Consider the following 57,671-nt stretch of genomic DNA (forward strand, 5'->3'; position numbering starts at 1 on the left):
TACTATCGAGCATGGCATGCTACATACCTTGCCGCATTAGCTTCAATGAGTGGCGGCGGCAGTTGATGGCACTTGTCAAAAGCGATAGGGCAGCGGTGGAAAAACCGCAGCCCTTCGGTGGATTGGCTGGGCTCGTTTGTCAGTACAAATTGCCGTTCAGAAAAGGCTATTCAAGTCTAAAATGATGGTGTTGAGACTTCCAAATTTTCATTTGGGGAAATGTCGATTGATTGAATATATAGCCTTGAGTTTTGCGGCGATAGAGTTTATTTGATGCTGCAAGTTGGGGCGTAGCCAAGCGGTAAGGCACTGGTTTTTGGTACCGGCACCCCTGGTTCGAATCCAGGCGCCCCAGCCATATCGCTTTAAAACTAATAATCAGTAGTTTAGTTGTGCTAGCAAGAGCAGGTTCAACGCAGTTTGTAACCAGTATTGGTTATGCATTATGGCCACTGGTTGGCTTACATTTTTTGTCTATCTAACTTAATCCTGCTCTCGTTTTTTACGAGCCGATTACGCTTCAGTGTAGCCGTTGCCACTTTGCGATTCGATTTTGTATCCATCCGGATAGGCACGAGAAATCTCAAGACCTATACGCATTCTCTATCCTGCTGATAGATTTTTGCGCACCAAACTTAAAGATTCCACTTCGGTGATACGTCTGCTTTACTTTCTGTAAAATTCCCTTTTGATAGCCCGCATGTTTCATAATGCGCTTAGGAGGAAGCAGTGAAAGCACTCGTTCTCGAAGAAAAGGGAAAGCTCTCGCTTAGAGATTTTGATTTGCCGAATACGCTTGGGCGTAAGGATGTGCGCATCAAGATTCACACGGTCGGCATATGTGGCTCCGATGTGCACTATTATACGCATGGGCGCATCGGGCATTTCATTGTCAACGAACCGATGGTTCTCGGTCATGAAGCATCAGGAACAGTCATAGAAGTGGGCGAAGATGTCACACATCTAGCGGTCGGTGATCGTGTTTGTATGGAACCAGGTATTCCCGATCCGACGTCGCGTGCATCGAAACTCGGTATTTACAATGTGGATCCGGCAGTTCAGTTTTGGGCTACCCCACCGGTTCATGGCTGCCTTGTGCCTGAAGTTATTCATCCAGCTGCTTTCACTTATAAACTTCCGGATCAGGTTTCATTTGGCGAAGGTGCTATGGTTGAGCCCTTCGCCATTGGCATGCAGGCCGCTTTACGTGCACGCATCCAGCCGGGTGACGTGGCTGTTGTCACGGGCGCAGGCCCTATTGGCATGATGGTGGCATTGGCAGCACTTGCTGGCGGCTGCGCAAAGGTGATCGTCGCCGATTTGGCTCAACCGAAGCTCGATATTATCGTAGCCTATGATGGCATAGTAGCCGCCAATATTCGTGAACATAACCTTGCGGAAGTCATTGCAGAACACACCGACGGCTGGGGTTGCGATCTGGTGTTTGAATGCTCGGGTGCCGCATCTGCTATTCTCAATATTGCGAACTTGGCACGACCGGGCGGTGCAATTGTACTTGTTGGTATGCCAGTTGACCCCGTTCCGGTCGATATTGTCGGACTTCAGGCCCGTGAGTTGCGCGTCGAGACCGTCTTCCGTTATGCCAATGTTTACGATCGCGCTATTGCATTGATTGCTTCAGGCAAAGTGGATCTCAAGCCGCTGATATCGGCTACATTGCCTTTTGAAGATAGCATTCTTGGATTTGATCGTGCGGTTGAAGCCCGTGAAACTGATGTGAAGCTTCAGATCACCTTTCCTCAATAGGCGATCAAGAACACTTTGGAACGCCTAGCATCAAGACAAGGCTTAACAATTAAGTTTTACGACTCTTGATGTTGTTTATGCAGCGTTGCAAGTTAGCCTTTGGCACCTCGTTTAGTCGGAGCAGAATACTCCCGACTGGACGAGGCCCTCGAGGAGACAATTGGAACGCACCTTGGCACGGCTGCACGGTTTAAGTTGCCACTTTGCATGTAGATATTCTGTGTTTTCGCACAACTAAAATGGGAGTTATAATAGTATCTAACCATAAAATGGTAATTTCCGATGTCAAAAAATATGAGGGCGATCACATCATTTATGGTCGCCTGAAAGATGCATGCCTATTGACGTTACAGCACTGAAAATACTGGTAATGTGGGGTTTCTATACACATCAAGCATATGGATTAAGGTGTCTAAGTATCAAATTGGCACTCTTAAGTGCTTCATTTTTCATAGATTACGCAAATTATAGGTAAAAAAAGTATCATAATATTCTAAGTTGTGATGTAGCCGCGGGCGCCTACACCACCCAGAATGCATCGATCATGAGACATGGTCTGGGGCAGAGGAGCCCAGGCCTTCAAACTGTATCATGGTGTGCGTCAGGGAGGATGTCATGCAACCAGATTTGGAGCTTGTGCATATCCGTAAGGGTGAGTCCTTTGCGGCATGGATGCATGGTTATCCATTCCGTACCGTGCGCTGGCATTATCATCCGGAATATGAGATTCATCTCGTCGTTGCGACTTCTGGCACCTTCTACATGGGTGATCATGTCGGGCGTTTTGCGCCGGGACAATTGATCATGACCGGGCCCAATCTGCCACAAAACTGGATCAGCGAGATTGAGCGCGGTGAAATTGTTCCCACCCGTTCTATGGTCATCCAATTCCCCGAAGCTTTCATTGAAAACGCGCTCGCAACCATGCCGGAAATGGGTAGCCTTGGCCCATTGTTGGAACGCAGCCGTCGCGGGTTGTTGTTTGATGATGCGACAAGCATCAAAATTCGCCCCCTCATGGAGCGTTTAATTGTGGCGCAGGGAATGACGCGTATCGCGTTGTTCTGGGAAATTCTCGACTTATTGGTCAATGCGCCTGAACCGGAAGTGCTGGCAAGCTTGAGCTATGAGCTGGACGTGAGACGCTTTAATCCCTGTGGCATCAATCGCGCGCTCGCTTATTTGCGTGAGCATCTGACCGATCAGATTGAAGAGAGCGAACTCGCTGAAATGCTTGGGCAGAGTCAGAGTGCTTTTTCGCGCGCTTTTAAGCGTCATACAGGGACGACTTTGGTTCGTTACCGCAATCAGTTGCGTGTAGATTTGGCTTGCCAGATGCTGCTGACGATGCCGTCAGTGCGGATTACCGATATTTGCTACGAGATCGGCTTTTCCAATTTGTCCAATTTCAACCGGCATTTTCTCAATCTTAAGGGCATGTCCCCCTCGCAGTTTCGTACCACTTTTGCCGCAAATAAAATTCCGGTGATGCAAGGCCAATCAGAGCCGGAGAATGCGGTTATTCGCAATTTGGGCGGGCGGGTTTCTGCCCAAAGCATGCAGGCATCGCCTGTCAATCTGTAACGGGAGGTAAATCTCAATGAAAAAAGCCATTTTAACAGTGAGCACTGTTCTTGCTCTTCTGGCATCGCCTGCGATTGCGCAGGAAAAGCTTAAAATTGGTATGACATTTCAGGAACTGAACAATCCCTATTTTGTATCGATGCAGGAAGCGCTCCGCGGCGCAGCTGAGAGCATCGGCGCTGAAGTTGTTGTCAGCGACGCTGGCCATAATGTGGCTAAGCAGATTTCCGACGTTGAAGATATGCTCCAGCAGAACATCGATATTCTGCTTCTCAATCCAACTGATAGTGCTGGCGTTGAAGCCGCTGTTAATGCCGCTAAGGAAAAGGGCGTTATTGTTGTTGCGGTTGATGCCAACGCCAATGGTCCGGTTGATACATTCGTCGGATCGAAAAACCGGGACGCGGGCTATCAGTCATGCACGTATCTTGGTGAAAGCCTTGAAGGCAAGGGCGAGGTTGCCATTCTCGACGGCATTCCAGTCGTTCCTATCCTACAGCGCGTTGAGGGCTGCAAGGCAGCACTCGCAGAGTTTGAGGGAATCAAGCTAGTCGATACACAGAATGGTCGTCAGGATCGCTCTGTGGCACTTGGTGTCGTTGAAAATATGATCCAGTCGCACCCTAATCTCACAGGCATTTTCTCGGTCAATGACGGCGGTGCTATGGGCGCGCTGGCAGCAATTCAGGGTTCGGGCCGTGATATTAAGCTGACCTCCGTCGATGGTGCACCAGAAGCAATTCAGGCGATCAAGGACGGCACACCTTTCATCGAAACCACCGCACAGTTCCCGCGTGATCAGGTGCGTGTCGGTCTTGCAATGGCACTGGCCCAGAAATGGGGTGCACGCGTTGTTCCTAAGGAAGTTCCGATCGACGTTATGGTGATCGATGCCAAGAACGCTGAAGGCTTCAGCTGGTAATCATCCTCCCAGCTCCCGCTCCGGGTGCGTCCGAAAAGACGCATTTGGAGCGGGAGCCCTTTATTGGTTAGGAACAAATCGTGCTTGAGCTGAAAGGCATCAAAAAAAGCTTTGGCCGGATCGAGGTTCTCCACGGTGTGGATCTGACAGTGCGTGCTGGTGAAGTTCACGCTCTTCTCGGGGAGAACGGTGCGGGCAAATCTACGCTGATGAAGATACTCTCCGGTATCCTGCGCCCTTCCGAAGGCGAAATCTGGGTTGACGGAACAGAGCGCCACTTCGCCGATTACGACGCTGCCATTCAAGCTGGCATCGGTATCGTGTTTCAGGAATTCAGCCTGATCCCGTATCTCAATGCAGTCGAAAATATGTTTCTGGCGCGTGAAATGCGCAACCGTCTTGGTCTTCTGGACCGAGCCGCCATGCGCAGCCGTGCGCGTGAAATTATGGCAAAGCTTGGCGTTGATGTGCAGATGGATCTGCCTATTAACCGGCTTTCGGTGGCAGAACAGCAATTTGTCGAAATCGCTAAAACACTGGCGCTAGATGCGCGTATTCTTATACTCGACGAGCCTACGGCAACGCTGACCCCATCCGAAGTTGAACATCTTTTTAAGGTGATGCGCGAGTTGCGCCGACAGGGTGTGGCGATCATTTTTATCTCGCACCATCTCGAAGAGATTTTTGCGATCTGCGATCGGATTACGGTCCTGCGCGATGGCAATTATATTAATTCCTGTGACGTCGCGGATGTGGATAACGACCGTCTGGTTGAGATGATGGTTGGTCGCCGGCTGGAAGCTGGTTTTCCGCCCAAGGCCGATATCGATGTGTCAGCGCCGACAATCATTGACGTGGAAGAATTGCAATTGCGCAAGGGTGGACCTGTTTCACGCTTTAGCCTGCGCAAGGGCGAGATTTTGGGTTTTGCGGGGCTTGTTGGTTCAGGCAGGACGGAAAGTGTTCTGGCCATGCTTGGCGAACATACGTCTGTTCAATGTAAGATGAAACTCAACGGCGTCGTGACGCGACTTTCGGGTGCGGATCAGGCGCTTGAAAACGGCATTGGGCTTTTACCTGAAAGCCGCAAAGAGCAGGGGCTGATCACCAGTTTCTCTATCCTGCAAAATATTTCTCTCAACAATTATGGCAAATATCGTCGCCTGCACTGGTTCGTTGATCTCAAAAAAGAGCTCGAAGCTACACAGGTTGCCATGCAGCAAGTGCGCGTGAAGGCTCAGGGGCCCTATGCGCGTATCGATACGCTGTCAGGTGGTAATCAGCAAAAAGTCGTCATCGCACGCTGGATCAATCATGACATGCGCGTGCTGATTTTTGACGAACCCACACGTGGTATTGATGTTGGTGCGAAGGCAGAAATCTATGCCCTCATGCGCGCTTTCACCAATGCCGGATATTCTATCATCATGATCTCTTCCGAGCTGCCGGAAATTATAGGCATGTCCGACAGGGTTTGCGTGTTCCGTTCCGGCGGTATCGTTGCAACGCTTGAGGGCGAGAAAATCACGTCCGAGGAAGTCATGACCCAAGCCACAACGGGGAAGCCGCACTATGTCCAATGATGCAAATATTGCCACAGCAGAAAAGAAGAGCGGCTTTTCATTGCGCAATTGGCTGCATTCGCCGCTGATACTGCCTTTGGCGGGCTTGATCGTCGTTTCGATTTTGATGGGGCTTGCCAGCGACAATTTCTTCACTGTTTCCAACATTCTCAATGTGTTGCGGCAGGTTTCTATCGTTGCAGTACTGGCTGTCGGTATGACGTTCGTCATCCTCACAGGCGGCATCGATTTGTCTGTTGGCGCGGTTATGGCACTGGTTGGAACGCTTGCTTCCGGCCTCATGGTTCATACCGGGCTTCCTGCAAGTGCTGCCCTTGCCCTTGGTCTGCTCATTGGACTTGCAATTGGCACAATTAACGGTGTGCTCGTCGCGTGGGGGCGGATGCCCGCTATTATCGTGACGCTTGCTACTATGGGCATGGCGCGCGGTATCGGTCTTATTTATTCCGGCGGTTATCCGATCAGTGGCCTACCGAGTTGGGTGTCATGGTTTGGTGTAGGGCGGATCGGTATGATCCCTGTGCCGGTTATCATTATGTTTATCATCTATGCGATTGCATGGGTCTTGCTCGAGCGGACAGCGTTTGGTCGCCATGTTTATGCGCTCGGCGGCAATGAAACCGCAGCCCGGCTTTCGGGCGTGAAAACGATGCGCGTTAAGCTTGCCGTCTATGCGATTTCCGGCCTTACATCCGCTCTCGCCGCAGTCATTCTGACCGGGCGACTGATGAGCGGTCAGCCCAATGCCGGCGTGGGCTTTGAGCTCGATGCCATTGCTGCAGTTGTTTTGGGTGGTACCGCAATTGCGGGCGGTCGCGGTCTGGTCATTGGGACACTGATTGGTGCGATCCTGCTGGGTATCTTGAATAATGGCCTCAATCTGATGGGCATCAATCCATATCTGCAAGATGTGATCAAAGGCGGCATCATCCTGCTCGCAATCTATATCGGGCGCGAGTGGCGCTAACCATTTACGAAAATTGCCGGAAACAATCTGGTGCATATACAGGAGAATAAAATGGCGGAATCGCTTCAAGGCAAGATCGCAGTCATCACGGGGGCTGCTTCAGGTATTGGTCTGGCCACAACAAAAACGCTGCTTGCCGCAGGGGCCACAGTTGTGCTGGTGGATCGTAATGAAGCAGCGTTGAATGCATTGGTGGCCGAGTTAGGCGAAAAGGCTATCGCCCAGGTGACCGATCTGCTCAATGCCGAAAGCTGCGCAGCTATGGTGCCGGAAATCCTGCAAAAGGTCGATCATATCGATATTCTTTATTGCAACGCTGGCACCTATATCGGTGGTGATCTGACTGAAACAACCGCCGAAGCTATCGATCAGATGCTCAACCTGAACATCAATGCTGTTATTAAAAATGTTCATGCTGTCGCGCCGCATATGATCGAGCGCAAGACGGGTGATATTATCGTGACCTGTTCGATCGCGGGCCATTATCCGACTTATTGGGAACCAGTCTATGCGTCGTCCAAATGGGCGGTGACATGCTTTGTACAGACTATGCGTCGCCAGATGATCCCGCATGGCGTTCGTGTGGCACAGGTTTCTCCCGGCCCAGTGGTTTCTGCATTGCTTGCTGATTGGCCTGAAGAAAACCTGCGCAAGGCTAAAGAATCAGGCAGTCTGATTGACCCGAGTGAGGTTGCTGACGCAGTCGAATATATGCTGACGCGTAAGCGTACAGTTACCATCCGCGATATGCTGGTGCTGCCGACGAACTTTGATCGGGTGTAATCGCGTTTTACGGAGAGCAGCCCTAATGGCCTCAAAATATCTGATTGGTGTGGATGTTGGTACGGGTTCCGCCCGCGCCGGTATTTTTGATCGCTCCGGCAAGCTTTTGGCGACAGCCAAACGCCCAATTGATCTTTACCGGGATGATCGTGGTTTCGTCGAGCAATCAAGCCAGCAGATATGGCGTGCCGTTTGTGAATGCGTTCGTGAAAGTGTTACAACCGCTGGTATTGACGCGGGCGAGGTGGCAGGCATCGGCTTTGATGCAACCTGCTCGCTCGTTGTCATTGGCGACGGCGATAAAACATTGCCAGTGAGCAGCGATAGCGATCGTGATGTTATCGTGTGGATGGACCATCGCGCACTCTCACAGGCTGAGCGGATTAATGCGGGCGGCTATGATGTGCTCAAATATGTCGGTGGTCGTATTTCGCCAGAAATGCAGACACCAAAATTGCTGTGGTTGCGTGAAAATAATCCCGATACCTATACAAAGGCTCGTCATTTTTTCGACCTCACCGATTTTCTGACATTTAAGGCAAGCGGCGCACTTGAGCGCTCATCGTGCACTGTTACCTGTAAATGGACTTATCTGGCACATGAAGGGCGTTGGGATGCGGATTATTTCCGTGCTATTGGCCTCGGAGATCTTGCAGACGATGATTTTAGTCGCATCGGGCAGGTGATCGTTGCACCCGGTACTCCACTTGGTCAAGGGTTGAGCAAACAAGCTGCATCCGAAATGGGACTTGTTGCAGGCATTGCAGTTGCAGCAGGGCTGATTGATGCGCATGCGGGTGGTGTAGGAACCGTTGGTGCCCGTGATGGCGTTGCCGATCCGGTGAAATGCCTGGCTTATGTGTTCGGCACATCTTCATGCACAATGACGACGACCATTGAACCGGCATTTGTTCCCGGCGTCTGGGGGCCTTATTATTCGGCAATGCTGCCAGGCAAGTGGCTTAATGAAGGTGGTCAATCAGCGGCGGGGGCTGCAATTGATCATCTTATCCAGTGTCATCCGGCAGCGCACGAAGCAGGCAGAGTTGCAAAGGCTGAAGGCAAATCTCTGCCGCAATGGCTTGGTGACAGGGCGTTGACACTAGCAAATTCACCAAGTGAGGCTGTGCGGCTCGCTGATGCGTTACATGTCGTGCCGGAATTTCTTGGTAATCGTGCACCCTTTGCCGACCCACATGCTCGTGCTGTTATTGTGGGGCAGGGCATGGAGACAGGGGTAGACTCCCTTGTTGCACTATATGTTGCAGGTCTCTGTGGCCTTGGTTACGGCTTGCGACAGATCATCGATACGCAAAGCAAAAATGGTGCCCCCGTCGAAGCAATTAGCGTCAGTGGTGGCGCAGGCGCACATCCGCTTATTCGCCAGCTTTTGGCCGATGCTTCAGGACTGCCCATCGAAGTGATCGATTGCGAGGAGCCAGTCTTGCTAGGCTCTGCAATCTTGGGAGCAATGGCAGCAGGGCTTTTTGCAGATACACAAACAGCTATGTCGGCCATGTCACGTGTTGGTACGCAATGCCTGCCGCAAACGGATATCAGACCAGTGCACGATGCGCGTTATAAGGCCTTTGTGACATTGCAGGGCAGCGCACGAGAGATACGCCAGAGCATGGCGCAGGTTTTACCTGCATAATTCAACATACAATATACGGTGTAACAAGACGCCAAAGAGGTCACTTTTATGCAGTTTTTGGGAAAGTCCGTTATCGTCACAGGTGCAGGTAAAGGCATTGGTCGCGCATGCGCGCAATTGATGGCAAGCCGCGGCGCGGAAGTGATTGCACTCAGCCGCACGCAGTCCGATCTTACGAGCTTGGCTGCCGAAATCGGCGGGCGCTCGATTCAGGTCGATCTGGCCGATGCGCAGGCTGCACGGGACGCGATCCGTGAGGCGGGAACGTGCGATTATCTCATTAACAGTGCAGGTATCAACGTGCTTGAAAGCGTTTTTGATATGACGGATGCTGGGTATGAGGCCGTTATGGGCATTAATCTGCGTGCAGCGCTGATTACCTGCCAGGAGTTTGCACGCATGCGTGTTGCAGCAGGTGGCGGAGGTGCCATCGTCAATATCACATCTATTGCCGGGCATCGCGGTTTTCAGGACCATTTGTGTTATGCCGCATCCAAGGCAGGTCTTGAAGGTGCAACGCGGGTGTTCGCTAAAGAACTTGGGCCACATGGTATCCGCGTCAATGCGGTTGCGCCCACAATTACACTCACTGAACTGGCTCTTGAAGCATGGAGCGACCCTGCAAAAAGTGCACCGATGATGGTACGGCATCCGATCAATCGTTTCGCGCAATCCGAAGAGGTTGCGCAGGCAATTGCGCTTCTTTTGAGTGATGATAGCGCTATGGTAACGGGAACTACCTTGGCAGTCGATGGTGGTTTTCTGGCAGTGTGATATCGTCAGGAGTTTTTCCTTTTGTAGAACTCCCATTACTACGCTAGCAACGCCCCCCAAAAAAAAGCCCAAGGCAAAAACCTTGGGCTATCTTCTAGAGACTGGTTGGGTCTACTTATTCGGAGACCTGTCCAAGATAGTTATCCAGACGCTCACCCTTCATGACGAGCTTTGAGCGAAGTTTGGCGGACTTTTCTTTGACTGCGTCCAGGTTGACAGGTTTGCCAACCTGAATGACGCCGATCATGGCCATCATAAGATGTGGTGGGCAGTAATAAAGATAAACGCCTTCCTGATCGACCGTTACTGTGAACTCTTCGTCGAGCTTGCTTTTCCAAGCTTTCACACCTTCAGGAACTGCGAAGGACTGAACATAGTGGCTGGAGTTTTCCGGAATAAATGTAATTGTGTCGCCAACTTCTGCTTTCACATAGCCCGGCTCAAAAACCATGCCGCCTTCTTGTCCATAATTGAGCATTTTGATCTTGTGATCTGCTGCCATAGACGCAGTGGCAATGAGGCTCAATGCAAAAGCCGCGATGATCGACTTCATAGGACTAGTCCTTCCTGATGTTGTAATGCTGGTTCGAATTTTTTGGCAATGGGTTGAATGACAGGATTTCCCGCGCGGTCACGCAGGATTTCGGCATCAACGCCGTAGGTCTGAAGAATGAGATCTGACGTTACGATATCGGCTGGTGCACCCGAAACCTGAAGACGGCCCTGAGAGAGTACGAGCAGATTGTCTGCATATTGGCATGCAAGGTTGAGATCATGCAGAACAATGACAGTGACCCAGTTGTTCGCTTGTGTCTCGCGTTTGACCAAATCTAGGAGGCCAACCTGATGTTTGAGATCAAGGGCGCTGACAGGCTCATCAAGAAGCATGGCTTTCGGCTCACGCATCAGAACTTGCGCAAACATCGTCATTTGCCGTTGGCCGCCACTCAGCGACGTCACATTTCGGTCGGCAAGATGGGCAATGCCCGCTTCTTCCAGTCGGCTCATTGCTTGATGGAGAGTTTCATCATCGATGTGCAACGATAGTTTGTCGAGCCGTCCGAGAACAACGACTTCCAGCACAGTCAGAGCTGCATCAGTCGTACTATCTTGCGGCATATAGGCGATGGCATCACGCCACTGGCGCAGTCGGGCGCTTCTATGCACACCCGTGCCGAGCGTTCGATCATTAAATGCGATCTGTCCCGTTTCCAAAGGTAAGTCGCCAAACATCGCACGAAGCAATGTGGTCTTTCCTGTGCCGTTTGGACCGATGATAACGTGAATTTTTCCCGCCTCAAGCCGTGTATCAATACTCGATATGATCGTTTGCGAGCCACGTTTTATGGATATGTTTTTCAGTTCCATCATGCGCCTCGCGATCTTGGCGCAAAGATGAGCCAAAGCAGGAAGGGCACGCCGACAATTGCTGTAACGATCCCGACTGGAAACAGAGCACCGGGTATAATTGATTTCGAGAGAACAGAGGCTGCGGACAACATTAGTGCGCCCGAGATAACAGACATTGGCAGGAAATAGCGCTGGTCTTCGCCAACTGTCATGCGCGCTATGTGCGGCGCGACAAGACCGATAAATCCAATAACACCAACAAAGCTTGTCGCGGTGGCGGTCATAATCGCAACGATGATGAGAATTTTCATTCGCAAGCGACGCACGTTGATGCCAAGGCTTGCAGCCCGCATTTCACCCATGCGCAGTGCAGCTAGCTTCCATGAATCCGCCATCAACAAACCACAGCAAACCGCCGTGACTGCTGCTGTCAGCATCAGGGTTGGCCATGTGGCTTTTGTCAAACTACCGAATAGCCAGAACAGGATCTGTTGTGACAGTTCTGGTGAAGACAGGAACTGGATCAGCGAAAGCAAAGACTGAAACAGGAAGAGCAGCGCGATGCCGCCGAGAATGATGGTTTGCGCATTCATGTGTCGCATGGATGCCAGCGTGAACAGGAACAGTGCTGCCAACATTGAGAAGGCAAAAGCACCCACAGGAACAGCGATCATCACCGGTAGGCCGAGACCGCCAATCGCAAGAACAAAAGCCGCGCCAAAGCCAGCGGCCGCCGCCATTCCCAACGTATAAGGGCTTGCCATGGGATTGTTGAGCAGTGTCTGCATCTGCGCACCACCCGCGCCAAGGGCAGCACCAACAGCAAGCGCCATCAATGCCATAGGGAGGCGGAGGTTTCTGACGATTGAATCTGTCATGGCTGCGCGTTCACCGATCCCGGTTAAGGAGCGGATCACTTCCATTGGTGACAACATTGATGGGCCGGTCGCAACGTCAAAGACAAGGCTCGCAGCCATGATTGCGAGAAAAATAATGACCGTGCGAAAGCGTTTTCGTTCGCGCGCGCGGTGGGTGGCAATCGCCGCTTTATGCCTTGAGAGAGTTGTCATGGTGGCCTGTTCAAATTGCAAAACAGGGTGCCACCATTGTGATGGTGGCACCCTTAAGCACGGAATCGCAGATATTACTTTACGCTGATTGCGAATGTTCCCTGCGGATCAACCGGCAGATACTTCTTGTAATAGCCATGGTAGTTGGCGATTGGGTCCATATCGGCAAACTGCTCAGGATAAAGTTCCTTTGCGATGTACTGAACCATCGCGAAATCCGACAGTGTGCGCGATGCACCCTGATAAACGCCATAGAGATTGCCGTCCTGAATAGCTGGCAATTCGCTCCAACCCTGACGGGTTTCAAATGCCTTGAGCTTTGCGCGCGCTTCATCAGCATTCACAGCCTGACCCATTGGCAGAGCGGTTTCATCTTTGTTGTTTTCGCGACCCGAAATCAGAATAACGTCTGGCTTGGAAGCGAGAACCTGTTCCGGATTGATTGGGCCCCACCACTCAACAAACGGCGCTGCGATATTGTCGCCGCCAGCCGCAGGGATCATCGCGCCCCACATGTTTTTGCCGTAGGTGAAAGAATATTCAGCCGGTCCCTTGTTGCCGAATTCGACATAGACCTTTGGTTTGTCTTTGCCAGCCTTGGCAACGCGATCCGAAACATCCTTCAGAGCGCCGGAATACATATCAGCGATTTCTTTGGCGCGGTCTTCGGTACCTGCGAGTTCGCCGAGAACCAGCGTAGATGCAACGTGGCGATCAACGGTCTGCGCGTTGTAATCGACGACGACGACCGGAATGCCTTCTTCTTCGAGGCGATCTGCATCAAGGCCCAGTGCCTTGTACTGCCAGTCAGCGAGAATGACGAGGTCAGGATTGAGGCTCAATACCTTTTCGACAGAGAAGGTCTGTGCTTCAACTTCACCAACATCAGGGATGTCCTTCAATGAAGGGCGATGGGTTACATGCATGTTCCAGTTAGCAGGAACCCAGCCTTCCCAAGCTTCACGCGAAATACCGACGACTGAATCGTAAGCCTTTTCGCCGCCGACTGCCATGTAGTCTTCAAAGTAGAAGCCAACGACAACACGCTTTGCAGGAAGATCGACCTTCACTTCACGGCCGATGACGTCGGTGATGGTCTTCACTTCCGCAAATGCAGGGGCTGTAAATGCAATTGCACAGGCTGATAGAAGGAGCGCGAATTTGTTAGTGATCATAATAATCCTCAGGGACACAATTTCGCGCTCCTGATATTAAAGATGACTTACTTAATCAAGTTATTTGGAAGTGAAATTCACGGTATTATATCTTCAAGAATGCCAGGCGCGAAATAATTCACCAGAAATCGGCGTTTTTCACACACGTTACCCTACTAAGGTATAATGGTTTTGTTGAAAGTTAGTTGGGGGCTGGTGTCTAAAAAAGCTGTGCTTACTACCATCTTTTCGTCAGTCAATGCGGTGATTTTGTTATGAGAGACAATAACAGATTTCAGGATCAGGAGTTTTGAGTAAAATATTTAGAATGAATAGCGAATATAGATGCCCTTATTGCAAGCCTAGATGAGTAAAACCGATGATGAGATATTTATCTCTTGCTATACGGTTTCAAATGATTTTTTTGAATTATGATATCAAATGCAAATTCTGATGATCCTGAAATTTTCGCATGAACTGCAAATATCGAAGCTTATATAATAGTATAATTGCTAATTATTTTTCAGCGGAAATATTATATTTTTATTGCGAAAAATGTATTGAAGTTCCTGAATTTTCCTGCATGGAAATAATGACTTTTTCGTCTAAATATATGGCTTCATTGCAATTTTATATAATAAATAAGAGTTCTGAAAATCCAATTGTATACCAATTAAGTCAACTTTAAATATCGTCTATGCTGCGTCAATTGGTAACATTATAGAAATAATAATATTATTCATAATTCATATTAAGTACTAGCTTATGTTTGCTAGTAGTAAATTCTGATTATCTTTCAGGATTTACAAGAGCAGGCGATCAGGCTTGTGATTTTAGCCGTCTGGGGACACATTATGGGGGCTAACTATGGTTAACGATCTTGTAGTTGATCTTTCGCGTATTCAATTCGCGGCGACGGCACTTTATCATTTTCTTTTTGTACCGTTAACTTTGGGGCTGACCATTCTGGTCGCCATTATGGAAACGGTTTATGTAACGACTGGCCGCGAAGTATATCGCCGCATGACCCAGTTTTGGGGAAAGCTGCTGCTGATTAACTTCGCACTTGGTGTCGCAACTGGCCTCACAATGGAATTCCAGTTCGGTATGAACTGGTCGTTTTATTCCAGCTTTGTCGGTGATGCTTTTGGCACAGCGTTGGCGATTGAAGGTCTGATGGCCTTCTTCATGGAATCGACATTCCTCGGTCTGATGGTGTTTGGCTGGGATCGTCTCACCAAAATGCAGCATCTGGTTGTCACTTATCTGGTGGCGCTTGGATCGAACCTTTCAGCGCTGTGGATCCTTGTTGCCAACAGCTTCATGCAGAGCCCTAAAGGTGCAGACTTTAATCCAGTCACCATGCGTATGGAGCTGAGCAGCTTCTTCGATATGTTCTTCAATCCGGATGCACAGGCGAAGTTCGTGCATACGGTGCTTGCCGGCTATGTAACGGCGGCAATTTTCGTCTGCGGCGTCAGCGCTTTTTACATGTTGCGCAATCGCCATATGGACGTTGCCAAGCGTTCGTTCCGTATTGCTGCACTCTTTGGCGTACTCGGAACCGGTGGCGTTCTGACCCTCGGTGATGCGCTCGGCTTCGTTGGTGCACATGCGCAACCAACCAAGCTTGTGGCGATGGAAGCGCTTTGGGAGACCGAAGAAGCGCCGATGTCTTTCAATGCGATCGCCTTTCCATCGCAAAGCGAGCAAAAAAATCTCTTCGCCGTTAAAATCCCGGCCATGCTGTCTATTCTTGTGACGCACTCACTTGAGGGGACAGTGCCTGCCGCTGACGTGTTAGAGGAGCGCGCGAAAACGCGTATCCGAAACGGTATTCCGGCGATTGAAGCGATGCAGGTTCTTAGTTCAAATCCGACTGATCCCGCAGCACTGGCTAAGTTTGATCTGCACAAGGATGATCTTGGCTATGGCTTTCTCGTCCAGCGTTATGCACCTGATGGCGACATCACGCGCATAACGGATGCCGATATCGATAAGGCCGCCAAAGATACCATTCCTGAAGTATGGATCATCTTCTGGTCGTTCCGCGTCATGGTGGGGCTGGGTCTGTTGATGCTGGGCTACTTTGTACTGTCCTTCATTCTTACGCTGACCAATACGGTTCACAACAATCGTTGGTTCTTGCGAGCGTCCGTATGGATGATCCCCGTGCCGTTTATTGCCTGTGAAATGGGCTGGTTGGTGGCCGAAGTCGGACGACAGCCGTGGACGGTCTATGAAGTCTTGCCGACATGGCTTTCGGCCTCAACGCATACGGTTGCCTATATGATCGTGTCTCTGTCGGGCTTCATTCTGCTCTACACAATCTTCGCCATCGTTGAGCTGTTTCTCATGCTGCATTTCATCCGCAAGGGACCGGATGCATCTGAAACAACCGCCCCTGCAACTGCACCAGCTCCGGCTGCGGCTTATTAATCGGGAGATATTTCATGGATATTTATCTCGTACTTCAGCTTGTATGGTGGTTGTTGCTTGGTGTTCTGCTGATGGGCCTCGCCATCATGGTCGGCATGGATATGGGCGTTGGCACATTGCTTCGCTATGTGGGGCGCACCGATACAGAGCGGCGTGTCGCGCTCAACATCATTGGTCCGCACTGGGATGGAAATCAGGTCTGGTTCATTCTGGGCGGCGGTGCAATTTTCGCGGCATGGCCCTTGGTCTACGCAACTGCATTCTCCGGCTTTTACATCGTTATGCTGGTCTTGCTGTTCAGCATGATCGTCCGTCCACTGGGCTTTGAATATCGCAGTAAGATGCCTTCGCTGCGTTGGAGAAACGCATGGGACTGGACGCTGTTCGTTTCCGGTTTTGTGCCGATGCTGGTGTTTGGTGCGGCTTTCGGCAATGTCATTCAGGGTGTGCCGTTCAACTTCGACTGGCGGATGACATCCTATTATACCGGTAGCTTCATTGAACTGTTCAACCCGTTTGCAATCCTGTGTGGTCTGCTTTCTGTTTCTCTGTCGATTTATATGGGCGGCGCGATGCTGATGAGCGGCGGCGTTGGTAATCTTGCAGATCGTGCGCGTAAAGCTTCGCTATTTGGCGGTATACTGGCACTGGTTCTGTTCACGATTGGTGGCTTCTGGGTATCAGGCATGGACGGTTATCAGATCGTACAGGGTCCGAATCCGGGCGTGCCGCAAACACCTCTTCATCAGGTGGTTGAACGCACACCGGGCGCACTTCTATCCAACTTCCATGAATATTCCGTGCTGTGGGTCATTCCAGCGCTGACCTATATCGGCGTTGCCTTGGGGCTTGTGGCGCTGCTTGCACGCAAGGCATTGCTTGGCTGGTGGCTCGGAGCCATCGCATGGATTGGCGTCATTGGCACCGTTGGTGCTGCAATGTTCCCGTTCATGATGCCATCAAGCACCAATCCATCGCATAGCCTCACAGTTTGGAACTCTGGTTCCAGCGAGCTGACGCTGATGTGGATGCTGGGCTTTACGGTTGTCTTCATGCCTCTGATCGTCGTTTACACGAGCTGGGCTTTCTGGGTGATGCGCGGCAAGGTCGACCCCGACCATGTCGAGACGTCGCACCACGCATTTTAAGGAGAGCAAGATGACTGTATTCTGGCGGTTTGTGGTGGCAATGATCATCGCAGTCATTGCGATCCTTATTGGCATCATCCTTGGTGATTACGGCCCTTGGTATCTCTCATGGTTGCTTGGCACCGGCTTTATGATCCTTGTTGCAGCGCTCGGTGGTGTTCTGTTTGAAGAGCAGGAAGATTCCGCACGCGCCGCAAAAGAAAACCCTGAAGACGCCAAGTCTCACACAACGCGCAGAGAACTTGAATACTGAGCGTTTCTTCGGGCTTTGAAAACACCATACGAGAAGTTTTCTCGTATGGTCTGAGGAGGTTATCTGGAGGAAGCCTCATCCTTCAATCCTTCTCCCAAACTTAGATTTTTATGAATTTGCTCCACTAGATCCCAAGCTAGAGGGCCATGTATCGTATGGAGGCCGTTCAATGGCGTCAGGCATTTCACGTCGGAATTTTATCAAGCTCGGCACTTTCGCCGGCATTACGGTGATGCTTGGACGTGTTCCCACCGCAGACGCTTTGGAAGTGCATTCAGGTCCGACATCAACCGACTGGATCGGTAAGGATGGCAAAGCCCGCTCGCGTTGGGATGGCGTTCGTAAAGTAACCGGACAAAAGAATTTTGCGCGTGATTATCGCGCGCGCGATATCCCGGGTTGGCCGAAGCAACAAAGCCACGCTTTCATGATCAAGGCGACGAAGGCCGACCGGACATTTGAAGGCATTGACCTTTCTATACTGGGCGCAGATTTGCAGCCCGACAAAGTGCTGCTTCAGGAAGATCTCGTCCGCGATGGTCTGAATATTCCGCAAGATACCAATATGGGCAAGGGTTTCTACGGCTACAATATTCTTGTGCCGAAGGGTGAAACGCCGCCTATTTTGGGCCATCCTGTCGCTATCCTGATTTACAAAGATTTTGATCGGTTTGATGCCGCAAAACGTCAGCTGCGTTTTGAAGATGATGTCGTTGTTTATGGCGAAGAAACTGGTCCTAAGCCACCGGCAAATTATGGCGCTGCGCGCTACGTGCGGATTGGTGGTGAAACGCCTTACGATGCATCCGTATTTTCACCCTATCAGGATGCTGGCATTAAAGGTGGATTTGACGGCAACACGCCTGTCTGGCCGCCCTATGCACAGGATAAAGCGATCGCCATTCCGCCAATCATCCGAAAAGATCGCGGCGGCGGTTTCATCGAAGCTTTGCATCGGGCAGAAGAAAAGCCTGATACGCAAGGCATCGCGATGGACTATGCCAAAGGCATAACCGATGAAGTAGAAGCCGCGCGCAAAAATCCCGAAAAAATAGTGCTGGAACGCCACGGCTTTTCGCAGTCCATCGATCCATGCGCGATGGAGCCAGACAATTGCAATGCCTGGTATGATGCAGCGACAAAAACAATGCATGTGATGACCGCAACGCAGTCACCGACCGGTATCGTCAATGCGGTGGCAATGCTGGCTAAAAACAACAAGCTCTTTCCAGTTGAAAAGATCGTTCTGCTAACCGGCTCGACAGTTGGTTATGGGTCGAAAGATTATTCGGTCTTTCCGTTCTATGCGATGGCAGCGTGTTTTTATGGCGAAGGTCATGCAATCCGCATGGCCAATGATCGCTATGAACAATTTCAAATGGGTATGAAGCGCCACTCCGTTGAGATGGATGTTTCTATCACTGCTGACCGCAAAACTGGCAAGTTCGAAATTCTCAAAGGCTTTTATAATTGCAACGGTGGCGGGCGTGAAAACCTGTCTGTTGCAGTGTCGCATGTGGCAGCACGTGGCGCACAGTCAATCTATTACTTCCCAAAGTCTGATCTGACGGCTCTCGCCATGGCAACGCCTGCTGTGGAAGCGGGTTCAATGCGTGGTTTCGGCTCATTGCAGTCCATGGCCATCACCGAACTGATGGTTGATGAGCTTGCCAGCGAGCTGAAAATCGACCCGATCGAATTGCGCCGCCGCAATGCTATTCTTGAAGGTTACCCCAATACGCAAGGCGGCATTATTGCTGGTGATCCACGCAATGTGGAAATGCTCAATCTCGCCGAAAAACATCCGATCTGGCAGAACCGCGAAAAAGCCAAAGCTGAATTTGAGGCGGCCAATCCGGGCAAACTCTACGGTGTTGGTTTCTCGCAGGTTCAGCAGGTTTATGGTTCCAGCGGCGTGCCAACGGCTTTGGTTCTGGAGTTTGACGCGAACGGCAAGTTAACCATGCGCCATTGCGTCCAGGAAATCGGCACCGGCGGCACCACGGCGCAACAGGTCATGGTTTGGCAGGCACTGGGTAAAGCGCCGGACGTAGTGGATTTCGGTGTCACCGACTTCGAGCAGCTGCCTCTTCATACAAGCTACGCCGATCAGAAAAAGCAAGATGAGCTTGCGAAGAGCGACCCTTATTGGACGCCCGCGCTGATACCGGATATGAGCTCATCGAGTGGGGTTTATTATATCGGTTTTGGCACACGTCAGGCTGGGCGTTTCCTGCTTGAAAACAGCCTTTGGCCAGCTGCCAAAGCTATTTGGAGCGAAGGTGTTGGCGGCGGTGCCATCGCAAGCCTGAACGTTGAATTGTCCGACATTCGGGTTGGCCCTGATGGCATTGGCGGTGGCGGCATGACGCCAATTCCGTTTGAGCGCCTTGCCAAAAAAGCCCATGAAATGGGGTTGATTACCGGCGTTGCTGTTCATGCTTACAGCAGCTGGCAATGGTCGCGGGCAGAGTTCGACATTCCAACCGTTGGCGAGAGAAACCTGCCGCTTGATGCGATTGCGGTTAAATATGGCGACGGCGCGTCTGATGAACTGAAAAGCCGCATGACCACAGCAGGCTATGATTTCATCAAACGCAAGATAGCCTATTACCCGCCGACGAAGCGCGGCGGGGCTGATCCAACAACTGTGACACCGGCTGCATGTCTGGTCGAAGTGAACGTCAATACTTTCACAGGTCATGTTCAGGTCATGCGTCATCACATGATGATGGCTCCCGGCACGATGATTGTTCCTGAGCTTGTTTCCGGCCAGATACAGGGCGGTACTGCGATGGGCATTGGCCATGCACTGATGGAAGAAATGCCGCTTTATGAAGACGGTCCCGGCAACGGCACTTGGAACTTCAACCGCTATACGCTGCCGCGCGCCAAAGATGTCGCCGTCTGGAACCAGACCACTGATTATCTGCCGCCACTTTCAGAAACATCACCACCCAAAGGCATGGCGGAACTGGGCATGATCCCGATCCTGCCGGCAACCAGTAACGCCATTACGCATGCGACCGGAAAACGTTTCTATGAATTTCCGATTACCCCGGAAAAAGTAAAAAGGGCCTTGTCATGAGCATCGAAAAACGCCCACTTTCTCTCACCATCAATGGCAAGGCAATCGGTCCGGTGCAGGTTCCGGTCGGCATGCCCATGATTGATTTTCTGCATGAATATCTTGATCTGACTGGCACGCATTTCGGCTGCGGTCAGGGTATCTGTCATGCCTGCACCATTATGGAAGTGCAGAAGGATGGTACGCGAACTGAAAGCCGAACCTGCATCTATGATGCCCATTTTTTCAACGGAAAATCGATCATTACAATCGAAGGTCAGGCTGAAACCGATGCGGATGGCAAGGTTACGAAGCTGACGCCGATCCAACAGGCTTTCATCGATAATTTCTCTTTCCAGTGCGGCTATTGCACGCCCGGTTTTGTGGCGGGGGCAACAGTTTTTATAGACCAGCTCAAACGTCAGCCTGTCAAACGTGCTGATCTTGAAGGCGCGATTGAAGAGGCACTCGATGTCCATATCTGCCGTTGCACAGGTTATGTGCGTTATTACGAAGCGATCCGCGATGTGGCGCTTGCCACACCCGGTTGCGTGATCGGATAGGGGAAAAACGATGAAAAGCCATAGATTGCGCAATTCGATCTTAGCCATCATCGTGTTGGGCGCACTGGTTGCGTTACCCATCCTGTTTGGTCTTTTTCGCACTTCCAGTGTAGCACCACAGGCCGAGCAGGCCATGACGCCCGAGCAGATGCAAAGCCTCATACCCCGTGGACGTGAGCTGGCATTGGCTGGTGACTGCTTTGGTTGTCATTCACTGCCGCAAGGTCCGATGGCTGCGGGCGGCGTGCCGATACAACTCCCTGTTGGTACGATTTATTCGACCAATATCACGCCCGATAAAGAGCATGGCATCGGCAATTATACGCGCGCCGATTTCCATCGTGCGTTGAAGGACGGTATTGCGGCTGGCAAGGGTAATCTCTATCCGGCCATGCCTTATGTTTACACACATATCACCACGCCCGATGATCTGGATGCGCTTTATGCCTACATGATGAGCATTCCGGCAATCCCGGTTGCCAATAAAGCGAATACGGGCGTGTTCGTATTGCCTGTGCGCCCATTCCTGAATTTCTGGAATTTGTTAAACTTCCCAAACAGGGAGGTTCCGCAGAATGAGTTGCGCTCGGCTGAATGGACCCGTGGTGCGTATCTTGTTGAAGGTCTCGCGCATTGTGGCGCCTGCCATACGCCCCGCAATCTTATGATGGGCGTTGATTTCCTGCGTCCGCTGCAAGGTGGCGAAGTGGATGGCATGGCTGTTCCCAACATTACAGCCGCAGCCTTGTCGAAGCATGGTTTTGATGTTGCGACATTGAGCCAGTATCTTTCCACCGGCATTGCGCCACAGGGCACATCCTTTGCTGGTATGAATACGGTGACGCATTTCTCAACCAGTGTGATGGACGCGGACGATATAAAGGCCGTCGCCACCTATCTGCTGACCGATGATGAAGGTAATATTGCAGCCGCAGCACCACCGCCTGCACCATTACCGGAAGCGCATAATCCTGAACCGGGCAGCCCGATGGAAACCGGAAGGCTGGCCTATATTTCCGCCTGTTCAGGCTGTCATGGTGTCAATGGTGCAGGCATTCCAAATGTCGCTCCTGCTATGAAGGGCAATGCCACTCTGGCAATGGATAATCCGCAGACACTGATCAAGGTTGTTCTCAACGGTATTCCGACCCAGACATTCACCAATGGTCAGCGCATGTATGCAATGCCGCCGTTTGCCCATGTGATTGAAGATCCTGAAATTGCAGCCCTGATCACTTGGATCAGAGCTGAATGGGGCGGTCAGGCAACAGCAGTGACAACCGAGCAAGTTGCAGCTGAAGAGAGCGCTGTCGATTAAAACGCATGAGTTGGGCTCAATTGATTGAGCCCAACTTAATCATAAGCACGTGCATATTTATTTCAGGCGTAATCGGATCAACCCCCGGGGGGAATGATGAGTTCGAATATTTCACGTCGCAATTTTATGAAGCTTGGTACAATCGCCGGCATCACTGTGATGCTTGGGCGGCTACCAGTCGCTCATGCGCTGGAAGTCCAGTCAGGGCCAAGTCCATCGGACTGGATCGGAACGGACGGTCATGCCCGTTATCGATGGGATGCTATTCGTAAAGTCACTGGCGAGAAAACCTTCTCCCGCGACTATCGCGCCCGCGATCTCGAAGGCTGGCCCAAAGAACAAGCCCATGCTTTTTTCATCAAAGCAACGGATGCAAAGCGAGCCTTTGAAGGCGTTGATCTGACCATATTAGGGGATGATCTTCAGCCTGATCGTCTGGTTCTGCATGAAGACTTTGAAGCCGATGGCTTGACAGCACCATATGCCGAAGGTCTGGCCGATGAATTTTATGGTAAGACTATTCTGCTGCCAAAGGGTCAAACTGCACCGCTTCTGGGACAGCCGGTAGCGCTGCTTGTCTATCATGATTTTGATCGCTTTGATGCCGCAAAACGTCTTTTACGATTTGAAACCAGCATTGTGAAATATGGCGCTGAAACGGGTGTTAAATCGCCAGCCAATTACGGTGCCGCGCGATATGTCCGCATCGGCGGTGATACACCGTCTGCGTCATCTGCTTATTCGCCGATACAAGATGCAGTTATATTTGGCGGCTTCGATGGTGATACACCAACCTGGCCATCAGAAAGCACGACGGGCGTTTTCGTGCCTGCTTCTGTACTGACCAAGCATCGCGGCGGCGGTGGGGTACGCGATCCGGAAGAAGTTGCGCGCGAGACTTATGAACCCATGCGACGCGGCATGAACGCCGCCGAAGATATCGCCAAAGCGATTGAAGACGCGCGTAAAGATGAAACCAAATTTGTGCTGGAACGGCACGGCTTTTCGCAATCCATTGATCCGAGTGCAATGGAGCCAGACAACGGCAATGCGTGGTATGATGCGAAGTCAAAAACACTGCATCTGATCGTTGCCGCCCAGTCGCCTTATGAAGTTGCGCGTGTTGCAGCGGCTATGGTCAAAGACAATAAGCGCTTCGCCGTTGAGACGATCAAGCTTTTGACCGGAACAACGGTCGGTTACGGGTCAAAAGATCATTCTATCTTTCCGTTTTATGCGATTGCAGCCTGCTTTTACGGTGATGGGTTGCCGGTGCGTCTGGCCAATGATCGTTATGAACAGTTCCAGCTTGGACTGAAACGCCATTCTATCGAAATGGACGTGACAATTGTTGCTGATCGCAAGACCGGCAAGTTTGAAATCATGAAAGGTTTCTATAATTGTAACGGCGGCGGACGCGCCAATTTTTCATTCTCGGTGGCACAGGTAGCTGCGACCGCTGCACAGTCGATCTATTATTTTCCAAAATCGGATCTCACATCCATAGCCCTTGCAACGCCTGCCGTGGAAGCAGGCTCGATGCGTGGCTACGGCACCATTCAGGTGATGAGCATTACTGAATTAATGGTCGATGAAATCGCTGCCGAGCTTGGCATTGATCCTGTTGAACTTCGCCTTCGCAATGCCATGCGTGCGGGTGATGAAAATACGCAAGGCGCGCAACCTCTGGGCGATTTGCGTAATGTCGAAATGCTCGAACTGGTGGCTAAAAACCCACTATGGGTCAATCGCGAACAAGCCAAGGCGGACTATGATAAGGCCAACCCAGGTCGCCTTTATGGCGTAGGTTTTGCGCAAGTTCAGAAGGACTATGGATCAGGTGCGGATACCTCTGCACTTACGCTCGAATTTGATGCAAATGGCAAATTGACCATGCGCCATTGCGTGCAGGAAATCGGCACGGGTGCCACTACCGCGCAGCAGGTGATGGTGCGTAACCTGTTGGGCAAAGTGCCGGATGTGGTCGAATTTGGTGTGACTGATTTTGCCGAATTGCCGATGGTGAGCAACTGGTCGCCTTACACGACCACGCAGGAACAGCAGGACGAGTTGCAAAAAGACCCGTTCTGGGTACCAAATGCACTTCCGCCTATGAGTGCTTCCAACAGCGCTTATTTTCTGGGCTTTGGAACACAACAGGCAGCGCGGTTTCTCTTTGAGAATACATTCTGGCCTGCGGCAAAAGCGATCTGGAGCGAAGGTGCATCTGGTGGACAAATTGCCAGCGGCGTTGTCACGCAAAGCGATCTGCGTGTTACGGCAGGTGGTATCGGTGGCGGCGGAATGGAAACGCTATCCTTTGAACGTCTTGCTCGCAAAGCCCATGAAATGGGTTTGGTGACGGGCGTTTCACTTCACTGTTTCAGTCGCTGGGAATGGGCAACGGCCAAGTTCGACATACCCGTTATTGGCATGCGCGAACTGCCTGTTGATCTTCTCGCCGTTCGCTATGGTGATGGTGCTTCAGCGGAACTTAAAAGCCGTATGACAACGGGTGGCTATGATTTCATCAAACGAAGCAGCGTGTATTTTCCGCTAGTACAGCGCAACAATGCGGGTGTCACGACCTACACGCCAGCGGCATGTATCGTCGAACTCAACGTGAATAGCTTCACCGGCGAAGTCGAAATCATGAAGCATCACAGCATCCTTGATCCGGGCAATATTATCGTTCCCGCGCTGGTTTCTGGTCAGCAACAGGGTGGTGTGGCGATGGGCATTGGCCACGCTTTGATGGAAGAGCTTCCACTTTATGAAGACGGTCCGGGCAATGGTACATGGAACTTTAACCGCTATACGCTGCCGCGAAGTAAGGACGTAGCGGTTTGGACGCAGACGGCTGAATATCTCGAACCACTGTCAGAAAGTTCACCGCCCAAAGGCATGGCCGAGGTGGTGATGATCCCGGTTGTGGCTGCGACTGGCAATGCAATTACCCATGCAACCGGAGCTCGCTTTTACCGACTGCCTGTAACGCCTGAAAAGATCCAGCGGGCACTCGGAGAGTAAAGGCACAGATGTTTCTCGTAAGCCATGGTGAACCTTAATGAAACCAACGGAACAGGCTCATTTCAATGATACGAATGTGGCCGTGCGCGCTGCTTCCATCAACGAAAATGACTTTCCTTTGATGCCAGCTTTGTCTGCTGAGAAGTGTGCACTTGCGGTTATTGTTGGCGTTGAAGGTCCATCTTATCGACGTTGCGGCGCGGCCATGGTTGTCGATGCTTCTGGTCGCAGCTGGGGTAATCTGTCTTCCGGCTGTATCGATAAAAGTGTCGTGTTGAATGCAAAGTCGGCAATGGAAACCGGCAATGCTATGAAAGTTCGATACGGTCGTGGTTCTCCCTACTGGGATTTGCCGCTCCCTTGTGGTGGTGCGCTCGATATTCAGATATTTCCATTTCCTGATAAGCTCATTCTGGGCGATATTGATAGAAGCTTGAGAGCACGAAAGCCAGCGATGCTAACTTTGGCTGATGATGGGACACTATCTCTCAATCCGACGGGAATGGGACTGCATCTCACCATTTTGCCTCAGATCAGGGTGTTGGTTTTTGGCACTGGAATGGAAACGATCTGCTTTACAGAATTGGCATTGGCCGCTGGTTGCCGTGTGGAATTGTTTTCACCTGATCCGGATGTTTTGATGCGGTTCCCATGGGCTAATCCGCTGGTCAAAAATGTCTGGCCGGATGGCGTTAAGACAGATGAGCGAACCGCAGTCGTAACCTTTTTCCATGATCATAGTCGCGAGCCGACTATTTTGTCGAAAGCACTCGACAGCCCTGCGTTTTTTGTGGGTGCGCAGGGCAGTAGACGCGCTCACTTGTCGCGTTGTGAAGCATTGATTGAATATGGCTGCCCGGTTGAGAATACTGATAAGCTGAAATTTCCCCTTGGACTTATCCCATCGACGCGCGACCCTTATACACTTGGCGTGTCTGTACTTGCGCATGTATTGCAGAGCGTAAAAGATTTGAAATGAGTGGAACCGGAAAAGTAGCTGTCATCGTTTTGGCAGCTGGCAAGTCACGACGTTTTGGTGCGCGTGATAAACTCCTGTCAAATTATCGGGGAAAGCCGCTGAGCGCTCATGTTGCAGCATCCCTGCTTGGCGTGCCCTATAGTTTCGGCGTGGTTGTGACAAGTAATCCTGTCGTGGCGGGTCTATTCAAGCAAACACGCTTTCGCCCGCTTTTCCTTAAAAATTCAACGGGGCAAAGCGATAGCCTTAAAGCGGGTTTGCGATATGTGAGAAAACATGGCGCAAGTCATGCTCTCGTTTTGCTAGGCGATATGCCGAATGTCCCCAGACAGCATTTGAAAAAAATGGTTGCTACAGCTGGCATGCATCCACGGATTTCGAAGAGTGGCAATACGGTACTTCCGCCAGCACTTATCCCACTTCATTTGCTGCCAAAACTTCTTCATCTGCGCGGTGATGTTGGTGCAGGTAAAATCCTGAAACACCACCCATCAACAGTGTTTTTGCCGTTAGATATTAACGGTGCGCTTGATATCGATGAAAATGTCGATCGGGCAGGAACATCGTTTATCAGAGTATGAATAAATACTAATCATCGATAACAAAAAAGGGCGGAATTTCCGCCCTTTTTGTTTTATTTATTTAATGCGTACCGACTGCTTTGCCATAAACCCGGATGACGTTTCTGACGGCTTCGACCATCAGTGCATGCGGCGTGGCTTCAACCTTGCCAGATGCAACCGCTGGATAAAGCGTGCCGAGATACTGGCTGATCAGTGTTTCCGGAATTTTGCGGTCTTCAAGGCGCTTAAGCAGCGAATTGACAGCAGCTGTGGCTTCCGGATGCGGCCAGTAATAACGAATGCGGTCACTATAAGAGAAATGGCGTTGAAGACGCAGTTCTTCCGCATCGCCATGATAATATTTCTCCCAGTTCTTTGGCTCGTTGAGAAGTAGCTTCTCAAGCTTGCCGCGAACGGTTTCTTCTTCAGGCAGCTTGTCGAGGAAAGCGGCAATCTGATCAAGACCATAGAGTGCTTCACGCAGCGCGAACGTCAGGCCCGGTCCGACCTTCAGAATGGCAAATCCATCATGAACCAGCGCTGATAGTGCCTCAACCGGCTGATAGTCGGTCGAATGGGCTTCGAAGACAAATTGTGGGACCTCGTTGAGAACACCACTCAGAGCCGTCGCTTTTTCGCTGTCGTAATAGACAACGTTTTCATTGCCGAATTCCACGCCCGGCTGAACCACAACGCCGATGGCGCGCGAGAATGCATCCTCCAAGCCAAGAGCTGCAAAAGCCTTGCGGTGAATGGCAATGGTTTCAAGCGCTGCATCTGGTTTGGTCAGTTCCAGATCTTCGATTTCTTCCATCGCCCCGCCCGGGATCGGAACTTCTGTGCCAACAATATAGACAGGCAGATCAAAGCCGGATTCAGCGGCTGCTTTTTCTGCAACCTTGGCAAGGCGAGCCGCGCGTTCAGCGGTCACAGCATCAGGGAGTGCTACCGGTTCACCGGCACAGCCCATGGAGGTGTCGAGATGGATTTTGGTGAAGCCTGCACGCACAAAGCCATCCATCATCACTTCGGACTTGGCCATGGCTTCTTCAGCAGACAAATGCTTCCACGGATTGGGGCCGAGGTGATCGCCACCCAGAATAAGGTGCTTGGTATCAAAGCCGAGACGCGCTGCGATCTCTTCGACAAAACGGCGGAAATCTGCCGGTGTCATGCCGGTATAGCCGCCATCCTGATTGACCTGATTGCAGGTGGCTTCGATCAGAACGTCGGTGTTGGTTGCTATGCCTTCAAGAAGGGCGGCTTCGATAACGAGAGGATGAGCCGAGCAGATCGAGGTGATGCCTCCGCGCGCACCGCTTGCATACCGCGCGGGAAGTTTGCTCAAGGTCTGAGTGCTGCTCATAACGGGACTCCATATATAGGGTAAATTTCAGAGAGAAATGCGCTGAAGATTGTTATCCAGAGCAAGAATTTCTGGCAGTGGCGTTCCGGCACCAAGGTTCGGTGAAGCTACGCCCATCACATCGGCAGGCACAACACAGGCCGCGCGAATGGCTTCTTCAAGCGGCACGCCGACATGCTGAACGAGATTGGCAAGGCAGCCGACCATATCGATATGGGCACCTGCAAGCGAACCCGCTGCATTAACAAGTGCACCATCGCGTACTTCAATGCGTTCGCCATAAAGTTCGAAATGATCCGGGCCGCCGATGGTAGACATGGCGTCTGATACAAGGAACATGCGGTCGCGCTTTGGGCGCGCACGCCATGCAACGCCGACCATTTCCCATGTCACATGATGCCCATCAACAATGATGCCGACGAAAGCATCGCTGCCAATTGCAGTGCCGACCACCCCCGGTTCACGCGATGTCATTGGCGGCATGGCGTTGTAAAGATGGGTGAAGCAGCTGATGCCGGCGTCAAGCCCGGCGCGTGCCTGTTGCGTTGTGCCGTTGGTGTGACCGGCGGAAACCACCACACCCATATCAGCAATCTCGCGGATGATGTCGCCCGGCACCATTTCCGGTGCCAGCGTCAGCATGACAGGCACATCCGCCTTGCGCAGAATTTTCAGCGCTTCAAGCGTGGATGCATCCATCGGGCGGATGAATTCAACGCGATGCGTGCCCTTGCGGGCAGGATTGAGATGCGGGCCTTCAATGTGCAGGCCGAAGAAACCATCCATGCCCTTGCATTCAACGGCTGCATGGGCTGCCTGAATGATGCGCTCGGGCTCGCAGGTAATGAGCGTTGGCAGAACCCAGCCAGTGCCGAGTTTGCGCAGTGTCGAGATGATGTGCGCGATGCTCTTTGCACTGGTGTCCGAGTTCAGCATGACGCCGCCCGCACCATTGACCTGCAGGTCAATGCAGGCTGGCATCAGCACATGTGGCGTGAGGTCCGGCGTTTCATCCGACTTGCGCGGACGAAGACGGGTAATGCCATGCTGACCAATCTCGACCACCAGACCAGTCTGAAGTCGCCCATTCAGAAAGACATAATCGGGGGCGACAAGACGGGTCATTGGCTTTCTCCAGAATGATTCAGTGCAAAGAGCGCAACGCCGCGTGCACCCGAACTATCGCCGAAGCGTGCAGTTCTGATGGCGGGTATGCGTGTGGGTCCAAGCTTGCGCTTTTCAAATGCCTTTGAGACGCGTTCGGCAACACCATCCATATTGGAAAGACCGCCGCCAAGAACGAAACAATCCGGATCGACGACGAGCTGCATGGTCAGAAGCGATTCCGCCATCAGATCAGCCCAGTCATCGAGCACCTTTTCTGCGCTCGCATCGCCATTGGACGCGCGCAATGTCAGTTCCTGATTGGAGATGGTCTCATCAAGCTTGATCTTTGAAATATCGGCGAGGCCCGTGCCGGAAACATAGCGTTCCATGCAACCCGTCTTGCCGCAACCGCAAGGGATCAATGGCAGGTTCTGCTCGCTCAGAACGCGTGCAGGCATACCCGTGTGACCGATTTCCAGCGCAAGACCATTATAGCGCGGCGGAATTTCACCATTGATGACCACACCAGCGCCCATGCCGGTGCCGACAATCAGGCCAATCATCGCTTCGCTGCCTTCGGCTGCACCGCCATGCGCTTCCGAATAGGCGAAAGCCATACAGTCGTTCATCAGCGGAAAGCTGCGCCCGAAACGTTTGGTGAGGGCTGTACCCACATCGCGACCCGTGATGGGAATATTGGATGCAAAGCCGTGGCCGGTGGCTGGATCAATCCAGCCCGGCAGGCTGATTCCGACGGGCAGATTTGGATTGGCCGCCGTCTCGGTCAGCCATTCAATCTGCGCCGAAAGCCCATCGATAAAGGCTTCAAAGTCGCTGACGGGCGTTGGAATACGCCGTGTCAGAACCGTTTCCATATTTGCGTCGAACAGGCGGCCCTCAATTTTGGTGCCGCCCAGATCAATGGCGCCGCAGATCATGCTGACCTCGTGTTTCATGCTGCAAAGGGGTAAATCTTAACCCCGGAAACAACGCGTGTCAGGTTGCCCTGATCAATAAATGGATTGTCGATGTTGAGATCGAGTTCTGCCGACCAGCGGGCAGACCAGATTTGCGCCAGAAGCACGTAAAGTACGGCATCCCAGCGGCTGTCGCCGGTAAGATCAAGCGCAAGATCACAGCCTTCGCCACCAACAGTCGTAACGGTCGCTGTCGGGAACTGCTGAGCAATTTCAACTGCGATGTCGCGATCATAACGCGCGGTGTGCTGATCCGGGTGAATGAAGACCACAACGCGGGTGTTGCCGACAACCGAAGCTTTTGGACCATGACGGAAGCCGAGCGTGCTGTCCCAGTTTGTCATGACCTGACCCGCGGTCAGCTCCAGAACCTTGAGTGCGCTTTCGCGCGAAACGCCGGTCAGTGCGCCGGAGCCCAGAAAGATTGCGCGGTCTGGATGTGGCGCAGGCGTTGCGTCGAGCTGTGCAATTGCCTTAGCACCCGCAGCCGAGAGCTTGTTAAGTTTGTCGGCGACATCAACATTGCCATCAATGCAGGCGAGTGCCGACAAAAGCATTGTCGTGTAGCTCGACGTCATTGCAAAAGCCTGATCGTGCGTTGCTGCTGGCAGAACGATCACGCGCTGTTCGCCCGGGCCTTTCGCTGCGCGAACGGCCAGTGCGCTTTCGCCATTGCAGGTGATGTTGAGGCGGTGAGCCTTTGGGAAATGCTCGTCCAGCAGGTCGAGCGTTGCGATGGTTTCCGAGCTGTTGCCGCTGCGGCCAAACTGCACGACGAGCAGTTCGCCATCATCAGACAGCGTTTCGGACGGATTGGAAACAATGTCGGTGGTCGGAATGGCGTTAAGCGAAATCGCGCCAGCCTTGACCGATGCAAGAGCCTGACCGATGAAAGCCGAGGTGCCTGCGCCGCTGAAAACGATGCGCTTGATACCCTTGGCGGCGATCCATTCACGGATTTCAGCCGACTGGGTGGCAAGAGGTGCTGCCCAAGCCTGCCAGATGCCCGGCTGTGCATGAATTTCCTGCCAGGTGTGGCTCGTTTCCAGTTTAGTCATTAATGCCGTCCTCTTGGGTACTGATTACGCGCACACCGCGTTCGCGGATGCGGTTGGCTATTTCGTGATTGGGCTCAAGATCGGTTACGATCGCCGTAATTCGATCCATTGCGCAGATACGATGCAGCCGTGGTTTGCTGAATTTGGTCTTGTCGGCCAGAACGATGACACGGCCAGAAGCCTCGATCATTGCGCGGTTCTGATGGGCTTCGTCTTCCAGAAAAGTGCTCACACCTGTTTCGGGATCAACACTATCCGCACCCATGACAAAGGTGTCGAAGCGCATTTCGGAAAGTGCCGTATCGACCAGACGTCCGGAGACCGACATTGTTTCGCGGCGAATGCTGCCGCCGGTCAGCATCACCTGATGCTGCTTATGGCGAAGCACGGTCTGCGCAACGTCGAGACTGCGGGTCATGACGATAAGCGGTGCGAGATTGCCCAGATGCGCGGCCAGCCGTTCGGTACTGGAGCCGTTATCGAACAGCACGGCGGTATCACCTTCAAGGAGACTGACTGCCTTGCGTCCGATTGCATCCTTGGCGTCGAAATTGACGGCGCGACGATCTACCGGATTGGCTTCCACGCCCGCAGGCACGAGGCCGGGGCGCTGAGCAAGTGACAAAGCGAGATCGATACGGAAATCGGCAAGGCCCGCATAACCAAAGCGCTGGCAGAAGCGGATGAGAGTTGGTTCTGAAGTACCAAGCTGGTTGCACAATTCGCGTGCAGTTGAGCGAATGAAGCCTACCGGATCGTTTTCGATCAACAGGCATATGCCACGCAGCTTCGGAGTAAGCTCCGGCACTGCTGCTTGCACAGTCTGATAGAGGTCTTCTGTCGGTTGCAACTCCGGCCCTTTCCTTGTGTTGTAATTTTCTATTGAAAAGAAAATTTTACTTCAACACAAATTTCTAATGTCAGTTGTTTATTTTAACACAAATTTTGTTTTGCTCCGTTTGCTTGTCAGCAATTCCTGAGCACGGATGGCTGCTTAAATCAGGAAGGCGGCTGCCTGCCATCGGCAATTGCCTTGAGGGCTGCGCGCAATTCGGCAACTTTGGCTGCCGTCGTTCTTGTTGCACTCGGCACGGCGAAGCCGAAATTCAGCAGAATCTCATCCGCATCGATGGGCGCACTGCAGGACGCGTGAATTTCAGTAAGATCAGGCAATGCCGCAGCGATTGCAGGAAGCGTACCCATATTCACGCCCGAGCCCGGCATGATGGTGATTTTGTTTTTGGCAGCACTCTGCATTTCCGCAAGGCGTTCGAGGCCGGATACGGCTTTCAACGCGCCGCCTGAACTCAAAATCCGGTTGATGCCAAGCTCGACAGCTATTTGCACGGCTTCTGCCGCGTCAGGGGTAAGATCAATTGAGCGATGCAGAGCAATTTCAAGACCATCGGCTGCTTTGACCAGTCGCTCCAATGCAGGTCTATCAAGCCTGCCATCGGGCAGATTGGCGCCAATCACAACACCTGCGAGGCCAAGGGCGCGTGTTGCTGCAATTTCGGCTTCCATGATCTGCAATTCATCTTCGGTCCAGACGAAGCTGCCAGCGCGTGGCCGTATCATTACCATGATCGGAATTGGCGCTTTGGCTGAAAGCTGCATGAGGCCGATGGAAGGCGTCAGCCCGCCGATTGCGAGTGCTGCGCAAAGTTCAATCCGATCTGCACCGCCTTTGATTGCGGCGTCCAGTCCGTCGGCATCATCGACGCAGACTTCCAGTAATATCCGGCTCAAAGCAATCCCCCTTAGTTCTTCTTGTATTCTACCTTTGCCAGTATCACGACACCGGCTAATCCTGCGATTGCCCCCATGATGGTGACAGTTCCATAGCCAGCAAAGCTTGTGCCAATTGCAAAAAGTGCTGTTCCGATGCCACCGCCGACAAACATATTGATTGCGATAAGCGAAGCCGACAGGCCGGGCCTATCGTGTATAATACCAAGCAGATAGCTTATTGGCTGGCTCACGATTGCAGCTGCACCAATCCCCCCAATCGTTGATGCGGCATAAATCTCCCATCGTGTGGTGAGGAATGCAAGCCAGACCAGATAGATTGCGTAAAGCAATGATGCGACAAAGAAGATACCGATCTGACTTCGGCGGCGACCAATACGCGCCCAGACCAGCATGAGCACTGCTTCAAGCCCTGCCACGAAGCCCATGACCATGCCGACATCTTCAACTGTGCCACCACCGCGCCCGGTAATAATCAGCGGCAAAGCGATTGCATTCACATGCAAAACGGATGTGATCAGCGCGATTCCAAGCAGTCTTGTGACGACAAAAGGCGAAAAAAGGCGCTTGAAGTCTTCAAAACTGGAGGCTTTTTTGTGGCTTTTTTCAAGATTTTTGTGGTGGTCATATGGCATCAGTGTGGCAATTGACGCAAAGCAGCCGAGCGCGAGCAATGTCGCGAAGGAATAAGCGGTGAGGGCAGAGCCAGTTCCGGCGAGCGCTGCACCGACAAGTCCGGGCACAAGAATCCATGCAATCGAAATTGCCATGCGAACGATTGTGATCGAATCGCCAAGTTCAATCGGTGTCATTCCAGCGGAATGGTTGCGGATATTGGCAAACAAAAGCGTGCTGACGACGTTAAAAAGCGCGATTGGGCCAATGGTTGCTAACGCAAAGACCCATGGTGTTGGAAACAGCCAGATCAGGCCAAAACCGAAGATACCAAGGGCTGTGACGATGATCATTGGCGCGCGATAACGCCCGATACGGTCGGAGACCAATCCAATGGCAATACTGGCCGCGAGATTGGCGACGACGGCACAGAAGGCCACGACTGAATAGGTGAAATCGCTTAAGCCGATGACTTTAATACCGACAATCGGCTGGTAAGGTGTTGTTGCTGCGCCCGCGAAACCAAAAAACAGGATTGCAATCGTGCTGGCTCGCACGATCGGATATTGCCGGACAAGATCAAGGCTCGAGGTCGACATTCAGTTCGCCACTATTTCCAAAATAGGCTTTGTCCTGCACGGCTATAACCGTGCAGGACATGAGGATCAGAATAGCGGATGACGGCGTGCCTGCACAGCAAAGCGCAGCCAATCCTTTTCCGATGATGGGGTCCATGCAGCTTCCGCCACCGCCAAAAGGCGAGGGAAGGTGAGGTCATTGAAATAGGCATGCGTGGTGAAATGTTCACACCAGATACATGCCTGAACACCCTTGAGATGCTGCGCCAGTTCTGGCGGGAAATCGCCAGCAGCTTCGTAAGCATAGCTTTCTTCCGGTGTGGAAGCGCCCGCCCAGCCTGCGCCCGGTTCCCACCAGTTATGCGACTGCGCCATATCGAGATAATAGGCCTGACCCGGCGTCATGACGACGTCATAACCCTGCTTTGCAAGCTCAATACCGATTTCCGGTGCTTGCCATGCCATCAGCAAAGTGCCTTCCGGCTGCACGCCGCCACCATGCGCGACTTCGTTCCAGCCAGCGAGAACACGGCCGCGCTGTTCCAGCATGATCTTGAGCTTGCGCATGAACCACGATTGCAGTTCAAATGTGCCTTCAAGCCCTTCGCGTTCCATCAATTCGCGTGCAAGCGGCGAGCCAATCCATGAGTTATCGGCCACTTCGTCACCGCCAATATGGATATAACGACCCGGGAAGAGAGCGACGATATTGTCGAGGATCGTCTTCACAAACTCCCATGTCGCGGGCATTGCGGGGTTGAGCGCATTGTTCGTGAAGCCCTGAACAGTTTTGTAGGATTCGTTGGCTTCATTGCGATCCTGAAGATATGGCAGAGCGGTCAGCACTGCCTTGCAATGACCGGGCATGTCGACTTCCGGCACCACTTCAATGCCGAGTGATTGCGCATGTGCAACCACTAAGCGGATTTGTTCCTGGGTATAAAAGCTATGCGAAGTTTCAGTCGTATCGCCAAGCTGCGGCAGCATCGCACTGTTGGGAGCGCGCGTTGCGCCAATCCCTGTGAGTTCTGGCAATTCCGGGATTTCGATGCGCCATGCTTCATCGTCGGTCAGATGCCAATGGAATGTGTTGAGGCGATACCAGGCCATAATGTCGAGGAAGCGGGTGACTTCATCATGTGTCCAGAAATGACGCGAAACATCAAGAAGACAACCGCGCCAGTCATGACGTGGTGCATCTTCAATGCGGCCAGAAACCGGGAATTTGAAGCGTTCTGCATCCTGCTTTGCGCCATCAAGAATGTGCGCAAGCGCGACAAGGCCATGGCGTGTGCCGTCTACATCGGCGCTCGTAACTGTGATCAGCTCAGCCGTGAAATCGATGGTGAAGCCGCTCTTCTTGATGTTCGCGTCGGTCTTGATTGCAACAGCGCGTCCGCCTTCAACTGCTTTCAGCGAAAAGACCTGACGCGCTTGCGGGAACAGTCGTGCATGAAGCTCCTCAACCAGCGAAAGTGCACGCAGACCTGCAATATCTGTGCCCTCTGCGGGATGCAGCGCAATTGGTGTGCTGCCTGCTTCAGCATTGAATTTCACAGGCCATGGCAGAAGAGCAAACGGAAGCGTAAGACGGCCTTCCGGCAGACGCGGGCCGGGCAGAGGGAGGTCCTGTCCCGAAAGTGCTAATTCGCCAGTCTCAATGTGGATCAAACGGCCATCGGCACATTTGAGATAAGCCGTCTTCGCTCCGTCATTAACATGGAACGGTGAGCGATTAAGTGGTGCGACGCTCAACGTCCATGTTTCGCCCGGCTTCAATACGAAGCCTTTGGGCGCAGCTATTTCGTTGAAGCTGCCATCATGCAGGACAAAATGTCCGTTCGTAATCTGTGGCTCTCCAACAATGCGGGTGATGCTGGTGTAGCAAAGTGAGAAATCGGTCAGTGTTTCATCCGACAGGTTAAACACTTCGATTGTCATGGTTCCGGCTGGTGCGGGATTTGCGATCCACGAATTTTCAAGTCGGAATAGGCTAGGCATGCAATTCTCCACCAGCAGATTTATGCGCATTCCGAAAGGTAGACCTGTTTTCGGTGAGCGCGTTTTAGATAAGTGAGATCCCGCTGAGTCTTTGTCGGCTTGGCCACAAATCATGCGGGATAGAGGCCTTGGCCTTGTTAGCAACTATATCATCGCCTTCAATAGATTTTGTCCATCCTAAAATTTAGCCGTTTGTGATTTAATGGTTATTAAATTCTTTTGTTGCGAATTTTGCATGACTTCATGCGCTTCGTGCAGCCAGAATTTATAACCAAAATACAGCATTTCTTGTCGGATCGATGTACTGATTACGAAGTCGTAAATCAATTAAATTACTGTTTTTATTTATAAAAATTGCAATTTGAATGCAGAATGATTGCAATTTGTACATATTGAATTGATTTCGAGCAATTTGATTTCTTTTAAGGCGGGTGGCCGGGAATGCTGTTTCTGTACCTCATCAAGTCTGTGTGAAAAGTTTTGGTTTTGCTAAATTCCTTGTGTTTTTTCTTGACATTTTGTGGTGATAATTTTCATCTTACTAAAAAATCGATTGGGAGTTTATCGTGAAAGTCGGCATTGTAGGACTAGGCTATCGTCTGGGTTATTTGGGTTTTGTCTTCAATGCACTTGATCCCGAGTTCGAGATTGTCGGCTATGTAGACCCTGCGCCTGCAGGTATGGCAGAGCTGGATGAGCATGGCATTTCGGCTGGCAAGCAATATGCGACGCCGGAAGAGCTGATCGCCAATGAGGCGTTCGATCTTCTGATGATCGGCTCGCCAAACCATATGCATCTTGATCATATTCGAGTGGGTCTTGAAGCTGGTCTTACGGTTTTCACCGAAAAGCCGATTGTTTCCTCGATTGAGCAGACTTACGCGCTGGCTGAGCTTCTTGCGAAACACGGTCAGGATCGTTTGCTGGTTGGTCTGGTGCTGCGCTATGCGCCGATGTATCGCGATCTGATGCAGGCCAAGACCGATGGTTTGCTCGGCAATATCGTTTCGGTTGAAGCCGCAGAACACATCTATCCATATCACGGCGCATTCTTCATGCGCGATTGGCGCCGCTATTCAAAGTGGTCGGGCAGCTTCCTTTTGGAGAAGTGCTGCCACGATCTCGATCTCTACAACAGCGTGATCGGCTCGCGTCCTGAGCGGGTTGCAAGTTTTGGTGGCCGCAAGACCTTCATTCCGGAAAATGATCCGCGTCGTGAAGGTATCAACGATATGTCGCTGTTCCATCGCAAGCCGACGGGCTGGGAAGGTTCCGACAAGGTTTTTGATTCCGATGGTGACATAATCGATTATCAGGTCGCGATCATTGAATATGCCAACGGCGTTGGCATGAACTTCCACACCAATCTGAACGCGCCGGACCAGTTCCGCCGTTTTGCGATTTTCGGAACGCGTGGTCAGGCCGAAGGCGATTTCATTCGCGGTTATTTCGATGTGCATGAAGTGCTGAACGAAAAGCGCACCATTCACAAGGAATATGCGACACGCACCGAGCTCTCTCAGCATTATGGTGCGGATGAAAAGATGGCGGAAGAAGTAATTGCCCATGTCATGCATGGCGGGCCACTTCCTGTTTCGCCACTTGATGCGATGGAAGCGGGCATTCTTGCCATGGCAATGGATGAGGCGCGTGAAAAGCGCACGGTCATCGATCTGCGTCCCGTCTGGGATCGCTTCGACGCAGCACTTCAGAAAGTTTGATCTGATACATGGGAATGCAACGCTCCAAAGTCATCTTTGCTTGGGTCATGCTTGCACCGGCACTCATCTATGTGCTGGCAATCGTCGCCTATCCGCTGATCGACACTTTCATCCTGTCCTTCACCGACGCATCGTTGCGCCGCACGACCAATTGGGTCGGCTGGGCTAACTACGACAAGATCGCCAATGCGCAGTTTATGGCTGTTATTGGCCGGACATTCGTCTGGACGTTCTTTTCGGTGCTGATGAAGATCACGATTGGCATGTTTGGAGCGGTGCTTCTCAATATGGCTTTGCCGGGGCGTGCCCTGTTCCGCCTGATGATCATGCCGCCGTGGATTGTACCAATGGCGATTGGTATTTTCATGTGGAGCTGGATGTATAACGGCCAGTTCGGCATGATTTCGGGGATGCTTCAGCGTTTTGGCCTTGTGGATGGTCCGGTTGCATTCCTCGCTTATGGCAATACTGCTTTCTGGGCGACAATCGTGACAGACGTCTGGATTGGCGTGCCGATGGTGACGCTCTATTTCCTTGCAGCCCTTCAGGCGATCCCAAAAGATCTCTATGAAGCCGCATGGACTGACGGCGCTGGTCGCATGTATCGCTTCCGCAGGGTGACGCTGCCGTTAATGCTGCCAGCCATCATCACCATGTCGATGCTCTCGACAATTGCGACATTCAACTCGTTCGACATCATCTGGATTTTGACACAGGGCGGCCCGAACGGTTCGACCACTACGATGATTATCGACACCTATCAGACGGCTATTGGCTCCAAGCGTTACGGTGAAGGTGCGGCGCGTGCGGTAACGATCTGCATATTCCTGTCGCTGTTCTGCCTTGCCTATTTTCGTGTCACGCGGCGCATCAGCCCCGAAAAGCTGGCCTAAAGGGGAAATCGTATGAGCCAACCGCAAAATACACCGCTTATCGACCGCTATACGTGGATTGAAAAAGTTGGCGCTTATGCAGGCATTGCGATCTTTATGATCTTCCTGCTCGCACCATTCTTTGAAGGGTTTCTGGTTTCATTGAAGCCGTTGAACCAGCTCTTCTCTTCGCCCTATCGGTTCTGGCCGGAAAATGGCAGTTTTGATGCCTATTTCTCGATGTGGAAGAGCGTGCCGCAATTCGGGCGCTATATTTTCAACTCGTTCTTTATCTCGTCAGTGGTCACGATCATTGTGCTGCTTCTCGTTGTGCCTGCGGCTTACGCCTTCTCGCGTTTTGAGTTTCGTGGGGCAGGGCTGATCCTTGGCGGCTTTCTTGCAATCAATATGTTTTCGGGTGCAGTTCTCCTGATTCCGCTGTTCCGCCTGATGCGCAGTTTTCAGCTTCTCAACACCTATGCCGCGATGATTGTGCCGGGTGTGGCATTCCTTATTCCAGCGGCTATCTGGCTGCTGCGCACTTACATGATGCGTATTCCGCGTGAGCTGAATGAAGCCGCCTATATGGATGGCGCAAGTCACTTCTACACACTGCGCCGCGTTATCCTGCCAATTGCAATGCCGGGCATTATCGTTGTGGCGATCACCACCTTTATTGGTGCCTATGCGCAGCAGTTTATCTTCGCGCTGACGTTCAATTCCAAGGCCGAATATATGCCGTTGCCGGTAGGCCTCTTTGCCTTCTTCGGCAAGCAGGAAGTCGTCTGGAATGAGCTGATGGCGGCGTCCTTTGTGGGCATCGCACCGGCGATGATCATCATCTTCTTACTACAGCGCTATCTGGTCGGAGGACTGACCGCAGGTGCTGTGAAGCAATAACAATCCGTCTAAACATCTATCATCATAAGGGAGTTTTCAGAGGTGACGACGATATTCAAAATGGGAGCTGCGGCGCTTGTTCTCGCAGGCAGCACGATGCTTGGCACGCTCGGTGCATCGGCAGCACAGCAGGAGATCTCGTGGATCTATTGCGGCGACAAGCTCGACAAGACGCATGACAAATATATTAAGGCCTGGGAAGAAAAGAACCCGGATTGGAAGATCGCTGTTGAAGTTGTCGGCTGGGCACAGTGCCAGGACAAGGCAACTACACTTGCAGCAGCAGGTACACCGCCAGCAATCGCTTATGTCGGTTCGCGCACGCTCAAGGAATTTGCTGACAACGACATGATCGTTTCGGTTCCGATGACGGACGAAGAAAAGGGCGCTTATTTCCCGCACGTGGTTGAAACCGTTACCTATGACGGTACCCAGTGGGGCGTTCCAATCGCGCTTTCGACAAAGGTTCTTTACTGGAACAAGGACCTGTTCAAGCAGGCTGGTCTTGATCCAGAACAGCCACCGCGCACATGGGCTGAAGAAATCGAATTCGCCAAGATCATCAAAGAAAAGACCGGCATTCCGGGCTATGGCCTGTCGGCTAAGACCTTTGACAACACTGTTCACCAGTTCCTGCATTGGGTTTACACCAATGACGGCAAGATCGTGAACGATAAGGGCGAAGTCGTCATCGACAACCCGCAGGTTCTCGCAGCACTCAATGCCTATAACGACATCAAGGCCTATTCTCAGGAAGGTCCAACCGCGTATGAGCAGAACGAAGTGCGCGCGATCTTCCTCGACGGTAAAGTCGGCATGATTCAGGGTGGTTCGGGTGCTGCGGTTCGTTTGCAGGATTCCAAGTTCAACTGGGGTATCGCAACGCTTCCAGTCGGTCCTGACGCAAAGGGTCCGGGTACGCTCGTCATCACTGACAGCCTTGCCGTGTTCAAGGATTCAGGCGTTGAGGAAAAGGCAGCTGAGTTTGCCAAGTACATCACGTCGCCTGCTATTCAGGAAGAGTATGAACTGGCAACTGATGAAGGCCTGACGCCAATGCGTCCGTCTCCAGCCGTTGATAAGGTTATGGTTGATATCCCTTACTGGCGTCCGCTGATCGAAGGCATTCAGTATGGTGGTGCAGAGCCGCTTTTCACTGATTGGCGCGGTTTCCAGAACGTCATGATCGCTATGGTTCAGTCCGTTGTCACAGGCGATGCAAAGCCTGAAGACGCGCTGAAGAAGGCTGATCAAGAGCTGAAGAACCTTAAATAAAACTGAGACTGAACCGCCCTGCCGGATCATTCAGCAGGGCGGTACTAAAACGAGTTTTCGGCCGCAGGAGAGCAGCGTGGGAAAATTATCCCTCAAGAATATTGTCAAGAGCTTCGGCCAGTTTGACGTCGTCAAGAACGTATCCCTTGAAGTGAACGAAGGCGAGTTCATGGTCTTTGTCGGACCATCGGGCTGTGGCAAGTCCACGCTTCTGCGCATGATCGCAGGCCTTGAGGATACGACGTCGGGCGATATCGTCATCGATGAGAAGCGCGTCAACGACCTGCCTCCGGTCAAGCGCGGCATCGCGATGGTGTTCCAGAGCTATGCGCTCTATCCGCATATGAGTGTTTTTGAGAATATCGCATTTCCATTGCGCGTAGAAGGTGCGGATAACGCGACCATCAAGCGCAAAGTGGAACATGCGGCCTCGATCCTGCATCTCGATCAGCGGCTTGAGCAGAAGCCCGGCATGTTGTCCGGTGGCCAGCGTCAGCGTGTAGCGATTGGCCGTGCGATTGTTCGTGAGCCGAAGATTTTCCTGTTCGATGAACCGCTTTCCAATCTTGATGCAGCGCTTCGTGCCGACATGCGTATCGAATTAACCAAGCTGCACAAGCAGCTCGGTGCAACCATGATCTATGTGACGCATGATCAGGTTGAAGCCATGACCATGGCTGATCGCATTGTGGTGCTTGAAGGTGGCAACATCTCGCAGGTTGGTACGCCGCTCGAGCTTTACAACAAGCCGCGTAACAGCTTTGTTGCAGGCTTTATCGGCAACCCGCGCATGAATATGCTGCCGGTTACTTTTGCCGGTTTTGAGAGCAACGGTTATGCGCGTGTTAAGCTCGGAAACAATGAACTAGTTTTGCCGGTTCTTTGCGAGGAAGCCGCGCGTCCAGACGTCGGCCAGACGCTCACGCTGGGCATTCGTCCTGAGCATGTTGCAATCGGTGACGGTGAAGTTGCAATCACTGTGCAGCCATCTGTTGTTGAGCGCCTTGGTCAGCAGACAATCGTTTACAGCACGCCAGAAGGCATGAGCGAGACATTCTGCATCATTACGCCGGGCACAGCGCCGATCTCTGGTGATGCTTCGATCAAGGCAAGTTTTGATGCGCAATCATGCCATTTGTTCGATCAGAATGGCATTGCCTTTACAAGACAGGGCGACTTCTCGAATTAAACTTCGAGCACCATTTGATGATAATAAAAAAGGGCGGAAATTCCGCCCTTTTTGTTTTATTTATTTAATGCGTACCGACTGCTTTGCCATAAACCCGGATGACGTTTCTGACGGCTTCGACCATCAGTGCATGCGGCGTGGCTTCAACTTTGCCGGATGCAACCGCTGGATAAAGCGTGCCGAGATACTGGCTGATCAGCGTTTCAGGAATTTTGCGACCTTCAAGGCGCTTGAGTAGGCCATTGACGGCTGCTGTGGCTTCCGGATGTGGCCAGTAATAGCGAATGCGGTCGCTATAGGAGAAATGGCGCTGGAGACGCAGCTCTTCCGCATCGCCATGATAATATTTCTCCCAGTTCTTTGGCTCGTTGAGAAGCAGCTTTTCAAGCTTGCCGCGAACGGTTTCTTCTTCCGGCAGTTTGTCGAGGAAGGCTGCAATCTGATCAAGGCCGTAGAGTGCTTCTCGCAGTGCAAACGTTAGGCCGGGTCCGACTTTCAGAATGGCAAAACCATCATGAACCAGCGCCGACAGCGCCTCAACCGGCTGATAGTCGGTCGAATGGGCTTCGAAGACAAACTGCGGGACCTCGTTGAGAACACCGCTTAAAGCGGTCGCTTTGTTGCTATCGTAATAGACAACGTTTTCATTGCCGAATTCCACGCCCGGTTGAACCACAACGCCAATGGCACGGGAGAATGCATCCTCCAAGCCAAGGGCTGCAAAAGCCTTGCGGTGAATGGCAATGGTTTCAAGTGCTGCATCTGGCTTGGTCAGTTCCAGATCTTCGATTTCTTCCATCGCACCGCCGGGGATCGGAACTTCCGTACCGACAATATAAACAGGCAGATCAAAGCCGGATTCAGCGGCTGCTTTTTCAGCAACCTTGGCAAGACGTGCTGCACGTTCCGCGGTCACAGCATCGGGGAGTGCTACCGGTTCACCGGCACAGCCCATGGATGTGTCGAGGTGGATTTTGGTGAAGCCTGCACGCACAAAGCCATCCATCATCACTTCGGACTTGGCCATGGCTTCTTCAGCAGACAAATGCTTCCACGGATTTGGTCCGAGGTGATCGCCACCCAGAATAAGGTGCTTGGTATCAAAGCCGAGACGCGCTGCAATCTCTTCGACAAAACGACGGAAATCAGCCGGTGTCATGCCGGTATAGCCGCCATCCTGATTGACCTGATTGCAGGTGGCTTCGATCAGAACGTCGGTCTTGGTTGCAATGCCTTCAAGAAGTGCTGCTTCGATAACCAGAGGATGTGCCGAGCAGATCGAGGTGATGCCTCCGCGCGCACCGCTTGCATAACGGGCGGGAAGTTTGCTCAAGGTCTGAGTGCTGCTCATGACGGGACTCCATTTTTGGCGATGAACGCGTTGATTTCATCCATCGTTGATGTGCCTTCCATAGGGCCTTTGACGCCAACGGCGCGCGCGCCTGTCGCGTTGGCTATCGTCAATGCTTCCTTTGGTGCGAGACCGCGCAACCAACAGGTGACAAAGGCCGCGCCAAAACTGTCACCTGCGCCAGTCGGATCGATCTCATCGACTTTGAATGCGGGTGCTGTGACTTCGCCAGACTGGTCGAAGTAGCTTGCACCTTCAGCGCCACGCTTAATGACGATTGCCTTGATGCCACGAGCGAGCAATTCTTCAATAGCTGCCTTTTCTTCCGCCGCCTTGGTGAAGAGGAAAATTTCAGGCCCACTTGGCATGAACAAATCGGTATGTTCAAGCGCATGGACGAGTGCCTCACGCATGCCGGGAAGATCGAGCATTTCCTTGCGAATATTCGGGTCAAATGAGACCGTGCCGCCTTTCGCTTTGATGCGCAGCGTTGCTTCGTGGATGGCCTCGACAATGCCATCAGAAAAGAGTGCAGAACCCATAATATGCAGATGGTCAGCAGTCTCGATTAGCCTTTCTGCTTCAGGTGTCATCCCAATTGCGCTGCATGCACTGTGCTTAATATTGAAGATGAAATCGCGATTACCATCCGGGCGATAGCGCACGAATGCGCTGCCGGTGGCCGCGGTTGGATGCACACTGATTGCCGAAACATCCACGCCGTCTTTTTGCAAACGTTCGATATTGAGCGCGCCAAAGTCGTCGTTGCCAACGGCACTGACCATGCCGCAAGGCTGGCCCATCTTCGCTGCCTGATCAATAAAGATCGCCGGTGCGCCGGACGCAAAAGGGCCAATCAGCGGAATGGCGCTTTTGAAGCCATTGCCTGTTTCGATAGCCATGATCTCAACGACGATTTCGCCGATTGTGATGATCTTTTTCATGCGATGCACCAAGTTATGTTCTGACGGATTTTGAGCGGACATCGAGCCAAACGGCGACGAGAATGACAACGCCCTTGACAATGAGCTGATAGAAATACGGCACCGACAGCATGTTCATGCCGTTGTTGATAACGCCGATAATCAATGCGCCAAGGATTGTACCGACCATGGTTCCGACACCACCGGCAAGCGATGTGCCACCCAGAACAACGGCTGCAATAGCGTCGAGTTCGTAGCCCATGCCTGCATTGGTTTGTGCTGAAGACAAACGCGATGACAGCAGAATGCCACTGATTGCAGCCATGACGCCTGAAAGCATGAAGACGATGATCTTAATGCGATCTACGCGAATACCGGAATAAACCGCCGCTTCCTTGTTGCCGCCTGCGAGATAAATGCGGCGGCCAAAAACTGTTTTGGACAACAGAATATAATTGACGAGAAACAGAACGCCGACGATCCAGATGATGATTGGCAGGCCGAGCCAGCTTTCTGAACCGATTGCCAGCCAGGTTTCGTTCTCGATAATTTCCGGCGCGCCATTGGTTGGCAGGCTGACCATGCCACGGTAGATTCCCATCGTGGCGACTGTCACAATGAAGGACGGAAGCATGAGTTTCGCCGAGAGCACACCATTCAGCCCGCCCATAATCGCACCGGCGGCCAGTGTGAAGATGACGGTCGGCGCAAAGCCGAAGCCCATGGAAAATGCCTGTGCCGCCACCATGCCAGCAACTGCAATGATAGAGCCGATGGAAAGATCGATTTCACCAAGCAGGATCACATAGGTCATGCCGTAGGCCGCAACCGCAATCACAGCAACCTGCTGCATGATGTTCATGAAGTTGTTGAATGCAAGGAAGCGCGGGTTCAGCACTGCAAAAACAATGCAGAGAACGGCCAGCGAAATGACAATGCCGCCATATTGACGGATCATCGGAGAGGAGAAAAGCGAACGACGAACTTCTGCGTCTGCGGCTTTTTTCTGAATGTCTTGTGCGTTGCTCATTGATGCATTCCTGCTGCGTAGCTCATGACGGTTTCTGGTGTGAGGCCATCTGCGTCGAGTGTTGCGGCGACATGCTTGGAATGCATGACGACAACGCGATCACTTAGACCCAGAACTTCTGGCAACTCGGACGAAACCATCAGGATCGCCGCACCATGGGCGGCAAGTTCACGGATGATGCGATAGATTTCAAACTTTGCGCCCACATCGACGCCACGGGTTGGCTCATCAAGGATGAGCACTTTTGGCTTCATCTGAAGCCATTTTGCCAGAACGATTTTCTGCTGATTACCGCCGCTGAGAGAGCCAGCAATCGTGTCAAGCGATGCGGTCTTGATCGCCAGTCGCAGCACTTCGGCTTTAGCGCTGGCGCGTTCAGCCGACGAGCGCATCATGCCAAACGGTCCGGCAAGCTGTCCCAGAGCAACCATATTGATGTTGCGCTCGACGCTCTGCGGCAGAACGAGGCCTTCTTCCTTGCGGTTCTCGGTCACAAAAGCGATGCCGTGAGCAATCGCCTGTGTCGGAGACGCGAGGGTGATGGATTGGCCGTCGAGTTTGATGTCGCCGGTCGGATGCAGCATGCCAAAGAGCGCTTTCATCACATCCGAGCGGCCAGAGCCGACAAGGCCAAACAAACCAAGCACTTCGCCGGGCTTTACATCAATCGAAACATCGTGGAATTTTCCGGGAACCGAAAGGTTCTTTGTTTCCAGAATGGCTGGGACGATTGCCGACGGACGAGGGGCCTCGCGCGGAGGGTAAATGTCGTTCATCTCACGACCGACCATCAAAGCGATCAGCTTTTCAATGCTGGTCTGGCTTCTTTCAGTCGTCGTTACATATTCACCATCGCGCACGACCGTAATGTCGTCGGACAGGCGCATGATTTCTTCCATGCGGTGCGAAATGTAGATGACTGCTGTGCCGCGTGCTTTCAGACGTTCAATGATGGCAAAAAGAATCTCGGCTTCGCTGTCAGAAAGCGATGATGTCGGCTCGTCTAAAATGACGACGTCAGCGGGTTGGCTAAGGCCCTTGGCGATTTCAACCAGCTGGCGCTGCGCAATCGACAAATCGCCGACTTTGGCGCGTGCATCAACGGGCAGGCCAAGTTCTGCAATGAGCTTGCTGGCTTCGGCGTTGAGCTCCCGTTCGCGGATAAAACCAAAGCGGCTTGGCTCATTATTGGCCAGAATGTTCTCGGCAACCGATAGGTTGCGGGATAGGCTCAATTCCTGAAACACGATTGAAATGCCGCTGCTGCGTGCGTCTCGTGGGCTCTTGGGCCCGTAAGGCGCACCTTTGAGCACAATCGAGCCTGATGTTGGCTTAAAGACACCGGCAAGGATTTTCATCAGAGTGGATTTGCCAGCACCGTTTTCGCCGAGCAATGTGTGCACACGCCCACGGCGAACAGTCAGGTTCATGCGTTTGAGTGCAACAACAGGGCCAAAGGTTTTGGCAACATTGCTGATCTCAAGCACAACGTCCTGATTGGTTTTGGTCGCAGAATTGATAGCGGTCATCGGAAGTCTCCGCTCTCCATAAGAGGTCTGTATTTAATACGCTTGAAAATGCGTAAGCTACAGCCTTGTATCGATAATGTGCTGCGGCGGCACTGACGCGTGGTGATCGTCGTGCCGCCGCGCACTAAAGAGAAACGACGACTGGGAGGAGATGCCGTCGTTTCACGCGGTTTTACTTGGTTTCGCCGTCCTTGGTGACAACACCCGGCACGATTGGCTGCTTTGCAGGAACCTCTTCACCCTTGATCACTTTGACTGCGGTTTCAACGGCAACCTTACCCATTTCATCAGGATACTGCGCAATCACGCCGACCATAATCGGGTCGTTCTTAACTGCGTTGCGGGCTTCTTCCATGCCATCAAAGCCGATAACCTTGACCTGATTTTCGAGCTTTGCAGCTTTTACAGCGGAAGCTGCGGCCAGCGCTGCATCATCACCAAATCCGAAGATGCCGACGATATCAGGATTGGCCTGAATGATGTTCTGAGCAGCAGCAAGCGCTTCTGAACGCGTGATGCCTGGCTGGATAGAAACAATCTTGATGTCAGGATGGTTTGCGATGGCCTTCTTGAAGCCTTCGACGCGATCAACAACGGACTGAACCGTCGGGTATTCGATGACCGCAACATTACCCTTGTCGCCAATGGACTTTGCCATCAGCTCGCCAGCCTTTTCGCCGCCGGCAAAGTTGTCGGTGCCAACAAAGGAAGTCACATCGATATTGTTGGCTGGAACGTCAACGGTGATGACCTTGATGCCAGCTTTCTGAGCTTTCGTGATAGCCGAGCGAACACCCTTGCTGTCAACCGGCGAGATGATGATGACATCAACGCCTTTGGTGATGAAGTCTTCAACGTCAGCAAGCTGCTTGCTGAGATCCTGATTGGCGATGGACACTTCGAGCGGTACATTTTCTGCCTGCGCTTCCTTCTTCATCGCTTCTGCGAGCGAGATGTAGAAAGGATGCTGCTGGGTGAGAAGCGATGCGCCAATGCCTTCAGCGGAAGCAACGCCTGCCATCATGGCAAGAGCTACGCCAGAAAAAAGAATACGACCAAGCGATTTACGAAACATAATTTCCTCCGAGTAGAACCGGCATCTGCCGGGCCGTCCTTCTGATTAGGGACACATAAACATTTCCTGCTGGGCTCAAGATCGTTGCCAATCTCAAAACCTCCCGGAAGAGCAGGTTCCTTCCTAAGCCCGTCTTAGGGCCTTTATTAGACATGATAGAGCCTGTTCGATGAGTCAATATAAAATTTATCACGTGTAAAAATTATAACGATTTAAAGTGGCTGTTTTAACGCAATATGAGGTCTATTTTACATTGTAAATCAAGGATACTGCGCATATCGGCGCAAATTAGAGTTGCGTCTGATAAAAAATAATTTTACGCATAGAAAGTAATTGGCCCGTCTAGAGATGCTCGTGACACGGGATGGGAGGAGCGGCAATGGCCGACAACAAAATCAGGACAATGGAAGAATTCGCTGTCGCAAGCGGCTTATCGCGTCCGACTGTTTCGAAATATTTCGATAATCCTGAAAGTGTTAAGCCATCGACGCGGGCGCGTATTGAGAAGGCGCTGAAAGACCACAATTATCAGCCCAATATTTTTGCTGTGAGCATGAACCGCAAAAAGCCCAAGAATATTGGCGTGATTGTTCCACATATTTCCGATCCATTTTACGCCGAAATCATTCGCCAGATTGAAATGCGCTGTCTGGCTGAGGGCTATTGGACGATTGTTCTATCTTCTCATGGCGATCGTAAGCTTGAAGCGCGCGCCATGCGAACGCTCATGTCGCTCAATATATCGGGTGTGCTGATGGCGCCGCTTGGCTTTGAAACTGATGCCAAGCTTCTTTCAAGCCTCTCGGATTCTATGCCAGTCGTTTTTCTGGATAGCCGTATTAGTGATGACCAGCCTTTTGTTGGGACGGATAATCGCCAGAGCATTGGCAATATTGTCGAATATCTCTGCCGCACGGGTGAACATCCTTGTTTCATGGAGATGCCCGCCGTTAATCAGAATGCGATAGAGCGCCGGGCTGCTTACATCTCCACAATGGAACATCTGGGCATCGAGCCGATTGTCCTGCCGATGACGTCTAAGAAATGGAACTTTGAAGAGCTGGGTTACGAGGAAGCAGGGCGCATTCTAGATCGGGGTGGTTTTCCGACGCGCACTGTCTTGTGTGCCAATGACCGTATCGCTTTTGGTGTGATTTCAGCGGCATATGAGCGGCGACGTCACGTTGGGCGGGAAGAGGGCTGCGATTTCCGCGTGGCAGGTCATGACGATCATCCGCTCAGCCGATTCACGTGTCCGCCATTAACAACGGTTGCGCAAAACTATCAAAGTATTGCGCGATTGGGGCTGGATATGCTGTTCTCTCGTATCAATTCTCAAGAAACAGGACGCGTTGTGAAAGACGAAGTGCGTCGGCTTGATACTCATCTTATTATAAGAGGTTCGGCGTAATACTTATGCGGTTGAAAACCGTCTAGATTTCGGACGGTTTTTTCAGACATGACACTACAATCGAAAAATATATATTTGGTACGAACAATTGAGAGTACCCCTTGACCCGTCGCGAAGTCTCTGCCAGCTTGCGGCAAATAGGGGGCTACCATGAAGCGATTTATTCCAATCACTGTAGGCATCTGCGCGGTTGCATTGGTCGCCGCATGTACGACAGATGACACCCCCAAAGGAAACAGTTCGGCAAATATCGCGACTGTTCCGCAGCAAGCAGCCGCACCCAAGCTCATCGATAGCTACACCGCTCATATCAGCGAGAAGGATAAGGTGGATCATAAGGGTGTTAAGCTGACAGATGCAAAATCAATCATATTGCAAGATCGTAAGAATTATTACGATTTCAACCAACGAGATAAGGGCGACACTCCGAGCAAATTATTTGCAGCCAAAGAAGATAGGTGGGGCGAAGGCAAGCCAATTTCGGAAATGAAATGGGAACCTGTTTCTTCGCGGCATCCTGAAAAGGGCTATCAATGGAAAATGCGGCGAGGGGTTGAATATGAGATCATCAAGGGTAATCCCGATTTGACAATCCAGGTTTACAATGACGGCAATATTCACGTTGATCAGATACACCCCTATTAGCTGTTGCGGACCCAGATAATAGGCTGGCGCAAATCGACACCACTCGCTTTTCGTTAGCGGTGTAGGCTTACTGGCACTTAATCGTGACGTGACTCGGCTTTCTCGTAAGCTTCAAAAAGCGCGGAAACGAGAACACCATTGATCCGCATGCCTGTTAGATCTGCATCCTTTATGTTGGAGTCCACCAGTGTAACGCCGCTGAGGGTCAAGCCCGTCATATTGGCGTTAGTGATGTTGACGCCGGTCATATTGACGTCATTGAACTGCACTCCCGCAAGATTTACATCGTCAAACTCTGCATAGCTGAGATTAACATCATTGAATTTCGCTTTGCTCAAAACGGCATAAAATCTTGCCTCGGTTAGGTTTACGCCGTCAAAATTTGCGCCGGACATATCTGCGCGATGAAAGTGCTGGCCCTGCATTTGAGGTCCGTCGAATGGGTTGTTTTTTGGCGTGTCGCTCATGTTGGGTTCTTTCCCCCTATTTGTTTCATCAACGCATGTAGCTTGCACCATAGTGGATGATTATCAAAGGCGAACATAAGCGACATTATAATAAGTGCAGGAACTACGGTTGCGTGCCCTAGCTCCCGCTTTTTTATTAATAGCGCCGACGAATAAATATACCGGCCAGTACTGATATTGTGACAGTGACGGTTAGCAGAACGAAGGCAAGGGCAGCGCCGAGTGGCCAGTTTGCTTTGTTCAGTATCTCAGTCACGATCATTGGAGCCATCATTCGGAACGATGGGCCGCCAAGAAGGACTGGCGTGGCGTATGCATTCATTGTCAAAATAAATGACAAAACTGACGCCGCAAGAAGACCCGGCATGATTTGTGGCATACGAACGAGCATAAAGCTTTGAAAAGGCGATGCACCGAGGCTTGCAGCGGCATAATCGATGTTCTCATCCAGTCCTTCGAAAACGCTTTGTAATGTGAGGACGACATAAGGAAGATTGACGGCCGTTATGCCAATAAAGACAGCAGTTGGTGTTTGCATGATCGTTAGCGGCGTAGAAATGATGCCGATTTTCATAAGGAGAAAATTCAGCACTCCTGTCTGACCAAACGCGACCATCCAGCCCGCAGCGCGGACCGCGTTCGAAATGAACAGTGGCAGGATAATTGCCATGAGAAGTATGGTTTTGAGACTACCGTTCTGTCGTGAAATCCAATTGGCAAGCGGTAGGCTGAGTATGATGCAGACTGCGGTAACAGAGCCTGCCATGAGCAAGGTCGTCCCCATGCCTTTTAGATAGTATGTGTCGGTAAAGAATGTTGCAAAGTTTGCTAGTGTAAAGCCTTGCACCATAAATTCGCCGGGCACGAAATCGTTAAAGCTGTAACGCAACAGATAAAGCAGCGGCAAGGCCATGAATACAAGGACCAGCCCTGTCGCAGGCATGAGAAGTGCAGCGGCGGAAATTGATGTTTTTTGCATGGCTATACCGGTAAAGCTGGAGCTGAACCTGTCTGGCTTAGCCAGACAGGTCGTTGCGATAATCAGGCTTTGAACTCTTTGTTCCACCAGTTTTGCAGGTCGGCATCTGCCTTCGCGACATATTCAAGATCAGGCAGCACGAATTGTTCACGCTGCGCCGCAGTATAATCAACGGCTGATGCGAGTTCGGCAGGTAATGCCACCTCAGCATTGGTTGGCGCATAGCCCATCTGCTCGGCAAAAGCTGTTTGCGGCGCTTGTTCAAGCATGGCGTTCAAATACTGATATGCAGCTTGCTTGTTGGGTGCGTTCTTAGGCACTGTCATGTCGGAGAGGTAGAGTCCGATGCCTTCTTTTGGAATAGCAATTTCGATGTCGATACCTGCATTCTTCCACATGTAGCCGCGCGCATTCCACATGATGCACATGACGATTTCGCCGGACTTCAATGCCTGCGCAAGAGCCTCATTGGTAGGATAGATCTTCACACCCTGCTTTTTCAGCTCCAATAGCTTGGCTTTGCCGGGTTCGTAGTCCGAAGCACCGCCGCCAGCAATCATCGCAGCTGATTCAATTGTCGTCTGATATTGAAGATCAATGACGCCAACGCGACCAGCATATTTCGGATCCCACAAGTCGGCATAGGATGTGGGCGCTGGGCTTACCTGCTTTGGATTATAAAGAATAACCCGACCCGTATAGATGTGCGGGATGGAGTAGTTGGTGCGAATGAACGGAAGAACCTTGCTCAGGTTTGGAACTTTGGTTTCATCCAGCTCTTCAATAATTCCGTTCTGGAACATTTCAAAGCTTCCCTGACGGGTGAGACACGCAATATCCATAGATCCGCGTGGCAAACGCCGCTCTGCCAGAAGCTTTGCTTTGCGCACTGTATCTGTTGCAGGGTCATAAATGACCTGCATACCGCTGCCCTTTAGATTGCCATCAGCGATGTTGATTTGTTGTAGGTTTTGGTAATCACCACCCCAGGTGCCAACGACGGCTCGACCTGACGCTTTGGCGAATGAAGGCAACATTGTTGAAGCCAAAAGGCTGCCGGAAAGGATTCCAAAAGTGCGTCTGCTTATTTTAGTCATGCTAGTTCCCCTTTTGATCGTTGATGAAGCATTCCCGGAGGTCTGTCGCCTCGTTCGTGAATGAATGATCAGAGCGTGTCGCGGTTAATTGGATCCACTGCGCTCGCTCTATCTTTTTGCTTTTGCGCATGTCGTCTTCGGATAGAAGCGGGATAAGAAATCAGTCCAGTGAATTGATTTCCCCGGGAAGGCGGTTCCCACTTTTCCGCGACATGCTTTAAAGCAGCACGACGTCCTCTGGCGCGATGCTCATTGTGATTGAATTTTCAAGAGCAAGATCGATGCCCGCCTCATTGAGTTCCCGTGGAGATGCAACGGCTGTCAGATGCTGTCCGTCCGTCAGCATCAGATCAATCTCGACCATGCCGCCCAAGAACACATGCTTTTTGATGATAGCTGTTTGATTGTTTTGAGCAGAAGGCAGAGGCGCTTTGCTCAACCGCAGAGCTTCGGGTCGGATAAGCACTTCAGATGCTGTCTTAGAGCTTTGTGCTGCCTGAAAATGAACACCGCCTTCAGTCGTAAAACGCCCATTTTCGACCGCTTTTCCGGATAGGAAATTTGCACGCCCAATAAAATCGGCAACAAAGCGGTTTGCAGGCTGCTTATATAATTGCTCCGCATTGCCGATCTGTTCAATCAGCCCTGAACGCATGAGTACCAATCGATCACCAACCGACATGGCTTCTTCCTGATCATGGGTGACCATGATTGTTGTGATGCCAAGTGACTTCTGTAGGCTGCGAAGCTCATCACGCACTTGCAAGCGCAGACGTGCATCGAGATTAGATAGCGGCTCATCGAGAAGCAGCATATCGGGCCGAATTGCGATAGCGCGGGCAATGGCAACACGCTGTTGTTGCCCGCCGGATAGCTGCTTTGGCAGGCGCTCCATCAGGTGTGCAAGATCAACGAGTTCAAGAGCGTGTTTAACGCGGCTTTTCAGCTCTGGTTCTGCCACTTTCCTGCGGCGCAGACCAAAGGCAACATTCTCAAAAATGCTCAGATGCGGGAAAAGCGCATAGTTCTGAAATACCAGACCAATATTGCGACGATGCGGCGGTTCAAACGTAATGTCTCTGTTTCCAAGGCGCATAGTTCCCTCATCAGGTTCGATGAAGCCAGCCAACATGCGCAATGTTGTGGTTTTTCCGCACCCGGATGGCCCTAAGAAAATGAGAAACTCACCCTCATGAACATCAAGCGTCATGTCGGATACAGCTTTGAAAGCCCCGTAGGTTTTGGTCAGTCCCTGAATTTGAACGTCAGCCATCAGACCATCCTCGAAATATTCACAAAGCGATTGGAAATCATCAGCATTAGCGCCACGAAAAGCACTTGCAGTACGGAAACGGCGGCGATAGTTGGATCAATCTTCCATTCCAGATATTGCATCATCGCAACCGGAAGTGTGACCTGTCCGGGACCAGAGAGGAAAATAGAGACCTCAAGATTGCCGAAGCTGACAACGAACGAAAATACAGCAGCGGCAAATATTCCCGGTTTTATAAGCGGTAGTGTCACCAGCCACACAACGGTTGATGGTTTGGTACCGAGCGAAGCAGCAGCTTCCTCAACCGACATATTCACACCTTCAAGCGAAGCCAGAAGCAGGCGGATACACCATGGGATTGTCAACAAGACATGCCCTGCCACGAAAACACCAGTTGAGCCGACAATAGGCGCACCAGATGCTATCTCGATTTCAACAACCGTTACATAGAGCGCTGCACCGATAACAATTGCTGGCACCGTGAGAGGTGACATCAAGAGTTGGATCAAGGCACTTCGACCACGGAAGTTCCGCCTTACAATCACCATTGCCGCAGGGACTGAGACCAGTAGACCAGCAATCATCGCGAAGCTTGCAACCGCGATGGAAAGCAGAAAGCCGCTCAGAAACTGGGGCTGACGAAAAGCTTCCGAAAACCAGTGGAGTGAGTAGCCTTCAACCGGCAATGACAGTATCTCGTTCGAGATGACAGAAAGCCAGAACACAAGCACAAGGGGCAGAAGCATCAGCACAAGGCTGAATGCTATCATCGTCGCTGCTCCCAATCGTCCTAGGCGTTCTGTAAGAGAATTGCCTCGGACCATTCGACCTACTCCGCCAGGGTGTTCTTATGAAAGACGCCGCCCTTCATGATGGCAGTTAAGCACTCATCATGTCTTTCAAGTGTGGTGATGTCTTCGAGTGGATTGCCATCAACAATCAAAAGATCAGCATAGGCGCCCGGCATGATGACACCGATTTCATCTTCCATGCCGCATAGTTTCGCCGAAACGCGTGTTGCTGAATGCAGGACTTCGCGGTTGGTCAAAACGCTCGCACGTAATGAAAATTCCATCGACTGATATTTATGAAGCTGCCCAAGCAAATCTGACCCAAATGCCATTGGCAGGCCCGCGTCACGCATGATTGCCAGCGACTCCAGTCCGCCACGGCGTACTGTATCAATTTTGGATTGGGAGTCTGCGCTTAAACCGAAACTTGCACCTTCCATAGCCAGCCCTTCATATGCAACGAGTGTTGGGCAAGCAATTGCACCGGCTTCGGCAGCAAGTCGTGCAGTCTCAGGAGTGATAAGATTACAATGTTCTAACGACTTAACACCGCATTCGACAGCACGGCGAATAGAGGCGTCGGAGTATGTGTGTGCCGCAACATAAAGACCGTAATTTTCGGCCTCTTCAACGATGGCGCAAATTTCTTCGCGCGAGTATTGTAATACGTGAATAGGATCATTGGGCGAAGCGACGCCACCATTTGCCATGATTTTGATGAATTGAGCACCATTCTTGATTTCTTCGCGTGCAGCGCGACGCACTTCATCTACGCCATCGGCAATGCGCCCCAAACTTCCCAAGCGGGCTTCATGCAATGGGCGATTGTCGTAACGCTTACGGTAGTCGCCATGGCCGACGGTTTGGCTCAATGCTTTGCCACAAATAACGAGGCGAGGGGCTTCAACAGTTCCCTCATCGACAGCAAGCTTTAAGCCGAGATCGGCGCCAGCCAAATCGCGCAGAGTTGTGAACCCGCGCATCAGCATATTGCGCATGATTTTGGCGCTGCGCAAAGCAATGAGGGATGTTGGCAAAGCGGCATTTTCAGCGAGGTCGACCAGAGTCGCAGCTACGTGTACGTGTGCATCAACAAGGCCTGGCATCAATGTGCGGCCAGCAAGGTCAATCCTCTGAGCATCAGGAGCATCAATGCGCTGGTCGCTAACCGCAACGATGCGGTCGCCTTCGACTAGCACTTCTAGTCCGGCTTTGAGGGTGCCATTGTCGACATCAAGGACATGGCCGCCGAAAAACACAAAACTTGTCATAGTTCATTCCCCATTATGCGCCAGTTTCAGCGCTTGTATACAGTAAGTATATTAGCAACATCCTTGCATGGGGATTTTGGTTTGTCTACATAAAAACAGGTCAGTTTGTTTTTATGTTGAAAACTCACCTATAGCACTGTTTTAATTTATATTTATGTCGATCCCAATCATTGGCCTTGTTGATTTTAGGTGCAGTTCGCTTAATATCGAGGCATAAATTTAACTGTCGTCACCTGTAGAGACCACGCCATATGAATCGCTCCATAAAGCCGATCAAGGGTCAGAATTCGGCGCTATCAAGTAGAAAAACGCAAGCCGAACGCTCTTCATCGACCCGTTCACGCGTTTGCCAGGCAACACTTGAAGCGCTTGCTGAGGTTGGGCATGGGCTGATCTCGACCGCAATGATCGCGCAAAAAGCAAAAGTTTCGCGCGGTGCACTGACGCATCAGTTTCCTTCGCGTAATGATCTTCTCGTGGCAGCTCTGCGACAGCTTCATGAAGACTGGGAGGTAGCTGATCCGTTCGGAGCCGATCCGAATGAAACCCAATATACGCTGCCTGAATTGACAGAAGCTCTATGGTTGACGATTTTCTCGGACACTCGTTACATCGCTGCCATCGAACTGATGCTGGCAGCACGCTTGGACAATGAGCTTGGTCAGCGATTACGCGATGAGATGAAGCGATGGGTCGATATACGTGATGTGCGCATATCGCTGTTAGTGGGGTTCGAGCCTGACAATGAAACACATACCCTAAAGCTGCATCTCATTTTGTCAGTCCTGCGTGGTATAGCGGTTCATCAGAGCTTTGACCCGGAAATCGCTACTGGTCGAAAATTGGTCGATCTTTGGAAGCAAATTTTAAAAGGGATAATGGAGGAACCCAACTGATTTTGCGTGCAGCGTAAATTGCAATATGCACTCTTGTTATAATTTCAGCAATGCTTCGGCGGCGTCACCATCGATGATACGGCCGTTGATTATGCCACTTTTAAGAAGCGCTTGAGCGGCCTCAGCCTTTTCTTGTCCGGCGCTGATAGAGCATACTGATACCGTGCGAGCAATTTCCATTGCGCGCGCGACTGAGCGTTGGGAGATCAGAACTTTGCTGTCTTTCGCAGAATTAACGATAAACGGAACGTGAAGAAAAAAGCGTATGGTAAGTCGGCATTTTTCCTAATGTTTAATTCCAGTTAGCTGTTTATAAAGAAAGAGTGCGCCTCGAAATTTCATATTGGTAAGTTTTTCATTCTGCATTGAACGAGCATCTGGAGGTCCGTGAACGCGCTTAAGCGCATGACCTATATGAAGTCAAATAAGGCAATCAACGCTGGGAATGTCCAACACGATTTGATAGAATGGGGCCTTTAATCGAAAAGATTGGAGCTTTCTATCGCCGGGCACCAGATGTGGGATGCAGCATTAAATACCACATGATTGCAATTCAA

The 57,671-nt window shown here is 51.6% G+C and carries 49 protein-coding genes and 1 tRNA gene; 27 read left to right on the top strand and 23 right to left on the bottom strand.

Translation table 11 applies throughout. The features are described 5' to 3' along the window. From J2782_RS21020 to J2782_RS21065, 10 genes are all read left to right on the top strand, one after another. A partial coding sequence (locus J2782_RS21020) for a hypothetical protein (protein ID WP_310016001.1) occupies nt 1-185 on the top strand: 185 nt, incomplete at its 5' end. A gap of 99 nt (nt 186-284) precedes the next feature. Then, nucleotides 285-358, top strand: a tRNA-Gln gene (locus J2782_RS21025). A gap of 371 nt (nt 359-729) precedes the next feature. After that, a complete protein-coding gene (locus J2782_RS21030) occupies nt 730-1,767 on the top strand; it encodes an NAD(P)-dependent alcohol dehydrogenase (protein WP_310016002.1) in 1,038 nt (345 codons plus the stop codon). Between the two features lie 615 nt (nt 1,768-2,382). Continuing rightward, nucleotides 2,383-3,351, top strand: a complete 969-nt coding sequence (locus tag J2782_RS21035) for an AraC family transcriptional regulator (protein ID WP_310016003.1) — start codon at nt 2,383-2,385, stop codon at nt 3,349-3,351. A 16-nt stretch (nt 3,352-3,367) separates the two neighbouring features. Further along, nucleotides 3,368-4,273, top strand: coding sequence for an ABC transporter substrate-binding protein (locus tag J2782_RS21040; protein ID WP_310016004.1), 906 nt, complete (start codon nt 3,368-3,370; stop codon nt 4,271-4,273). Nucleotides 4,274-4,353: 80 nt separating this feature from the next. After that, nucleotides 4,354-5,856, top strand: coding sequence for a sugar ABC transporter ATP-binding protein (locus J2782_RS21045; RefSeq protein WP_310016005.1), 1,503 nt, complete (start codon nt 4,354-4,356; stop codon nt 5,854-5,856). Then, complete coding sequence (locus J2782_RS21050) at nt 5,846-6,823, top strand: ABC transporter permease (RefSeq protein WP_310016006.1); 978 nt, start codon at nt 5,846-5,848, stop codon at nt 6,821-6,823. Before J2782_RS21045 ends, J2782_RS21050 begins: the two co-directional genes overlap by 11 nt. A 51-nt stretch (nt 6,824-6,874) precedes the next feature. Then, a complete protein-coding gene (locus J2782_RS21055; RefSeq protein WP_310016007.1) occupies nt 6,875-7,606 on the top strand; it encodes an SDR family oxidoreductase in 732 nt (243 codons plus the stop codon). A 25-nt stretch (nt 7,607-7,631) separates the two neighbouring features. Then, nucleotides 7,632-9,260 (top strand): FGGY-family carbohydrate kinase, encoded by a 1,629-nt coding sequence (locus tag J2782_RS21060; RefSeq protein ID WP_310016008.1) that lies wholly within the window; start codon nt 7,632-7,634, stop codon nt 9,258-9,260. Nucleotides 9,261-9,308: 48 nt separating this feature from the next. Next, nucleotides 9,309-10,034 (top strand): SDR family oxidoreductase, encoded by a 726-nt coding sequence (locus tag J2782_RS21065; RefSeq protein WP_310016009.1) that lies wholly within the window; start codon nt 9,309-9,311, stop codon nt 10,032-10,034. A gap of 115 nt (nt 10,035-10,149) precedes the next feature. On the opposite strand, the gene J2782_RS21070 is transcribed toward J2782_RS21065, so the two are convergent. The 4 genes from J2782_RS21070 to J2782_RS21085 form a co-directional block, all read right to left on the bottom strand. After that, complete coding sequence (locus J2782_RS21070; protein WP_310016010.1) at nt 10,150-10,587, bottom strand: pseudoazurin; 438 nt, start codon at nt 10,585-10,587, stop codon at nt 10,150-10,152. Further along, nucleotides 10,584-11,405 (bottom strand): ABC transporter ATP-binding protein, encoded by an 822-nt coding sequence (locus J2782_RS21075; RefSeq protein ID WP_310016011.1) that lies wholly within the window; start codon nt 11,403-11,405, stop codon nt 10,584-10,586. Before J2782_RS21075 ends, J2782_RS21070 begins: the two co-directional genes overlap by 4 nt. Further along, complete coding sequence (locus J2782_RS21080; RefSeq protein WP_310016012.1) at nt 11,402-12,454, bottom strand: FecCD family ABC transporter permease; 1,053 nt, start codon at nt 12,452-12,454, stop codon at nt 11,402-11,404. The genes J2782_RS21075 and J2782_RS21080 overlap by 4 nt, the downstream gene beginning before the upstream one ends. A 74-nt stretch (nt 12,455-12,528) precedes the next feature. Beyond that, entirely contained in the window at nt 12,529-13,629 is a 1,101-nt protein-coding gene (locus J2782_RS21085) for an ABC transporter substrate-binding protein (protein WP_310016013.1), read from the bottom strand. 846 nt (nt 13,630-14,475) lie between these two features. On the opposite strand from J2782_RS21085, the gene J2782_RS21090 reads away from it, so the two are divergent. The 9 genes from J2782_RS21090 to J2782_RS21130 all read left to right on the top strand — a co-directional run bounded on the left by J2782_RS21090 (nt 14,476) and on the right by J2782_RS21130 (nt 26,986). Next, nucleotides 14,476-16,047 carry a cytochrome ubiquinol oxidase subunit I gene (locus tag J2782_RS21090; protein ID WP_250043942.1) on the top strand — a complete coding sequence of 524 codons (1,572 nt, stop codon included), beginning with the start codon at nt 14,476-14,478 and terminating at the stop codon, nt 16,045-16,047. Between the two features lie 14 nt (nt 16,048-16,061). Continuing rightward, nucleotides 16,062-17,195, top strand: coding sequence for a cytochrome d ubiquinol oxidase subunit II (gene cydB / locus J2782_RS21095; protein WP_310016014.1), 1,134 nt, complete (start codon nt 16,062-16,064; stop codon nt 17,193-17,195). A 10-nt stretch (nt 17,196-17,205) separates the two neighbouring features. Beyond that, on the top strand, nt 17,206-17,448 hold the full coding sequence (locus tag J2782_RS21100) for a hypothetical protein (protein WP_310016015.1): 243 nt from the start codon (nt 17,206-17,208) through the stop codon (nt 17,446-17,448). 169 nt (nt 17,449-17,617) lie between these two features. After that, on the top strand, nt 17,618-20,536 hold the full coding sequence (locus J2782_RS21105; protein WP_310016016.1) for a xanthine dehydrogenase family protein molybdopterin-binding subunit: 2,919 nt from the start codon (nt 17,618-17,620) through the stop codon (nt 20,534-20,536). Next, the gene (locus J2782_RS21110; RefSeq protein WP_310016017.1) at nt 20,533-21,078 is read left to right on the top strand and encodes a (2Fe-2S)-binding protein; all 546 of its coding nucleotides are present in this window, start codon (nt 20,533-20,535) and stop codon (nt 21,076-21,078) included. Before J2782_RS21105 ends, J2782_RS21110 begins: the two co-directional genes overlap by 4 nt. Nucleotides 21,079-21,088: 10 nt before the next feature. Continuing rightward, nucleotides 21,089-22,396, top strand: a complete 1,308-nt coding sequence (locus tag J2782_RS21115; RefSeq protein ID WP_310016018.1) for a c-type cytochrome — start codon at nt 21,089-21,091, stop codon at nt 22,394-22,396. A 96-nt stretch (nt 22,397-22,492) separates the two neighbouring features. After that, the gene (locus tag J2782_RS21120) at nt 22,493-25,426 is read left to right on the top strand and encodes a xanthine dehydrogenase family protein molybdopterin-binding subunit (protein WP_310016019.1); all 2,934 of its coding nucleotides are present in this window, start codon (nt 22,493-22,495) and stop codon (nt 25,424-25,426) included. 37 nt (nt 25,427-25,463) lie between these two features. Continuing rightward, a complete protein-coding gene (locus J2782_RS21125) occupies nt 25,464-26,405 on the top strand; it encodes an XdhC family protein (protein ID WP_310016020.1) in 942 nt (313 codons plus the stop codon). Continuing rightward, nucleotides 26,402-26,986 (top strand): NTP transferase domain-containing protein, encoded by a 585-nt coding sequence (locus J2782_RS21130; protein ID WP_310016021.1) that lies wholly within the window; start codon nt 26,402-26,404, stop codon nt 26,984-26,986. The genes J2782_RS21125 and J2782_RS21130 overlap by 4 nt, the downstream gene beginning before the upstream one ends. 61 nt (nt 26,987-27,047) lie before the next feature. Here J2782_RS21130 and J2782_RS21135 read toward each other — a convergent pair whose 3' ends face one another. From J2782_RS21135 to J2782_RS21170, 8 genes are all read right to left on the bottom strand, one after another. Further along, nucleotides 27,048-28,334 (bottom strand): D-tagatose-bisphosphate aldolase, class II, non-catalytic subunit, encoded by a 1,287-nt coding sequence (locus tag J2782_RS21135; protein ID WP_310016022.1) that lies wholly within the window; start codon nt 28,332-28,334, stop codon nt 27,048-27,050. Nucleotides 28,335-28,361: 27 nt separating this feature from the next. Then, complete coding sequence (nagA, locus tag J2782_RS21140; RefSeq protein ID WP_310016023.1) at nt 28,362-29,459, bottom strand: N-acetylglucosamine-6-phosphate deacetylase; 1,098 nt, start codon at nt 29,457-29,459, stop codon at nt 28,362-28,364. Continuing rightward, entirely contained in the window at nt 29,456-30,379 is a 924-nt protein-coding gene (locus tag J2782_RS21145) for an ROK family protein (protein ID WP_310016024.1), read from the bottom strand. The genes nagA and J2782_RS21145 overlap by 4 nt, the downstream gene beginning before the upstream one ends. Nucleotides 30,380-30,393: 14 nt before the next feature. Further along, on the bottom strand, nt 30,394-31,476 hold the full coding sequence (locus J2782_RS21150; protein WP_310016025.1) for an SIS domain-containing protein: 1,083 nt from the start codon (nt 31,474-31,476) through the stop codon (nt 30,394-30,396). Further along, a complete protein-coding gene (locus tag J2782_RS21155) occupies nt 31,469-32,326 on the bottom strand; it encodes a DeoR/GlpR family DNA-binding transcription regulator (RefSeq protein ID WP_310016026.1) in 858 nt (285 codons plus the stop codon). The genes J2782_RS21150 and J2782_RS21155 overlap by 8 nt, the downstream gene beginning before the upstream one ends. 149 nt (nt 32,327-32,475) lie before the next feature. Then, nucleotides 32,476-33,225, bottom strand: a complete 750-nt coding sequence (locus J2782_RS21160; protein WP_310016027.1) for a copper homeostasis protein CutC — start codon at nt 33,223-33,225, stop codon at nt 32,476-32,478. Between the two features lie 11 nt (nt 33,226-33,236). Then, the gene (locus tag J2782_RS21165) at nt 33,237-34,439 is read right to left on the bottom strand and encodes an MFS transporter (RefSeq protein WP_310016028.1); all 1,203 of its coding nucleotides are present in this window, start codon (nt 34,437-34,439) and stop codon (nt 33,237-33,239) included. Nucleotides 34,440-34,505: 66 nt separating this feature from the next. Next, complete coding sequence (locus J2782_RS21170) at nt 34,506-36,419, bottom strand: beta-N-acetylhexosaminidase (RefSeq protein ID WP_310016029.1); 1,914 nt, start codon at nt 36,417-36,419, stop codon at nt 34,506-34,508. Nucleotides 36,420-36,985: 566 nt separating this feature from the next. On the opposite strand from J2782_RS21170, the gene J2782_RS21175 reads away from it, so the two are divergent. From J2782_RS21175 to J2782_RS21195, 5 genes are all read left to right on the top strand, one after another. Continuing rightward, a complete protein-coding gene (locus J2782_RS21175; RefSeq protein WP_310016030.1) occupies nt 36,986-38,140 on the top strand; it encodes a Gfo/Idh/MocA family protein in 1,155 nt (384 codons plus the stop codon). Between the two features lie 8 nt (nt 38,141-38,148). Next, nucleotides 38,149-39,033: a carbohydrate ABC transporter permease gene (locus J2782_RS21180; RefSeq protein WP_310016031.1), complete on the top strand. Its 885-nt coding sequence runs from the start codon at nt 38,149-38,151 to the stop codon at nt 39,031-39,033. Between the two features lie 12 nt (nt 39,034-39,045). Beyond that, complete coding sequence (locus tag J2782_RS21185) at nt 39,046-39,912, top strand: carbohydrate ABC transporter permease (RefSeq protein WP_310016032.1); 867 nt, start codon at nt 39,046-39,048, stop codon at nt 39,910-39,912. 60 nt (nt 39,913-39,972) lie between these two features. Continuing rightward, nucleotides 39,973-41,187, top strand: coding sequence for an ABC transporter substrate-binding protein (locus J2782_RS21190; RefSeq protein ID WP_310016069.1), 1,215 nt, complete (start codon nt 39,973-39,975; stop codon nt 41,185-41,187). Nucleotides 41,188-41,263: 76 nt separating this feature from the next. After that, entirely contained in the window at nt 41,264-42,376 is a 1,113-nt protein-coding gene (locus J2782_RS21195) for an ABC transporter ATP-binding protein (RefSeq protein ID WP_310016033.1), read from the top strand. Between the two features lie 64 nt (nt 42,377-42,440). On the opposite strand, the gene J2782_RS21200 is transcribed toward J2782_RS21195, so the two are convergent. From J2782_RS21200 to J2782_RS21220, 5 genes are all read right to left on the bottom strand, one after another. Beyond that, entirely contained in the window at nt 42,441-43,727 is a 1,287-nt protein-coding gene (locus J2782_RS21200; RefSeq protein ID WP_310016034.1) for a D-tagatose-bisphosphate aldolase, class II, non-catalytic subunit, read from the bottom strand. Then, nucleotides 43,724-44,671, bottom strand: coding sequence for a tagatose kinase (locus J2782_RS21205; RefSeq protein ID WP_310016035.1), 948 nt, complete (start codon nt 44,669-44,671; stop codon nt 43,724-43,726). The genes J2782_RS21200 and J2782_RS21205 overlap by 4 nt, the downstream gene beginning before the upstream one ends. A gap of 13 nt (nt 44,672-44,684) precedes the next feature. After that, nucleotides 44,685-45,608, bottom strand: coding sequence for an ABC transporter permease (locus tag J2782_RS21210; protein WP_310016070.1), 924 nt, complete (start codon nt 45,606-45,608; stop codon nt 44,685-44,687). 68 nt (nt 45,609-45,676) lie between these two features. Continuing rightward, nucleotides 45,677-47,209, bottom strand: coding sequence for a sugar ABC transporter ATP-binding protein (locus tag J2782_RS21215; RefSeq protein ID WP_310016036.1), 1,533 nt, complete (start codon nt 47,207-47,209; stop codon nt 45,677-45,679). 172 nt (nt 47,210-47,381) lie between these two features. Beyond that, the gene (locus J2782_RS21220) at nt 47,382-48,284 is read right to left on the bottom strand and encodes a substrate-binding domain-containing protein (RefSeq protein WP_310016037.1); all 903 of its coding nucleotides are present in this window, start codon (nt 48,282-48,284) and stop codon (nt 47,382-47,384) included. 379 nt (nt 48,285-48,663) lie between these two features. Between J2782_RS21220 and J2782_RS21225 the strand changes: the two genes are divergently transcribed. After that, complete coding sequence (locus J2782_RS21225; protein WP_310016038.1) at nt 48,664-49,695, top strand: LacI family DNA-binding transcriptional regulator; 1,032 nt, start codon at nt 48,664-48,666, stop codon at nt 49,693-49,695. A 150-nt stretch (nt 49,696-49,845) separates the two neighbouring features. Further along, on the top strand, nt 49,846-50,340 hold the full coding sequence (locus tag J2782_RS21230) for a hypothetical protein (protein ID WP_310016039.1): 495 nt from the start codon (nt 49,846-49,848) through the stop codon (nt 50,338-50,340). Nucleotides 50,341-50,417: 77 nt separating this feature from the next. On the opposite strand, the gene J2782_RS21235 is transcribed toward J2782_RS21230, so the two are convergent. The 6 genes from J2782_RS21235 to J2782_RS21260 all read right to left on the bottom strand — a co-directional run bounded on the left by J2782_RS21235 (nt 50,418) and on the right by J2782_RS21260 (nt 56,218). Beyond that, on the bottom strand, nt 50,418-50,807 hold the full coding sequence (locus tag J2782_RS21235) for a pentapeptide repeat-containing protein (RefSeq protein ID WP_310016040.1): 390 nt from the start codon (nt 50,805-50,807) through the stop codon (nt 50,418-50,420). 136 nt (nt 50,808-50,943) lie between these two features. Next, nucleotides 50,944-51,786 (bottom strand): ABC transporter permease, encoded by an 843-nt coding sequence (locus J2782_RS21240; RefSeq protein WP_310016041.1) that lies wholly within the window; start codon nt 51,784-51,786, stop codon nt 50,944-50,946. A gap of 62 nt (nt 51,787-51,848) precedes the next feature. After that, entirely contained in the window at nt 51,849-52,883 is a 1,035-nt protein-coding gene (locus J2782_RS21245) for an ABC transporter substrate-binding protein (RefSeq protein ID WP_310016042.1), read from the bottom strand. A 217-nt stretch (nt 52,884-53,100) separates the two neighbouring features. After that, nucleotides 53,101-54,156: an ABC transporter ATP-binding protein gene (locus J2782_RS21250; RefSeq protein ID WP_310016043.1), complete on the bottom strand. Its 1,056-nt coding sequence runs from the start codon at nt 54,154-54,156 to the stop codon at nt 53,101-53,103. Continuing rightward, the gene (locus J2782_RS21255) at nt 54,156-54,926 is read right to left on the bottom strand and encodes an ABC transporter permease (RefSeq protein WP_310016044.1); all 771 of its coding nucleotides are present in this window, start codon (nt 54,924-54,926) and stop codon (nt 54,156-54,158) included. Before J2782_RS21255 ends, J2782_RS21250 begins: the two co-directional genes overlap by 1 nt. A 59-nt stretch (nt 54,927-54,985) precedes the next feature. Beyond that, a complete protein-coding gene (locus J2782_RS21260) occupies nt 54,986-56,218 on the bottom strand; it encodes a metal-dependent hydrolase family protein (protein ID WP_310016045.1) in 1,233 nt (410 codons plus the stop codon). Between the two features lie 251 nt (nt 56,219-56,469). Here J2782_RS21260 and J2782_RS21265 point away from each other — a divergent pair, with 251 nt between their 5' ends. Continuing rightward, nucleotides 56,470-57,114 (top strand): TetR/AcrR family transcriptional regulator, encoded by a 645-nt coding sequence (locus tag J2782_RS21265; RefSeq protein ID WP_310016046.1) that lies wholly within the window; start codon nt 56,470-56,472, stop codon nt 57,112-57,114. Nucleotides 57,115-57,671 lie beyond the last annotated feature (557 nt).

Source organism: Brucella pseudogrignonensis (assembly GCF_031454375.1).
GTDB classification, from domain to species: Bacteria; Pseudomonadota; Alphaproteobacteria; order Rhizobiales; family Rhizobiaceae; genus Brucella; species Brucella pseudogrignonensis_A.

Excerpts from the sequence above, each read along its gene's own strand:
- J2782_RS21035 (WP_310016003.1), top strand. The coding sequence starts at position 2,383 with ATGCAACCAGATTTGGAGCTTGTGCATATCCGTAAGGGTGAGTCCTTT.
- J2782_RS21040 (WP_310016004.1), top strand. The coding sequence starts at position 3,368 with ATGAAAAAAGCCATTTTAACAGTGAGCACTGTTCTTGCTCTTCTGGCA.
- J2782_RS21050 (WP_310016006.1), top strand. The coding sequence starts at position 5,846 with ATGTCCAATGATGCAAATATTGCCACAGCAGAAAAGAAGAGCGGCTTT.
- J2782_RS21055 (WP_310016007.1), top strand. The coding sequence starts at position 6,875 with ATGGCGGAATCGCTTCAAGGCAAGATCGCAGTCATCACGGGGGCTGCT.
- J2782_RS21060 (WP_310016008.1), top strand. The coding sequence starts at position 7,632 with ATGGCCTCAAAATATCTGATTGGTGTGGATGTTGGTACGGGTTCCGCC.
- J2782_RS21065 (WP_310016009.1), top strand. The coding sequence starts at position 9,309 with ATGCAGTTTTTGGGAAAGTCCGTTATCGTCACAGGTGCAGGTAAAGGC.
- J2782_RS21070 (WP_310016010.1), bottom strand. The coding sequence starts at position 10,587 with ATGAAGTCGATCATCGCGGCTTTTGCATTGAGCCTCATTGCCACTGCG.
- J2782_RS21075 (WP_310016011.1), bottom strand. The coding sequence starts at position 11,405 with ATGATGGAACTGAAAAACATATCCATAAAACGTGGCTCGCAAACGATC.
- J2782_RS21080 (WP_310016012.1), bottom strand. The coding sequence starts at position 12,454 with ATGACAACTCTCTCAAGGCATAAAGCGGCGATTGCCACCCACCGCGCG.
- J2782_RS21085 (WP_310016013.1), bottom strand. The coding sequence starts at position 13,629 with ATGATCACTAACAAATTCGCGCTCCTTCTATCAGCCTGTGCAATTGCA.
- J2782_RS21090 (WP_250043942.1), top strand. The coding sequence starts at position 14,476 with ATGGTTAACGATCTTGTAGTTGATCTTTCGCGTATTCAATTCGCGGCG.
- cydB (WP_310016014.1), top strand. The coding sequence starts at position 16,062 with ATGGATATTTATCTCGTACTTCAGCTTGTATGGTGGTTGTTGCTTGGT.
- J2782_RS21100 (WP_310016015.1), top strand. The coding sequence starts at position 17,206 with ATGACTGTATTCTGGCGGTTTGTGGTGGCAATGATCATCGCAGTCATT.
- J2782_RS21105 (WP_310016016.1), top strand. The coding sequence starts at position 17,618 with ATGGCGTCAGGCATTTCACGTCGGAATTTTATCAAGCTCGGCACTTTC.
- J2782_RS21110 (WP_310016017.1), top strand. The coding sequence starts at position 20,533 with ATGAGCATCGAAAAACGCCCACTTTCTCTCACCATCAATGGCAAGGCA.
- J2782_RS21115 (WP_310016018.1), top strand. The coding sequence starts at position 21,089 with ATGAAAAGCCATAGATTGCGCAATTCGATCTTAGCCATCATCGTGTTG.
- J2782_RS21120 (WP_310016019.1), top strand. The coding sequence starts at position 22,493 with ATGAGTTCGAATATTTCACGTCGCAATTTTATGAAGCTTGGTACAATC.
- J2782_RS21125 (WP_310016020.1), top strand. The coding sequence starts at position 25,464 with ATGAAACCAACGGAACAGGCTCATTTCAATGATACGAATGTGGCCGTG.
- J2782_RS21130 (WP_310016021.1), top strand. The coding sequence starts at position 26,402 with ATGAGTGGAACCGGAAAAGTAGCTGTCATCGTTTTGGCAGCTGGCAAG.
- J2782_RS21135 (WP_310016022.1), bottom strand. The coding sequence starts at position 28,334 with ATGAGCAGCACTCAGACCTTGAGCAAACTTCCCGCGCGGTATGCAAGC.
- nagA (WP_310016023.1), bottom strand. The coding sequence starts at position 29,459 with ATGACCCGTCTTGTCGCCCCCGATTATGTCTTTCTGAATGGGCGACTT.
- J2782_RS21145 (WP_310016024.1), bottom strand. The coding sequence starts at position 30,379 with ATGATCTGCGGCGCCATTGATCTGGGCGGCACCAAAATTGAGGGCCGC.
- J2782_RS21150 (WP_310016025.1), bottom strand. The coding sequence starts at position 31,476 with ATGACTAAACTGGAAACGAGCCACACCTGGCAGGAAATTCATGCACAG.
- J2782_RS21165 (WP_310016028.1), bottom strand. The coding sequence starts at position 34,439 with ATGTCGACCTCGAGCCTTGATCTTGTCCGGCAATATCCGATCGTGCGA.
- J2782_RS21170 (WP_310016029.1), bottom strand. The coding sequence starts at position 36,419 with ATGCCTAGCCTATTCCGACTTGAAAATTCGTGGATCGCAAATCCCGCA.
- J2782_RS21180 (WP_310016031.1), top strand. The coding sequence starts at position 38,149 with ATGGGAATGCAACGCTCCAAAGTCATCTTTGCTTGGGTCATGCTTGCA.
- J2782_RS21185 (WP_310016032.1), top strand. The coding sequence starts at position 39,046 with ATGAGCCAACCGCAAAATACACCGCTTATCGACCGCTATACGTGGATT.
- J2782_RS21190 (WP_310016069.1), top strand. The coding sequence starts at position 39,973 with ATGGGAGCTGCGGCGCTTGTTCTCGCAGGCAGCACGATGCTTGGCACG.
- J2782_RS21200 (WP_310016034.1), bottom strand. The coding sequence starts at position 43,727 with ATGAGCAGCACTCAGACCTTGAGCAAACTTCCCGCCCGTTATGCAAGC.
- J2782_RS21205 (WP_310016035.1), bottom strand. The coding sequence starts at position 44,671 with ATGAAAAAGATCATCACAATCGGCGAAATCGTCGTTGAGATCATGGCT.
- J2782_RS21210 (WP_310016070.1), bottom strand. The coding sequence starts at position 45,608 with ATGATCCGTCAATATGGCGGCATTGTCATTTCGCTGGCCGTTCTCTGC.
- J2782_RS21215 (WP_310016036.1), bottom strand. The coding sequence starts at position 47,209 with ATGACCGCTATCAATTCTGCGACCAAAACCAATCAGGACGTTGTGCTT.
- J2782_RS21220 (WP_310016037.1), bottom strand. The coding sequence starts at position 48,284 with ATGTTTCGTAAATCGCTTGGTCGTATTCTTTTTTCTGGCGTAGCTCTT.
- J2782_RS21225 (WP_310016038.1), top strand. The coding sequence starts at position 48,664 with ATGGCCGACAACAAAATCAGGACAATGGAAGAATTCGCTGTCGCAAGC.
- J2782_RS21230 (WP_310016039.1), top strand. The coding sequence starts at position 49,846 with ATGAAGCGATTTATTCCAATCACTGTAGGCATCTGCGCGGTTGCATTG.
- J2782_RS21235 (WP_310016040.1), bottom strand. The coding sequence starts at position 50,807 with ATGAGCGACACGCCAAAAAACAACCCATTCGACGGACCTCAAATGCAG.
- J2782_RS21240 (WP_310016041.1), bottom strand. The coding sequence starts at position 51,786 with ATGCAAAAAACATCAATTTCCGCCGCTGCACTTCTCATGCCTGCGACA.
- J2782_RS21245 (WP_310016042.1), bottom strand. The coding sequence starts at position 52,883 with ATGACTAAAATAAGCAGACGCACTTTTGGAATCCTTTCCGGCAGCCTT.
- J2782_RS21250 (WP_310016043.1), bottom strand. The coding sequence starts at position 54,156 with ATGGCTGACGTTCAAATTCAGGGACTGACCAAAACCTACGGGGCTTTC.
- J2782_RS21255 (WP_310016044.1), bottom strand. The coding sequence starts at position 54,926 with ATGATAGCATTCAGCCTTGTGCTGATGCTTCTGCCCCTTGTGCTTGTG.
- J2782_RS21260 (WP_310016045.1), bottom strand. The coding sequence starts at position 56,218 with ATGACAAGTTTTGTGTTTTTCGGCGGCCATGTCCTTGATGTCGACAAT.
- J2782_RS21265 (WP_310016046.1), top strand. The coding sequence starts at position 56,470 with ATGAATCGCTCCATAAAGCCGATCAAGGGTCAGAATTCGGCGCTATCA.